This window comes from Dyella humi, from assembly GCF_044904605.1.
GTDB classification, from domain to species: Bacteria; Pseudomonadota; Gammaproteobacteria; order Xanthomonadales; family Rhodanobacteraceae; genus Dyella_B; species Dyella_B humi.
Genome location: NZ_JADIKI010000022.1, coordinates 1,319,452 through 1,377,122 on the forward strand (window position 1 = coordinate 1,319,452; position 57,671 = coordinate 1,377,122).

General features: G+C 60.8%; 51 protein-coding genes and 1 pseudogene (2 of these 52 only partly in view). 32 read left to right on the forward strand and 20 right to left on the reverse strand.

What is annotated here, in order from left to right; all coding sequences use genetic code 11:
• Window positions 1–331, forward strand: partial view of a YDG domain-containing protein gene (locus ISP18_RS10585; protein ID WP_380010605.1) — the final stretch only. It extends 11,246 nt beyond the left edge of the window; 331 of the gene's 11,577 nt are visible here — the last part of the coding sequence; the start codon falls outside the window, past its left edge; its stop codon occupies window positions 329–331.
• On the forward strand, window positions 328–2,079 hold the full coding sequence (locus tag ISP18_RS10590; protein WP_380010608.1) for a ShlB/FhaC/HecB family hemolysin secretion/activation protein: 1,752 nt from the start codon (window positions 328–330) through the stop codon (window positions 2,077–2,079). Before ISP18_RS10585 ends, ISP18_RS10590 begins: the two co-directional genes overlap by 4 nt.
• Before the next feature lie 203 nt (window positions 2,080–2,282).
• Here the strand turns inward: ISP18_RS10590 and ISP18_RS10595 are convergent, their stop codons facing one another.
• On the reverse strand, window positions 2,283–2,927 hold the full coding sequence (locus tag ISP18_RS10595) for a hypothetical protein (protein ID WP_380010611.1): 645 nt from the start codon (window positions 2,925–2,927) through the stop codon (window positions 2,283–2,285).
• 299 nt (window positions 2,928–3,226) lie between these two features.
• Between ISP18_RS10595 and ISP18_RS10600 the strand changes: the two genes are divergently transcribed.
• Together ISP18_RS10600 and ISP18_RS10605 are read left to right on the forward strand one after the other, a co-directional pair.
• Window positions 3,227–3,766, forward strand: coding sequence for a DUF3011 domain-containing protein (locus tag ISP18_RS10600; RefSeq protein ID WP_380010613.1), 540 nt, complete (start codon window positions 3,227–3,229; stop codon window positions 3,764–3,766).
• 37 nt (window positions 3,767–3,803) lie between these two features.
• Complete coding sequence (locus ISP18_RS10605; RefSeq protein ID WP_380010616.1) at window positions 3,804–4,091, forward strand: DUF2845 domain-containing protein; 288 nt, start codon at window positions 3,804–3,806, stop codon at window positions 4,089–4,091.
• A gap of 249 nt (window positions 4,092–4,340) precedes the next feature.
• On the opposite strand, the gene ISP18_RS10610 is transcribed toward ISP18_RS10605, so the two are convergent.
• The 10 genes from ISP18_RS10610 to ISP18_RS10655 form a co-directional block, all read right to left on the reverse strand.
• Window positions 4,341–6,662, reverse strand: coding sequence for a xanthine dehydrogenase family protein molybdopterin-binding subunit (locus tag ISP18_RS10610; RefSeq protein ID WP_380010619.1), 2,322 nt, complete (start codon window positions 6,660–6,662; stop codon window positions 4,341–4,343).
• Window positions 6,659–7,120 (reverse strand): (2Fe-2S)-binding protein, encoded by a 462-nt coding sequence (locus ISP18_RS10615; protein ID WP_380010622.1) that lies wholly within the window; start codon window positions 7,118–7,120, stop codon window positions 6,659–6,661. Before ISP18_RS10615 ends, ISP18_RS10610 begins: the two co-directional genes overlap by 4 nt.
• A gap of 455 nt (window positions 7,121–7,575) precedes the next feature.
• A complete protein-coding gene (folE2, locus tag ISP18_RS10620) occupies window positions 7,576–8,481 on the reverse strand; it encodes a GTP cyclohydrolase FolE2 (RefSeq protein WP_380011038.1) in 906 nt (301 codons plus the stop codon).
• Between the two features lie 40 nt (window positions 8,482–8,521).
• Entirely contained in the window at window positions 8,522–9,817 is a 1,296-nt protein-coding gene (locus ISP18_RS10625) for a S8 family serine peptidase (protein WP_380011041.1), read from the reverse strand.
• A gap of 8 nt (window positions 9,818–9,825) precedes the next feature.
• Window positions 9,826–10,467, reverse strand: a complete 642-nt coding sequence (locus tag ISP18_RS10630; RefSeq protein ID WP_380010625.1) for a zf-HC2 domain-containing protein — start codon at window positions 10,465–10,467, stop codon at window positions 9,826–9,828.
• Window positions 10,464–11,048 carry an RNA polymerase sigma factor gene (locus tag ISP18_RS10635; RefSeq protein WP_380010628.1) on the reverse strand — a complete coding sequence of 195 codons (585 nt, stop codon included), beginning with the start codon at window positions 11,046–11,048 and terminating at the stop codon, window positions 10,464–10,466. Before ISP18_RS10635 ends, ISP18_RS10630 begins: the two co-directional genes overlap by 4 nt.
• Window positions 11,049–11,112: 64 nt before the next feature.
• Window positions 11,113–11,919, reverse strand: coding sequence for a TorF family putative porin (locus tag ISP18_RS10640; RefSeq protein WP_380010631.1), 807 nt, complete (start codon window positions 11,917–11,919; stop codon window positions 11,113–11,115).
• 10 nt (window positions 11,920–11,929) lie between these two features.
• A complete protein-coding gene (locus tag ISP18_RS10645) occupies window positions 11,930–12,295 on the reverse strand; it encodes a c-type cytochrome (RefSeq protein WP_380011044.1) in 366 nt (121 codons plus the stop codon).
• A 150-nt stretch (window positions 12,296–12,445) separates the two neighbouring features.
• Window positions 12,446–13,792 carry a cytochrome C gene (locus ISP18_RS10650; RefSeq protein ID WP_380010634.1) on the reverse strand — a complete coding sequence of 449 codons (1,347 nt, stop codon included), beginning with the start codon at window positions 13,790–13,792 and terminating at the stop codon, window positions 12,446–12,448.
• Window positions 13,793–13,827: 35 nt separating this feature from the next.
• Window positions 13,828–14,364 (reverse strand): cytochrome b, encoded by a 537-nt coding sequence (locus tag ISP18_RS10655; RefSeq protein ID WP_380011047.1) that lies wholly within the window; start codon window positions 14,362–14,364, stop codon window positions 13,828–13,830.
• A gap of 353 nt (window positions 14,365–14,717) precedes the next feature.
• On the opposite strand from ISP18_RS10655, the gene ISP18_RS10660 reads away from it, so the two are divergent.
• From ISP18_RS10660 to ISP18_RS10720, 13 genes and pseudogenes are all read left to right on the forward strand, one after another.
• A complete protein-coding gene (locus ISP18_RS10660; protein ID WP_380010637.1) occupies window positions 14,718–15,155 on the forward strand; it encodes a sugar 3,4-ketoisomerase in 438 nt (145 codons plus the stop codon).
• A gap of 75 nt (window positions 15,156–15,230) precedes the next feature.
• Window positions 15,231–16,343 (forward strand): DegT/DnrJ/EryC1/StrS family aminotransferase, encoded by a 1,113-nt coding sequence (locus tag ISP18_RS10665; protein WP_380010640.1) that lies wholly within the window; start codon window positions 15,231–15,233, stop codon window positions 16,341–16,343.
• Complete coding sequence (locus ISP18_RS10670) at window positions 16,340–17,590, forward strand: O-antigen translocase (RefSeq protein WP_380010643.1); 1,251 nt, start codon at window positions 16,340–16,342, stop codon at window positions 17,588–17,590. Before ISP18_RS10665 ends, ISP18_RS10670 begins: the two co-directional genes overlap by 4 nt.
• Complete coding sequence (locus ISP18_RS10675; RefSeq protein WP_380010646.1) at window positions 17,587–18,594, forward strand: glycosyltransferase family 2 protein; 1,008 nt, start codon at window positions 17,587–17,589, stop codon at window positions 18,592–18,594. The genes ISP18_RS10670 and ISP18_RS10675 overlap by 4 nt, the downstream gene beginning before the upstream one ends.
• A 213-nt stretch (window positions 18,595–18,807) precedes the next feature.
• The gene (locus ISP18_RS10680) at window positions 18,808–19,965 is read left to right on the forward strand and encodes a hypothetical protein (RefSeq protein ID WP_380010649.1); all 1,158 of its coding nucleotides are present in this window, start codon (window positions 18,808–18,810) and stop codon (window positions 19,963–19,965) included.
• Window positions 19,952–20,800, forward strand: a complete 849-nt coding sequence (locus ISP18_RS10685) for a Wzz/FepE/Etk N-terminal domain-containing protein (protein WP_380010652.1) — start codon at window positions 19,952–19,954, stop codon at window positions 20,798–20,800. Before ISP18_RS10680 ends, ISP18_RS10685 begins: the two co-directional genes overlap by 14 nt.
• 85 nt (window positions 20,801–20,885) lie before the next feature.
• Window positions 20,886–21,335, forward strand: a pseudogene (locus ISP18_RS10690) (acyltransferase); the annotation flags it as partial.
• Window positions 21,336–21,461: 126 nt separating this feature from the next.
• Window positions 21,462–22,271 (forward strand): class I SAM-dependent methyltransferase, encoded by an 810-nt coding sequence (locus ISP18_RS10695; protein WP_380011050.1) that lies wholly within the window; start codon window positions 21,462–21,464, stop codon window positions 22,269–22,271.
• 4 nt (window positions 22,272–22,275) lie between these two features.
• Window positions 22,276–23,508, forward strand: a complete 1,233-nt coding sequence (locus ISP18_RS10700; RefSeq protein WP_380010655.1) for an amidohydrolase family protein — start codon at window positions 22,276–22,278, stop codon at window positions 23,506–23,508.
• Window positions 23,508–24,236 carry a class I SAM-dependent methyltransferase gene (locus tag ISP18_RS10705; RefSeq protein WP_380010658.1) on the forward strand — a complete coding sequence of 243 codons (729 nt, stop codon included), beginning with the start codon at window positions 23,508–23,510 and terminating at the stop codon, window positions 24,234–24,236. The genes ISP18_RS10700 and ISP18_RS10705 overlap by 1 nt, the downstream gene beginning before the upstream one ends.
• Window positions 24,237–24,392: 156 nt before the next feature.
• Window positions 24,393–25,904: a B12-binding domain-containing radical SAM protein gene (locus ISP18_RS10710; RefSeq protein ID WP_380010661.1), complete on the forward strand. Its 1,512-nt coding sequence runs from the start codon at window positions 24,393–24,395 to the stop codon at window positions 25,902–25,904.
• Window positions 25,905–25,915: 11 nt separating this feature from the next.
• Window positions 25,916–27,043: a glycosyltransferase family 4 protein gene (locus tag ISP18_RS10715; RefSeq protein WP_380010664.1), complete on the forward strand. Its 1,128-nt coding sequence runs from the start codon at window positions 25,916–25,918 to the stop codon at window positions 27,041–27,043.
• A complete protein-coding gene (locus ISP18_RS10720; protein ID WP_380010667.1) occupies window positions 27,040–28,140 on the forward strand; it encodes a glycosyltransferase family 4 protein in 1,101 nt (366 codons plus the stop codon). The genes ISP18_RS10715 and ISP18_RS10720 overlap by 4 nt, the downstream gene beginning before the upstream one ends.
• 44 nt (window positions 28,141–28,184) lie before the next feature.
• Here the strand turns inward: ISP18_RS10720 and ISP18_RS10725 are convergent, their stop codons facing one another.
• Complete coding sequence (locus ISP18_RS10725) at window positions 28,185–29,567, reverse strand: HdeD family acid-resistance protein (protein ID WP_380010670.1); 1,383 nt, start codon at window positions 29,565–29,567, stop codon at window positions 28,185–28,187.
• A gap of 38 nt (window positions 29,568–29,605) precedes the next feature.
• Complete coding sequence (locus ISP18_RS10730; RefSeq protein WP_380010673.1) at window positions 29,606–30,829, reverse strand: MFS transporter; 1,224 nt, start codon at window positions 30,827–30,829, stop codon at window positions 29,606–29,608.
• Between the two features lie 587 nt (window positions 30,830–31,416).
• Here ISP18_RS10730 and ISP18_RS10735 point away from each other — a divergent pair.
• Window positions 31,417–34,713 (forward strand): autotransporter outer membrane beta-barrel domain-containing protein, encoded by a 3,297-nt coding sequence (locus ISP18_RS10735; protein ID WP_380010676.1) that lies wholly within the window; start codon window positions 31,417–31,419, stop codon window positions 34,711–34,713.
• An 89-nt stretch (window positions 34,714–34,802) separates the two neighbouring features.
• A complete protein-coding gene (locus ISP18_RS10740) occupies window positions 34,803–35,447 on the forward strand; it encodes an HAD family hydrolase (protein WP_380010679.1) in 645 nt (214 codons plus the stop codon).
• A 25-nt stretch (window positions 35,448–35,472) separates the two neighbouring features.
• On the opposite strand, the gene ISP18_RS10745 is transcribed toward ISP18_RS10740, so the two are convergent.
• Window positions 35,473–36,678: a nucleotidyltransferase family protein gene (locus ISP18_RS10745; RefSeq protein WP_380010682.1), complete on the reverse strand. Its 1,206-nt coding sequence runs from the start codon at window positions 36,676–36,678 to the stop codon at window positions 35,473–35,475.
• Window positions 36,653–38,134 (reverse strand): B12-binding domain-containing radical SAM protein, encoded by a 1,482-nt coding sequence (locus ISP18_RS10750; protein WP_380010685.1) that lies wholly within the window; start codon window positions 38,132–38,134, stop codon window positions 36,653–36,655. Before ISP18_RS10750 ends, ISP18_RS10745 begins: the two co-directional genes overlap by 26 nt.
• Window positions 38,135–38,312: 178 nt before the next feature.
• On the opposite strand from ISP18_RS10750, the gene ISP18_RS10755 reads away from it, so the two are divergent.
• From ISP18_RS10755 to ISP18_RS10785, 6 genes are all read left to right on the forward strand, one after another.
• Window positions 38,313–39,350, forward strand: a complete 1,038-nt coding sequence (locus ISP18_RS10755; protein WP_380010688.1) for a phosphoenolpyruvate carboxykinase (ATP) — start codon at window positions 38,313–38,315, stop codon at window positions 39,348–39,350.
• A gap of 139 nt (window positions 39,351–39,489) precedes the next feature.
• Window positions 39,490–41,214 carry an ATP-binding cassette domain-containing protein gene (locus tag ISP18_RS10760; RefSeq protein WP_380010691.1) on the forward strand — a complete coding sequence of 575 codons (1,725 nt, stop codon included), beginning with the start codon at window positions 39,490–39,492 and terminating at the stop codon, window positions 41,212–41,214.
• 253 nt (window positions 41,215–41,467) lie between these two features.
• Window positions 41,468–42,037 (forward strand): peroxiredoxin, encoded by a 570-nt coding sequence (locus ISP18_RS10765; protein WP_380011053.1) that lies wholly within the window; start codon window positions 41,468–41,470, stop codon window positions 42,035–42,037.
• Window positions 42,038–42,342: 305 nt separating this feature from the next.
• A complete protein-coding gene (locus ISP18_RS10770; protein WP_380010694.1) occupies window positions 42,343–43,440 on the forward strand; it encodes a right-handed parallel beta-helix repeat-containing protein in 1,098 nt (365 codons plus the stop codon).
• A 207-nt stretch (window positions 43,441–43,647) separates the two neighbouring features.
• On the forward strand, window positions 43,648–45,129 hold the full coding sequence (pdxR, locus tag ISP18_RS10780) for a MocR-like pyridoxine biosynthesis transcription factor PdxR (RefSeq protein WP_449757884.1): 1,482 nt from the start codon (window positions 43,648–43,650) through the stop codon (window positions 45,127–45,129).
• 129 nt (window positions 45,130–45,258) lie between these two features.
• The gene (locus tag ISP18_RS10785; RefSeq protein ID WP_404559513.1) at window positions 45,259–45,813 is read left to right on the forward strand and encodes a hypothetical protein; all 555 of its coding nucleotides are present in this window, start codon (window positions 45,259–45,261) and stop codon (window positions 45,811–45,813) included.
• A gap of 83 nt (window positions 45,814–45,896) precedes the next feature.
• On the opposite strand, the gene ISP18_RS10790 is transcribed toward ISP18_RS10785, so the two are convergent.
• The gene (locus tag ISP18_RS10790; RefSeq protein WP_380010700.1) at window positions 45,897–46,961 is read right to left on the reverse strand and encodes a right-handed parallel beta-helix repeat-containing protein; all 1,065 of its coding nucleotides are present in this window, start codon (window positions 46,959–46,961) and stop codon (window positions 45,897–45,899) included.
• Here ISP18_RS10790 and ISP18_RS10795 point away from each other — a divergent pair.
• Window positions 46,960–47,085 (forward strand): hypothetical protein, encoded by a 126-nt coding sequence (locus ISP18_RS10795; protein ID WP_380010703.1) that lies wholly within the window; start codon window positions 46,960–46,962, stop codon window positions 47,083–47,085. The genes ISP18_RS10790 and ISP18_RS10795 overlap by 2 nt on opposite strands.
• 174 nt (window positions 47,086–47,259) lie before the next feature.
• On the opposite strand, the gene arsH is transcribed toward ISP18_RS10795, so the two are convergent.
• Entirely contained in the window at window positions 47,260–48,072 is an 813-nt protein-coding gene (arsH, locus tag ISP18_RS10800; protein ID WP_380010706.1) for an arsenical resistance protein ArsH, read from the reverse strand.
• Window positions 48,073–48,262: 190 nt separating this feature from the next.
• Between arsH and ISP18_RS10805 the strand changes: the two genes are divergently transcribed.
• The 4 genes from ISP18_RS10805 (at window position 48,263) to ISP18_RS10820 (ending at window position 50,567) form a co-directional block, all read left to right on the forward strand.
• Window positions 48,263–48,775 carry an arsenate reductase ArsC gene (locus ISP18_RS10805; RefSeq protein WP_380010709.1) on the forward strand — a complete coding sequence of 171 codons (513 nt, stop codon included), beginning with the start codon at window positions 48,263–48,265 and terminating at the stop codon, window positions 48,773–48,775.
• A complete protein-coding gene (gene arsB / locus ISP18_RS10810; protein ID WP_380010712.1) occupies window positions 48,772–49,845 on the forward strand; it encodes an ACR3 family arsenite efflux transporter in 1,074 nt (357 codons plus the stop codon). Before ISP18_RS10805 ends, arsB begins: the two co-directional genes overlap by 4 nt.
• Before the next feature lie 71 nt (window positions 49,846–49,916).
• A complete protein-coding gene (locus ISP18_RS10815; protein WP_380010715.1) occupies window positions 49,917–50,276 on the forward strand; it encodes an ArsR/SmtB family transcription factor in 360 nt (119 codons plus the stop codon).
• Window positions 50,277–50,354: 78 nt separating this feature from the next.
• Entirely contained in the window at window positions 50,355–50,567 is a 213-nt protein-coding gene (locus ISP18_RS10820; protein ID WP_380010718.1) for a GDCCVxC domain-containing (seleno)protein, read from the forward strand.
• A 7-nt stretch (window positions 50,568–50,574) separates the two neighbouring features.
• On the opposite strand, the gene ISP18_RS10825 is transcribed toward ISP18_RS10820, so the two are convergent.
• Genes ISP18_RS10825 through ISP18_RS10835 form a run of 3 tightly spaced genes read right to left on the reverse strand, consistent with a single transcriptional unit; the run spans window position 50,575 to window position 56,302 of the window.
• Entirely contained in the window at window positions 50,575–53,751 is a 3,177-nt protein-coding gene (locus tag ISP18_RS10825) for an efflux RND transporter permease subunit (protein WP_380010721.1), read from the reverse strand.
• On the reverse strand, window positions 53,748–55,031 hold the full coding sequence (locus ISP18_RS10830) for an efflux RND transporter periplasmic adaptor subunit (RefSeq protein ID WP_380010724.1): 1,284 nt from the start codon (window positions 55,029–55,031) through the stop codon (window positions 53,748–53,750). Before ISP18_RS10830 ends, ISP18_RS10825 begins: the two co-directional genes overlap by 4 nt.
• Window positions 55,028–56,302, reverse strand: a complete 1,275-nt coding sequence (locus tag ISP18_RS10835) for a TolC family protein (protein WP_380010727.1) — start codon at window positions 56,300–56,302, stop codon at window positions 55,028–55,030. The genes ISP18_RS10830 and ISP18_RS10835 overlap by 4 nt, the downstream gene beginning before the upstream one ends.
• A gap of 274 nt (window positions 56,303–56,576) precedes the next feature.
• On the opposite strand from ISP18_RS10835, the gene ISP18_RS10840 reads away from it, so the two are divergent.
• Together ISP18_RS10840 and ISP18_RS10845 are read left to right on the forward strand one after the other, a co-directional pair.
• Complete coding sequence (locus tag ISP18_RS10840; RefSeq protein WP_380010730.1) at window positions 56,577–56,708, forward strand: hypothetical protein; 132 nt, start codon at window positions 56,577–56,579, stop codon at window positions 56,706–56,708.
• A gap of 295 nt (window positions 56,709–57,003) precedes the next feature.
• Window positions 57,004–57,671, forward strand: partial view of an FAD-containing oxidoreductase gene (locus ISP18_RS10845; RefSeq protein WP_380010733.1) — the 5' portion only. Its footprint extends 721 nt past the window's final position; only the first 668 of its 1,389 coding nucleotides appear in the window; the start codon lies at window positions 57,004–57,006; its stop codon lies off the right edge, out of view.

The window sequence follows — 57,671 nt, forward strand, 5'->3', positions numbered from 1 at the left end:
GAGCGGTATTGCGGCGCTGGGCGCGGATGCGGCGAACTACCTGATCGTGGATCCGGTGACCACCACCACCGCCAACATCACCAGTGCCGGCTTCGACGGCAGCGGCGTGCAGGGCAGCTGGATCGCGCAGTTGCAAGGTGGGCTGGAGCCAGCGGCGATCGCTACGCCGTATGGCTCGACCGATTCGGATACGGTCGGCGTCTACACCGGCAATCACCAGCTCAAGCATCGCCCGATCGAACGCAACCGTGCACGTTCGGACTTCCGTACCGGCCTGTCTCTGCAATTCCAAAACGGTGGCGTGCGTCTGCCCTCGGACGCCTCGCCATGACAAATCATTACAAGCTGACCTACCGCCCCGGTGAACCCATGAAGATTGCGCCGCATCCGGCGACACCACGCCTTACCTTGATCTGCCTTGCGCTGGCGGCAGCATTGTGTGCGCCGAACGTGCACGCACAAACGCACGTCACTACGCCGCAGACGAATAGCGGCCAGTTACTGCAGCAGTTGCAACAGCAACCGACGCAGCCGCCTTCGTCCAATCTCGACTTGAACGTGCAGAAGCGGCAGGCAGCGCGTTCGGAGGACAACACCAAGTTTCCCGTGCGCACGATCGAAATTACCGGTAACAGTTTGCTGAAGACCGATGTCTTGCATCAGTTGGTAGCCTCCAGCGAAGGGCACGAGTTGAGTCTCAACGATCTCGATGACCTGGCCGAGAAAATCACCGGCTATTACCACGATCACGGCTATCCGCTGGCGACCGCCTACGTGCCCGCGCAGACGTTGCACGATGGCGTGGTACGCATTGCCGTGGTGGAGGCGCGTTACGGCAAGGTGGTGTTGCAGAACCAGAGTTCAGTGGGCAGCTATCCGCTCGACGCCACCTTGTCGCCGCTGCAATCGGGGCAGCCTGTGCGTGAATACGGACTGGAACGCAGTCTGCTGCTGCTTTCGGATATTCCCGGCGCCAGTGTGAGTTCCGTGATGCGTCCGGGTGAGCAGGAAGGTACCTCCGACCTGCTCGTCGACGTGACGCCGGCACCGCGTTATACCGGCACGGTGGGCTTGGACAACTATGGCAATGCCTACACCGATCGCGTGCGCCTTTCCGGCACGTTTGACGTGAATGGCCTGTTCCATCAGGGCGACGTGCTGGATTTCAGCGGCGTGAGTTCGGGCTCGGGCATGAGCTACGGACACGTCGGCTATCGCTACCTGTTGACGGGGCAGGGCACTACCCTTGGTCTTGCTGCATCGGGACTCGAGTACAAGCTGGGCAACGGCCTTGCCGATCTGCATGCGCACGGTACGGCCACCACGCAGAGCGTGAACCTGTCGCAACCATTCATCCGCAACACTGCTGGCAACCTTTACGCGCAGATCGAGTTTGATCACAAGCGTCTGTACGACAACATCGATCTGGCCGCCCTGGAAACGCATCGCCATTCCAACAGCTGGGTGCTGACGGTGGCGGGCGACCAGCGTGACAGCACGGGCATCACCAACTTCAACATCAGCGGCACTTACGGTCATCTGTACCTGGACAACTTCCAGACGCTGTTCGCCGATTACTTCGGTGCACGCACCGCGGGCAGCTACGTGAAGATCGATTATTCCGTATCGCGCCTGCAGCAGTTGAATCCCACCAATGCCATCTATGTCGGTTTCTCGGGGCAGCACGCCAACAGGAACCTGGATACGTCCGAGCAGTTCTACCTCGGCGGCCCGAGCACCGTGCGTGGCTACGATGTGGGCCTGGTCTCCGGTGCGCAGGGCAATCTGGCGACGATCGAATATCGCCACGATTTCACCATCGCAGTCCTGCCGGGCCCGTGGCAGGCTTCCGCCTTCGTCGATAGCGGACGCGTGCTGGCGTACAAGGATCCGTTCCTGCTGGGCCCGAATAGCGCGCGCCTGAGCAGTGTGGGCGTGGGCCTGCATTGGACGGCACCGCACGACTGGGTAATCGGCACCACTGTGGCCTCGCCGATCGGCAACAAGCCGGCGCTGGCTGGGCCGCATGCCAGTACGGCGACGCGGTTCTGGTTCCAGGTGCAGAAGGGATTTTATTGAGGGCGGCCAATACCCCTCTATCTGCACATCACCTTGCTAGCCTGATATGGCTTCAGCGTCATTCCGGCCTTCGCCGGAATGACGCTAGGTGATTTTGACCTGAAATCGGCACGTTGGAGTTCGGCTGTATCTCACTCCAACCTACGTGGCTTGCGGGTGAAGATGTTGGCGAGCGTGGCGCGTCACGTATGACGAAACACGCATCATAAAGGTGGCGCAGGAGACGGATTCCCTGCGAGCATTCGCATCGCCACAATGCTCCCGCCGGGTTTTCCTTCCAACGCCGCCTTGGCAATCTCCACCTCACTCTGCGTCGCTGTTGCCAGCACGATCACGGTGCTCGACACGCCTTGGTCACGCACGACAAAACTCAACGTGCGCGCCGCGGCTTTCGGTTGTTTAACCAGCGCATTCACATAACGCGACAGGCAGCGCGACAGGCCGAGGTCTTCCACATCGCAGAACGCGACATGCGACGACTGCGCAAATACCGGTTCATACCTTCCGTGGCAGTACATGGAAGGCTCATTCATCGCTGACTGCCCAGCATCGTAAGCAGCGTTGTCGTTGCATCCGGCATGCTGCGAAAAGGCTGCATCCATGCTCGCTTGGCATTGAGCGGCGTTGTCCTGCGAAGTAAGACACACGGCGGTGATACCTTGTGCGCCCGGTGCGATAGCAAATGGATGCACAGCTGTCTGCGGCTTCGGCGTCATCAGCGGCGCGGGCCGGATCACAGTGGGATAGATGGAGCCGGAAACGCGCGAGACATCCTGTGCCGTCTGGGCGATTGCCCAGATGGGTAGGACGAGAAGAATCAAAGCGATTCCACGCACGAAGGTATTCATGGATTTCCTTTGATCGCCAGGATTGCGATCGAACCCACCTATCCCCGCGAGCGGAACCCTAATCCATGCTTTTCTGAGCTTACGTAGCGGCCATCACAAAATGGGATGCGCCGGCGGACGGACTCGACTGACCTGCGCGCAAACGTCAAAGAAGCGTGACGATCCGTATCTACGCTTCTCACCAAAGCACAACATGAACTGCCGCTTTCGAGGCATAGCGGCAGGGCCATGACTTGCGACGGTGTTGCGGCTATCGTCCGCTCACGCAATATCTTGCGCAGCCTGGAGACGGAGTACCAATGAGCGTGATCGGCAGGGTTTTACTGAGTGGGGCGGCCACGGTGGCCATCGGTTTCTCTTTATTGGCAGTCACCGCGCCATTGCGCGCGCAGCAATATGGGCCGGGGCCGGGTGGCGTGTATTGCGCAAGCAATGACAACCGCTTCGCTCGCTGCCAAGTGCCCTGGCGCGATGCGGAACTGGTGCAGCAGTCGTCCAAGACGCGCTGCATTCGCGACCAGACGTGGGGCTTCGATCGTCAAGGCATCTGGGTGGATCGCGGTTGCCGCGGACAGTTCGCGCCGGCGCGCGGCGGCTGGCCACCGTATGGCGGCCCAGGTCCGCAACGCCCGCCTCAACAGGTGCGAGTGCGCTGCGAAAGCCATGGCAGCAATTATCAGCGCTGCCCTGTGGAACTGCGTCGCGATGATTCGGTACGCCTCGTCAACCGGCTTTCCAGCGCGGACTGCCGCGAAGGGCGCAGCTGGGGCTGGACACGCGACGGCATCTGGGTAGATCGCGGCTGCCGTGCGGATTTCGTGGTGGAACGTCGTTACTGATCGCAATTGCAACGTCTACGATTGAAAGGAGTTCATCATGCGTCGTTATGTTTTTTTCGCTTTGTTGCTGGTGAGTGTTACTGCCCACGCCATGGCTTCGCTGCGCGTGGGCGACAAGGTGCTGTCGATCGGCGACAGCGCGGCACGGGTGCAGGAATTGCTAGGTCCGCCGGCAGTGCGCAACTATCTGCATAAGCAGGACGGCAGCCTGGCGAACGATCAGGTTTCGCGCGCGGAGCAGTGGCAGTACGTGCAGGACGGGAAAACCGTGATCATCACCATCGTCGATGGCAAGGCCACCGACTTCGAAACGCAGCCTAATTGATCGATCTATCCCGCTCCTCGGCGGCATAGGTATCTACACATTTCTTGTCAGGCTCAAACTGCCCCGTCGTCATTCCGGCGAAGGCCAGAATCCAGTTTCAACAAGCCGTGCGAAGCACTCAAAAGCAGCTTTTGTGTCCTTCGGACGCATATTTGAACTGGATTCCGGCCTTCGCCGGAATGACGACGGGGCAAGATGAGGTTTTACTCCAGGATGTGTACATACCCCAGCTAGAGAGGGTGTCCATCTTCAAGCCACGTTCTTTGCCTTCGCCAACTGCTGCCGAATCGGCAAGCTCCGAATGCGCTGTCCGGTTGCCGCGAAAATCGCATTGGTCAACGCCGGCGCAATCGGCGGCAGGCCCGGTTCGCCGACGCCGCCGAGCGGTAGCGAATGATCATCGGCTGCAACCATGTGCACGTGGATTTCGCGCGGCGCTTCATTCAAGCGCAGCACCAAAAAATCGTTGAAGTTGGATTGCTGCGCGCGGCCGTTCTTGAAGCTGATTTCGCCGTGCAGTGCCAAGCCGACGCCCATGATCACCGCACCTTCCAACTGCGAGCGCACGCGTTCCGGATTCACCTGCGGGCCGCAATCGATGGCGATGTCCACGCGTGGAATGCTCAGCTTGCCATCGGAGCCAACTTCTACCTGGCACACTGCGGCGGTGTAAGTGACGAAACTGCGATGCGCTGCCAGTCCCAGTCCGCTGCCCTTCGGCAGTTGACGGCCCCAGCCAGCGGCGGTGGTGACGGTTTCGATCACACGCTTGAGCCGCCGGGTATCGATCGGATAAAGCGCCGGGTCTTCCCCGTAGTTGGTGAAGCCCACCTTTGCCGTCGGCTGGAATTGGCGGTCCGGACCGATCAGTTCGAGCAGGTAATCGCGGTGATCGCGTCCGGACGCGTGCGCCAGTTCAGCGACAAAGCTTTGCACACCAAAGGTATGCGGGATGTTGTACACGGAGCGGAACCAGCCGATGCGTGTATGCGCTTCCACCGCCGGGTTTTCGATGCGCACGTTGGCGATGGCGAACGGCAGATCGATCACGCCCTGGTTCAATTCGCCGGGCTGCTCGTGCTCGATGCCGGGCTTGAAGGTCGATTGGATGGACGGCGCGGCGGTGCGATGCAGCCAGCCGGCAACCTTGCCGGAACCATCCAGCGCCGCTTCGAAATGTTCGGCCGACACGGCGTGGAAGTAGTCGTTGACGATGTCGTCCTCGCGCGTCCATAGCACCTTGACCGGCTTACCGACGGCTTTGGAAAGCAGTGCTGCTTCCACCACGTAATCCGGCTTGGATTTGCGCCCGAAACCGCCGCCGAGCAAAGTGACATTCACCGTGATGTTGGCATCCGGGATACCCAGCACCTTGACCAGTTCGTTGCGGATTTCCTGCGGCGCCTGCGTGCACGCCCACACTTCGCACTTGTTGTCCGCGAAGTTCGCGACCGCGCAAGGTGGCTCCATGGTGGCGTGGGCGAGGTGCGGAATGTAGTAATCCGCGGTGACGCGCCTGGCCGCACTGCTCAAGGCCTGATCGATATTGCCGTCGTTGCGGGCCACTTGGCCTGGCTTGCGATTGGCCGCTTCCAGTTGCGCGCGATAGGCGACCGAGTCGTAGTTTGCATTCGGTCCGCTGGCCCACTTGATGTTCAATTGCTCGCGCGCTTTCATCGCGATCCAGCTGTTTTCGGCGATCACCGCTACGCCTCCTAAAGGCTGGAAACCGGAAGGCGGTGGCGTAGAGTCGAGTGCAAGCACTTTCACTACGCCGGGCATTTTCTGCGCGGCGCTGCCGTCGAACGAAGCAACCTTGTCGCCATACACCGGCGGACGCGCGATCACCGCATAGAGCATGCCGTCCAGACGCGTGTCGATGCCGTAGTGCGCGCGGCCGGTGACGATATCGAGACCATCGATCAGCCCGGTCTTGCCTTTACCGATGTAGCGAAATTCTTCCGGCGATTTCAGCGCCAGCGTGTTCGGATCGGGTGCGGGCAGGGCGGCGGCTTTGGTGGCGAGTTCGCCGAAGCCGAGCTTGCGCCCGCTCTTGGTGTCGACCACTTCATGGATGCCCGCCTTGACCTGGCGCACGTCCACGCCCCAGTGCGCGGCGGCGGCTTGTTCCAGCATCACGCGCGCGGCCGCACCGGCACGGCGCAATGCGGCGAAACTCTGACGTAGGCTGCGCGAGCCGTCGGTGTCCTGGTTGCCGTAGCGCAGCTCATCGCCCGGCGCCTGTCGCACCTTTACGCGCGACCAGTCGGCGCCGAGTTCGTCCGCCACCACCAGGGCCACGCTAGTGCGCACGCCCTGGCCCATTTCCGAACGAATGCATACCACGGTCACGGTGCCGTCCGGCGCAATCTCCACGAACAAGTGCGGATCGTCGCGCAAGCCATGCTCCGTGCCTTCGCCGCCGTATTTCTTCTTCGGCGGTGCAACGGGCTTGTCCGCGGCAAGCGCCAGCGAGGGCAGGCCGAAAGCCAATAGCAGACTGCCGGCGCCGAAGCCGAGCACAAAGGCGCGGCGGCTTTCGTTGCAGATGTGCAGGCTGTCATTTTTCATGCCGCACCGCCTTCGCCCGCCGCGAGCTTGATCGCCGCGCGAATGCGCGTGTACGTGCCGCAACGGCAAAGATTGCCAGACATGGCCGCTTCAATGTCCGCATCGCTAGGCTGCGGCTTGCTCTTCAACAACGACGCAGCCTGCATGATCTGGCCCGCCTGGCAGTAGCCGCATTGCGCCACGTTCAGCTCCATCCACGCGCGCTGCACCGGATGGCTGCCATCCGGCGATAACCCTTCGATGGTAGTGACCTGCTTGCCTGCCGCCGCCATCACCGGCGTGACGCAAGAACGCACCGCCGTGCCATCCAGATGCACCGTGCACGCACCACACAACGCCATGCCGCAGCCGAACTTGGTGCCGGTGTAGCCGAGCGTGTCGCGCAGATACCAGAGCAGGGGCATGTCGGGCGGACCGTCGAAGGGGTGTTCGCGTCCGTTGATGGTCAACGTGAGCATGGCGAACCTCGTGAGGTTTTGGGGCGGGGAGGCGTTCAATGTACCGCGAAGCGTGAAGCTGAGGGCACGATACTGCGCGTGCATGCGGGTGCGGAATGCCGGGCTGCGGCAAATTTTTGCCTGATCCTGCGAGTATGGCGATGAAGCTTATTGAGGATTACGCAATCCAGGCATTCTATGACTTGCCGAAATCTTGCCCGCCGTCGCGGCTTTCGCTCATTAGCTGTCTGGGAGAAATGCGTGCAACCGAAATAATACGCGGCAGCTTGATCGCGAAGTTTAAATTTCCCTGGAAACCTAACATCACCGAATACGTCGTCCCGGCGAAAGTCGGGGCGACGAGCATTTGGGCATTTCGGCAAGTCGAGCAGAATTGTCCCGGACAGTCGGAGAACTTTCGCCGAGGCGCTCTACAAAAGCGAAGCTGGTCAATGAAGGTGAGGGAGATAGATGGATCAGCGAAAGCGTGAAGCGCCCTTGCTCGCGAACGCCACCGCATCATGCGGATGCAAGCTTTCCTGATGCTCAACCCGCACGTGAAAGTCTGCAATGCTGTCGTCAGCATCCAACGCGTGATAGATACGCCGCGCTGCATCCTCGCAAAACATTAGGTTCTCGCCGTTTGCCAGCGCGAACGCTTGTTCGTCTTCGCGTTTGACTGCTGTTTGCACCGGTGTGCCGAGCGCAGCTTCCGCGCGATCGAGCAAGTCGATGAGGTTCAGCGGAGCGCCTTCGATAAAACGAACGCACAGCTGTGCCACGCTGCGCTGCGCATGCGGCGTGGCGACGATGCCGGCTTCGCTGCCTAGCCACGCCAGAACGGAAGCGTGTTCCAGTGGCTTGTCGGTTGAGAAGTCCTTGGCGAACTGCTGCTGGATCAATTGACGCGACAGCGCGGCCGAAGCAGGGCAGGTGGAGGAGTAGACGACTTCCGTACCGAGCTCCAATTGGAAACCTGCGGAATCCAGGCTGGCTTCGATCGTCACCGGATAGCTGCGCCAGCCGCTGTTGCCGCTACGCAGGGCATTTCGACGCACGAGGTGGTCGAAGCGGATGCGGATGCGTGCGCGGTCGGCCAGGTCGTGGTGTGAATCGAGGAAGGCGCGTAGCAGCGATGCGAGCATGGGCGCATCGATCGCGCGGCTGCCGAGGTATTTGTCGACCAGCAGATACAGGCGCGACATATGGATGCCGCGCTGATCCTGTCGTGTGAGATTGACGAAGGCGCCGACCTTGGCGCTGGCACGCCGCAAGGTACCGTCGCCTGCGTCGAACAGGATCGGTATGTCGATGTGTTCCATGCCCACCCAGTCCAGCGTGGTGTCCAGGTGCGGCTGCGGATGTTTCGCGACGTCGGGCATCAGGCCCACGGCGGTGTTGATGTTTTTCACAAAGGCATCATCAAGGCGTGGTGTGGTTCGCGTTGCGCAAGGCGGATACAGCAGCTGCGGCATTCACTTGCAGCATGCCGTTGGACATCTTGCTGTTTTGTAGCAGCAGATCGTGCGCCGCATGCGCGTCTAACTTCGGTGTAACGGACAGCAATAAAGCGAGGATGCCGCTTACATGTGCGGCCGCCATGGACGATCCGGAGGTAAAGTCGTAGCCGCCGCCTGGCTGTGTAGTGAGGATGTCGGTGCCTGGTGCGCTCAATACACCGACTGGTGCGGGCGAACGGCCGCTCACGCGAACGACGATGACACCGGGCGCGTTGTCGGGAAAGCCATCGAGATTTCCGCTGGGCGGCAAGGCTGCCACCACGATGCGGCCCTGGCTGAGCAATTGCGCGAGCAGCTTATCGAGCAGGGGATCGGCTGGCCCGCCCAGGCTCAGGTTCACGATGCGCGCATCCGTGTCGATGATGGCAGCCAGCGCCTTGGCCAGCGTGAACGAATTGCAGTGCGCGCCGGCATTTTTCTCTGGCGTGTACCAGCAAGCTTTGTAGACGCTGAGTATGGACTTGGGTGCGATACCGACGATCCCTTGATGATTGTCGGCGTCCGCGGCAATCACGCCGGCCACTTCGGTGCCGTGGTGATCGTGATCGAAGGCCTTGGCATCGCCATCGACCATGTCGTGCGTGTCGTGGATGCGCCCTTGCAGATCGGGGTGTGTCAGGTCGGCGCCGGTATCGACCACCGCCACGTGCACGCCTTCGCCCTGGCTGAGCTTTTGCGCAAGCGCGGCATCGGTTTCCACGAAGCCACGTTGCAGGTCGACATAAGGGTCGTTGTAATGATGCGTATCCGCGGAAACGTTCGCGTACACCGCGTAATCCTGCAGCGGCTGCACAAGCTGCACGCGCTCGTCCTTGGCGAGCGTCTTGAGCAAGGCATCGCGATCCGCGCCCGGCGGCGCTTCCACCACCACGCAATACACGCCCAGCGCCTTGATCGGCCAGCCGGCGAGTTCGTGCAGGCCGTAATGCTGTTTGAGTTCGTTCAACGCGGAAGCGGCGCGCTGGCCGGCGCCGTAATAGCCCGACGGTGCGTAGCCCAGCAAACTGGAACCGGCGTGCATCGCAGGCGGTTCGATCGGATTGGTCACCGCCAGCACGATGTCACGCCGCGCGTCCATGGAGGAGGCGAGTGCATGGCTGGCATCGGCTTGAGCCTTCACGGAATCTGCAGTGGACGCATGCGCGGCTACGCACAAACATGCCAGGACGGCGGCGAGCATCCTGGCGCCATAGCCCATCGTGTATCTCATGGCGTGTCGGTCACCGGCTCCGCCAGGCGAACGCCTCGTGCGGCACGCAGTTGCTGCAAGGTGTTTGGCGCTTTCGATGCGGAAGCAGCAGGCGCGACGGTGTAGGCGCCGACGTCATTGGGGCCGCCCACTACTTGCAGTTGCAGCGAGTGCAGCAACGCGTTCCAGTCGGCCAGCGTCATGCTTGCATCGGGCACCACGCGGATGGCGCCTTGCGCCATGGGTGCAACCGTTTCCTGGCTCAGCGTGCGATAAGCGGGATGCTCGTTTGCAGACCATATTTTCAGCCCCAGCGAGCCGATGCCGATGGCCTGAATCAGCACCGCCGCGGCGAGGGCGCGCGTGAGCCAGACGCTCGAGCGCGCGCGCACGGTTTCTTCCTGCGGTACGGGTGCATCGAGACGACCGAGCAGGCGCTGCAAGCCGGCTTCGGCATCCAGCTTCACTTCCGTCGGCAGCGACATCGCCCGCTTCAGGCGGTTCTGCTGAGCGAATTCCGTGCGGCATGCCGCGCAATGCGCCAGGTGATGCGTCAGCCATTCGCTTTGCTCCGGCGTGGCGCTTTGTTGCAGTACCCACGGCATCATTTCCCACGCGCGCGGGCAATCCTGGCTGGAGTAGGTAGGTAGTGTTGTCATGGGGCTTGCTCTTTCGCAGTAGGCGAGCGTTCGGCCAAACCGGGCAGTACATTGCGCAGCTTCACGCGCGCATGGAACAACCGTGCTTTTACCGTACCCACCGGGCATTGCATGATGGTGGCGACATCGTCCAACGTGTGGCCCTCGCCGTAGACCAGTTCGATCACTACGCGCTGGTCCGCCGACAGCCGTTGCAGACCCTTGCCGAGCCAGTCGCGCAATTCGCGGTCTTCCTCCGGATCGGTGGCGGGTATACGGTCTTCCGGAATGTTGCTGTCTTCGACCGGTTCTTCGCCATGCTGGCGCAGCGCTTTGAGCCCGCAGCGGTAGGCGATGCCCATGATCCAGGTGGACACGCGCGAGTCGCCGCGGAAGTCGCCGGCTTTCTGCCAGGCGATCCAGAAGCAATCGTTGATCACTTCCTCGATGACGTCGGCGCGTCGGGTCAGTCGCGACAGGAAGCGACACAGGCGGCCATGGTAGCTGCGATACAGCGTAGCTAGCGCGGCGCGGTCGCCGGTCGCCATACGCTGCAGCAGCAGGCGGTCGGTAGCATCGGTTTGGGATTCGGCGTCGGTCATGGGTTTCGATGGCGTCAGTTGACGACATAAGTGCTGTTTCAGCGCCGAAAGGTTGTCCTGAGTCTCAGAAGGCCCAGGCGATGGTGGCCACCCAGGGTGCGGCAGCGCCGCCTAGCCGCCGGATGCCCGGGTCGGTGAAAACCCGGTCCAGTTCCACCCGCCACGAGCCATAGGCCCAGCTTACGCCCAAGTGGCCATAGCCGTAGTACGAGGGTGCGCGTAGGTGGACATAGCCATAGCCCTGGACATAGCTGCTGTAGCCGTACGTCCAGGCGCCGCCCTCCATCCGGGCGTTCAACGGCTGGGTCACGCCCAGGCCGGCGGAAAAAGCGAAGTTTTGCGGTAGCGGCCAGTGGAAATCCACGTCTGCTGCACCGCGTGGCTGATGGTCATTGCCGTGGGTGAGGGTGATGGCCGACAGCCCGAAGCTCAGCACGTCCCGGTACATCCAGTTCACGCCGGTCTCGACCCGGTCGAAGGCGCGCGCACCGCCATTGCCGGGGTAGGTGTAGTAGACGACGCCGGCCTGCATGCGCCAGTCATTGGAAAGCGACCAGTAGTGAGCGAGCTGGGCCATGGCTTCGGAGCCATGGCCCGGCGAGCGCGTTTGGGTCGCTGCGGACATGCCCAGCGACCAGCCGGAGGCGGTGGTCCAGGCGACATTGCCCTGCAGGATCGGCGTAACCGGAGAAAGTGCCAGACCACGGTCGACCAATTGCGAACTCAGTGCCACCGCACCGCTGAAGCTGTTCGATTGAGCATGCACAGGCACAACAAAGATCGCCGTCGACAAGACAGCGAGGGTGATGCGACGCAGTCTGGACGGGAAGGCGTGCTGCATCACCGGCTTATAGTCGATCCCTCTGGACAAGGGAATGTCTTCAGTGAAGAGTCCCTAGGTAAGTAAGGAGATCATCCAGTTGTTTTGCGTCGTCCAGGCCGTCGTATTTCATCTTGGTGCCGGGGTTCGCTTTCTTAGCCGGTTGGGACAAGTAGTCGTGCAGTTTGTCTGGGCTCCAGGTCCAATGCGCCTGCTTGAGCGCATCCGAATAGTTGTAGTCCGGCGCGGTGCCGGCCGGGCGCCCCACGATGCCGAACAAGCTGGGGCCTTTTTTGTTTTTTCCTTGCTTGGGGCTGTGGCACTCGGAGCATTCCGACTTGAACACATCCGCACCCGCCGAAGCATCGCCTGCCCGCGCGAACGGCGAGGCCAGCATCCAGCCGAAGAACAGTCCCGCAATCACCATGACGCGCAAGCAACGGCGCAAAGCTGAATCGATCACTCTTGACTCCTGTTCGGTTTTTTTGAAACGTCACGTCTACCCGTGGCCGTCATTACCGCTTTCGCGGGAATGACGGCGCGGTGAAAGAGAGTTCACGGGGACGCATCAGTATTTCTAGAACGCCACGCTCGCAAAAAGCAGGAACGCGTTGAGATCCTTTGCATTGGTTACCGGACCGCCCTCTGGCACGCCAAACACGTTGGTACTGCTGCCGTTGAACTTGTTGAAGCGGAACCATTCGGCAGCCAGGCGTAAGTTTGCGATGGACGTGAAGGAGTCGTCCTTGCCGAACGGCGTCCAGAACACGGTGAAGGAATTGCTGCTGGTATCGGGCTGGCCATACGGCACAAAGCGCACAATGTCATGCGTGCCGGTGCTGACCATGTGCGAGATGATCACGCCATAGCTCTGCTTGAACGTATAGGTAAGCGTCAGTGTCTGGTCGTGCACTACGCCGTTTGACAGGGCGAAAAGACCTGGCACGGAACCCGCCGGCGTGGTGGCATAGCGGCGGCGTTCCATGATGTTCACGTAAGCAAGCTGCACGATGTTTTCGCGATTGCCCAGGTACTGATACGTCACGTCGTAGCCGAGATCGGTGAGATGCTCGTTCGGACCACTACGCGGCAACTGGCGATTGGTGGTCAGCGCGACCACGCCCACAGAGAAAAACTGACGCTTCATATCCTTCATGTAAGCGAAGCGTGCATAGCCCGTATCGCTGAGCTTGCCCGGATCGCCGGAGATGGAATAACCCAGGTCGTACTGCATGGAGGTCGGCAGCGAGTTATAGGTGCCAAGCTCGCCATACCAATTGTTGTCGTACAGCGCATACACGCTGGCGCCGATCACGCGACGCGACAGCGTGTTAGAGCTGGAGGGATTGAGCAAGGTGCCGGAGACCGTCGGCGGGCCGTTGTCCATGGAAGCAGGCAGCGCGTTGACCGGATCGTCGAAACCCGGATCGTTGTTGACGCTGACGCCAACCAGCGCGTCCTTGCCGCCGAGCTTGAGATCCTTGGCAACATAGCGCAGATCTACATGGCTCAGCTGCGTATTGAACTTGTTCTGGCCGTTGTTGTTGACCTGCACCTTGACGAAGCCGCCCACGTTATCCGACACGCGTCCGGCCAAGTAGATATCGGCTTCACTTAGCAGGTTGCTGCTTTGGCCTTTCGCAGGCACGGTGCGCACGCCGTTGAGCTGTATGGCCGCCGGTATTTTGGTGCCCCGGCCATCGGTATCAGTGTAGCCATTCATCTTGAAGCGCATGCCGTAAGGCGTGAGTCCCGGTCCGTAGGCGCCGGCATGGCAGTCCGCACAGGCATTGCCGGTCTGTCGGGCATACGCCGGAACCGCCTGCGCCGTGGTGCTGGCAAGCAGTGGAAGCGCAGCCAGGCCGTACCACAAATGCAGCTTCCTGGGCCGGCACGGCGTGCGTCGGTGCAGAGAAGTTGACATGAAATCTCCTTGTTTCGATCGGATACGGTGGTGATTCATCGGCGTTTACGGCTTGGCCACATTGCGCGCATCACGTCGTCGCGTACGACGAAGTGGTGCCAGAGCGCCGCCCCGGTGTGCAGCAGAACCAGCGCAAGCAGCAACCACGCCGCATTCACGTGCCACGTCTGCAGCCTGTCGGCGAGATCTTCGTCAGCGTTCACCAGTGCGGGCAGCGTCAGGCCGAACAGATGCACCGGTCTGTCTTGCGCGTTGCTCAGCGCCCAACCGAGCAAGGGCAGGGCGAGCAGCAAGGCGTACAACGCGATATGTGTGAGTGTGGCGACGGCGCGTATGGCTTTTGACATGTTGCCGACGGCAGGAAGCTTGCCCGTACGGAAACGAACCACGACGCGGATGAAGAACAGCATCAGCACGAACAGGCCGAAGTGACGGTGTCCTTCCAGCAGCCATTGCTTCAAGGCGCGACCGCTCACCACCTCATCCCTGAGCAGGATGAGTCCCGCTGCGAAGCAAAGGCACAGCACGGTGAGCCAATGCAATACAACGATCTTTCGCGGGCGTGCTAGCACCGTCTCTTTGGCAGTCGTGCCCAAGTCAGTTGCGGTGCCTGGCGTGAATGCCACGTTATGTAACGTGGACACAGTCTTGCTCTTCGAGACACCTTTGCCAGTCACTGTCATCCTGTCCATCCCCGAAATTTGACCCCGGCCTGCCTCCTGCTGCGCCGTGAGCGAAGAAGACCTTTCGCGGGTGAGTGCGGGGGAATGGGGCAAAAGGTTGCGTGCGGTTTGCAACGGCCTCTCTATACATCTTGAAGCCAAGCCTGGTCTTGCCTCACACAAGAAGCACACACAACCTTTTCCCGACAACCCGGCACTCAATTTCCGTAAGTCATCCTCGGAACCCGGCGGTCGGCCAGAACATGCACATCCAACGAGTCCAGTTGCAGCAGCACGGCGACGATCGCGGCATGCTCATTGCCTTGGAGAAGGATCGCAACGTGTCCTTCGACATCCGGCGCGTGTATTACCTGTTCGCCACCAAGAACGAAGTGCATCGCGGCCAGCATGCGCATCGTCACTTGAACCAGTTGGCGGTGGCGGTGCGCGGTTCGGTCACGTTCTTGCTGGACGACGGCACCGGGCCGGTGGAGGTTGTGCTCGATGACCCATCGCAGGGTTTGCTGTTGGGGGAGATGGTGTGGCGCGAGATGTACGACTTCAGCGAGGACTGCGTGCTGATGGTGCTGGCCGACCAGTTATATGACCCCACTGACTACATCACCAGCTACGACGAATTCCTGCGTGAAGTGCAAAGCCCCCTGTACGGCAGAGAGCTGGCTGCATGCCAAAACGGCTAGTCGTTATCGGCGCGAGAACATTTGCGCAGTTTGTTTGCGACCATCTTCAGTGGCATAGCGATTGTAGCGCCTGATATGGACATCCCCTTTCTCAATCTGAAAGACATCAACGCCCGCCATGCCGACGAGCTGAAGGCTGCCGCTGCGCGCGTGATCGACTCTGGCTGGTACATCCTCGGCCGGGAAGTTGCGGCGTTCGAGCATGAGTTTGCCGACTACTGTGGCGTGCGTCATGCGATCGGCGTGGGCAATGGATTGGATGCGCTGTCGCTGATCCTGCGCGGCTACAAGGCATTGGGCGCGCTGCACGATGGCGATGAAGTGATCGTGCCTGCCAATACCTTCATCGCCAGCTTTCTCGCCATCACCGAAAGCGGGCTGGTGCCGGTACCCGTGGAGCCCGATCCGGCAAGTTTCAATATCGATCCGACGCGCGTGGCAGCGGCGATCGGTCCCCGCACACGCGCGATCATGGCTGTGCATCTGTACGGCCAACTTGCGGACATGGCCGCCTTGGCCGAGCTGGCCGAGCGTCATCAATTGCTGTTGATCGAGGATGCCGCGCAGGCGCATGGCGCGACCAGCGATGGACGCAAGGCTGGCGCATTCGGGCATGCCGCAGGCTTCAGTTTTTTCCCCGCAAAGAACCTGGGCGCGCTTGGCGACGGCGGCGCGGTCGTCACGAACGATACGTTGTTGGCTGCGCGCGTGACAGCACTGCGTAATTACGGCTCGGAAGTGAAGTACCAACATCTTTACCAGGGCATCAATTCACGTCTGGACGAACTGCAAGCTGCATTGTTGCGGGTGAAGCTGAAATACCTCGACGAGGACACCGCAAAGCGTCGCTACGTGGCGCGACGCTATCGCGATGGCATCAGTCATCCACTGATCCGCTTGCCTGCGGTGACAGACGAGGCGCGCCATGTTTGGCATCTGTTCGTCGTGCGTTGCGCGCAACGCGAAGCCTTGCAGCGACATCTGCAGACCCATGGTGTGCATAGTCAGGTGCATTACCCAAAGCCGCCGCATCGCCAGGGCGCATATCCCGCATTGCGTGGGCTGTCCTTGCCGTTGACCGAGCAATTGCATGGCGAAGTGCTGAGTTTGCCGATCGGGCCGACCTTGCGCGATGAAGACGTGCAGCGGGTGATTGCCGCCTGCCAGACGTTCGAGGGCACGGCATGAGCATTGTGCGCGCCGGCTTCTATTCGAGCATCGCCACCGCGGCGCGCCTGCTCGCGGGGCTGGTGATCGTGAAGCTGGTAGCGTGGCTGGCCGGGCCGGAAGGGGTGGGAAAGCTCGGCCAGTTCATGAGCCTGATGTCGTTGCTGGCTGTACTTGCCGGTGGCGGCATCAGCGCGGGCATCGTGAAATACGTGGCGGAATATCGCCACGATGCACAACGGCTTTCGCGCCTGCTGGCGGCGGCGCTGTGGTACGCATGCTGCGCTTCCGTATTGATGGGGTGCGCGGCATTGCTGATGAGCCACCAGCTCTCACTGTGGCTGTTGGGCGATACGCGTTACGAAAATTTGATCCGCATTCTCGCCGTCGCGCAGCTCGGTATTGCGTTGGCCAATTACATATTGGCAGTGATCAACGGCTTCATGGACGTGCGCCGGCTGGCCTTTATCCAGGTGCTTGGTTCGGTGCTGAGTGTGGTGCTAGCGCTGGGCTTGTCGCACTGGCTGCATCTGTATGGCGCACTGCTGGCGCTTGTAGCCGGGCAATTGTTGTTGCTGGTAGTAGGGCTGCCGGTCTGGCAGCGCAGTCCTTATTTCCAGCGTGGCATGTTGCGCATGCATTTCGACCGCGAGATGAGCCTGAAGCTGGCCGCTTTCTCGGTGATGACCCTTACCTCGGCGCTACTGCTGCCGCTGATCAACATTGCCGTGCGCAACCATTTGGCGTTGCAGTTCGGCTGGGAGCGAGTGGGTTACTGGCAGGCGGTGAGCAAGGTGTCGGATGCCTACCTGCTGTTCCTTACCACGGCGATCAACATTTATTACCTGCCCAAGCTCGCCGCCACGCACGATCGCCCATCCTTGGTGAGCGAGCTGCGAAACGCTTATCGGTACCTGCTGCCGGCCGTTGTCGTGCTGGCGTTGCTTGTCTACGCCATGCGCGGCTGGGTGACGAGTTTGCTGTTCAGTGCAGACTTTGCATCCGCCAATGCCTTGTACGCCCCACAGCTGCTGGGCGATGTGCTCAAGATCGCGTCCTTCATGCTCTCGTATCTGATGCTGGCCAAGGCGATGACGCGGCTATTCGTGATTTCCGAATGCGTGTTCGCGCTGAGCTACCTGGCTCTGGTCTACGTGTTTACCGCCTCGTTCGGCTTGATCGGCGCGATGTACGCCTTCGCCTTGAATTACTCGTTCTATCTCGCGTTCAACGTAGTCGTTGCGCGACGCTATTTGGGGGCGCTATGACGACAGCAGCCAAAGTGATGCCCACGCATGCGGCGGCCAGGCCGCTGGTTTCCGTGTTAATTCCGGCCTATAACCACGAGCGCTTCGTGCAGCACTGCCTGGACAGCGTGCTGGAAGATCCGTATCCGGCCAAAGAGATCGTGATCATCGACGACGGCTCCACCGATCGCACCGGGGAAAAGATCGCCGAATGGATCAAGGCGCAGGGTCACCTGCTGCGTGTGGAGTACGTGCAGCGCGAAAACCGAGGTATCAGCGCTGCCTGGAACGAATTGGCCGCACGTGCGCGGGGCGAGTTCCTGCGCCTGTGCGCCAGCGATGACTACCTTTTGCCAGGCGGTCTGGAGGCGCAGGTTCGCTACCTGCAAACGCATCCGACCAAGCGGGTAGTGGTCGGCGATTCCATCGTGGTGGACCAGTACGCCAACAAGTTGCATGACAGCGGCATGCGCGATTTGCATCATGCCGACAAGCGTTTGTACAGCAGCGACGAAGGGATTCGTCAAGCGGTGATCAGTCAGTGGGCGATCGGCGGTCCCGTCGCGTTGTTGCATAAGAGCGCGCTCGAGACTATCGGTCGCTGGACAGAAGGGTTGCGCATCGACGACTGGGATTTCTTCCTGCGCGTGGCCGCGCGCGACGCGCTTGGCTTTATTGACGTGCACGTGGGCGCGTATCGCTTGCACGGCAATAACGTGAGCAAGACGCGGCATACGGCCACGCGTATCGTCAATCTCACTGAAGCCTGCCAGGTGGCGCGGCGGCGGGCGGATCTGTTCGACGAGCCGCATCGGACTTTGCTCAAGGCGCAAGCGCATTACATTTGCGCGAAGATCGCGTTCTTGCAGAAGCGCCTGTTCGTGCTGACCTTCCACATGCTGGTGTATCTCGCGTTGCTGGCCGTGTCCAAGCTCAGAGCCTGTCCAATGTCTACGCATGGCCCGCGCCGGAATCTGTTTGCGCGCAAGACCAGGAGGAGCGAGGGCGCGTATGTCGATACGTAACCGAGCGAGGACACAGGATTGCGGGCAAACAGACCCGGCCCTCCGGGTTGCGTCTGAGCGGCCGCCATGCGGCAGCGCGCGGCTTGACCAGACGGCCAGTCTGGCGCTGTGCCACGCATTGCCACCTGACGACCGCTCAGACGCAACGCGGGCCATGCGTAGACATTGGACAGGCTCTTGGCTTCCGCCAGTCGGTACGCTGCTGGAGAAGACATGAGCCAGCTGCTGCGCCTGCCGTCCACCTATCTGGTGCTGCCGGTGCTGCTGGCGTGCGGGTTGACGCTGTTTAGTTTCGACATGCCTGAGGCTTATCTGCAAGGCGTGTTGTTGTTGGCGACTGCGTCGATGGGAGTGCTGCTGATCGACCTGCTGTTCGGTCCGCGGCTGCCGCCGATTGCATGGTTTCGTCATCGCCACTATGCCGGTACACGCGAAGCATTTGTCGCGCTGGCTTTCGCGGTGGCAGTCGGGCTTTTTTGTTTGCTCGATCTTGCGCTGTTTCCGATTCCGCTGATCACCAATCCGTCGTCTTACGCCACGATGGAGGGCGGCCACGAGCATATTCGGCACATTTCCGATATGTGCTGGACCTTGCCGCCGATCGGCTTGCTATGCGCGCGCAACCGCTGGTTGCGTTGGGTGCTGATCGTGGTGGGCGTGGCGTTTCCGGTGCTGGTGATCGATCGCAATCGTATCTTTGCGTCACTGTTTGCGCTCGCTATGGTGCTGTTGCTGCGCCGTGGCGAGCACAAGCGTGTGCCAGGGCTGCGTGTGATTTTTTTGGTGGTGCTGGGCGGCAGCGTGTTTTCCGTGCTGGGCATGTTGCGCTCAGGTTCGCTGGATACGGTCACCTTGCCTTTCAGCGACGCTTACCGTGACGCACCTCAGGGTGTGAAGTGGCTGCTGCTTTATATCAGCGCAGGCCCGTACAACTTCGGCGCGATTTTCGCCAAGCACTACGTGAACTCCGCATTCCTGATCAGTCAACTGGTGCCGATGGCCGGTTCCATCGCTACGGCCGACACGGATATCCCGCTGGACGCGCCGAATATCAACGTGGGTACGGAGTTCTTTCCGTTCCTGATGGCCTTCGGCCCCGCTGGGGCAGTGCTTTCGATCATTGGGCTGTATGCGCTGTTGGCGTGGAGTGTGCGGCGGCTGCTGGCGTCGGTCGCGTTGTTTCCCTTGCTGATTTTCCTTCGCGTTGCGTACGTGTGTGTGATGTCGCCGTTTGCTCCGCAAGCCTATACCTGGACCAACGCCGGCTTTATAGCCATTTGCCTGGTGCTGCAGATGCTGACCGTATGGCTGCCGAATCGTAACGCGCTACACAACCTTTCCGACGAGCATGCCAACTATGCAACGAGATGAAATTTACTTGATCGATATGTGGCGCATCCTGCTGCGCGAATGGCGCTGGTTCGTGGCGGTGCTGATCGTGGTGCTCGCTGCAACCTTCGTCTTCCTGCGCGTGACCAAGCCGCAGTGGCAAGCCGATGCCTGGATCCAGATCGGGCAGGTCGGCGCGGCGCCGGCAGGGCAAGATCCCAAGGCCGAACCGCTGCAACGCGTTCTGGAGCGCATGAAGCTGATCCCGTTCCAGAACGAAACGCTTGAAAGCATCGGCATTGGGCCGCGTACTCCCGAAGCCGGGCTCTATCGCCATAGTCTCAAGCTGGAGCCGTTGCCTTACGCGGGTCCGCTGATCAAGCTAAGTGTGCGTGCGCACTCACCGGAGATGGCCCGCAAGCTGGCCGAGACGACCGTCGAGCGGTTGAAGGCCATCCACCGCGGCGCCGAAGCCACGGAGCTGAATTTTGCCAAGGCGCGTCTTGCCGAAGTACAGGCGGACTTGCAGCAAGTCACCGCAGAAAGGGATCACTTGCAACAAGTCGCGACGCAGAACAAGGATGACTTCGCAGGCCTCTTGCTGACCAGCAAGAACGACGAGATGCGCTCCCTGCAACTGGCGCGCAGTGATCTGCAGGCGCGGTTAAGCAGCACCTACACGTACGACACTTCGCTGATGTGGCCGGTCTACGTACCGGAGAATCCGGTGTTTCCCAATCCCGCACTGACGTGGGGAATGGGGGGCGTATTGGGGTTGTTCCTGGGAACATTGACTGCGGTGCGCCGGAATGCGTTGAGGCGACGCGCTGCGGTTTCCGCCACGATGTCCCGGCTTGGGGCGACGGAGCTTTCGTAGGTTGGGATTGTCATCCGAGCTTACGCATGGTGATCGCGAAGCGCCTGAATCAACCGACAGAGCACGTTCAATGAGTGAGCAGGCCATGATCCACCCGTCCGCAGACGTGCAGAGCTCCCATATCGGTGCCCGCACACGGGTGTGGCAATACGTCGTTATCCTCGAAGGTGCCCGTATAGGCGAAGACGTGAACATTTGTTCCCACTGCTTCATTGAGAACGATGTGGAGATCGGCGACCGCTCGACCATCAAGTGCGGTGTGCAGTTGTGGGACGGCGTTCGTATCGAGGACGACGTCTTCATCGGACCAAACGCCACATTCACCAACGACCCGTTCCCACGCTCGCGAGTCCGGCCGGACGCCTTCCTCCAGACCCGTGTATGCAAGGGTGCCTCAATCGGAGCAAACGCCACGATCCTCCCAGGGATCACGATCGGGGAGGGCGCGATGGTAGGCGCTGGTGCGGTGGTGACCAAATCGGTGCCGCCGCTTGCGATCGTCGTTGGCTCGCCTGCGCGCATTGTCGGCTACGTCGATTCGTAGGTTGGGATACCCATTCAACCAAAACCGCCCACCCGAGCACTCACGAACGTGCCATACCCCGGCAGTACGGAGATCGAAGTGAGCGGGTCCTATCAGCTTGAAACAGGAAGCGACGCGATGACGATGGACGAGTCGCAACTGCTCGACACGCAACGCGCATTCGACAGCGTCGCGGCGGATTACGACGGCCCGCGCGGCAACAACGAACTGATCCAGCGCATGCGGCTCACTTTGTGGAGCACCGTGCGCAACGAATTGCCGGCTGGCTCGCGGCTGCTCGACCTGGGTTGCGGTACTGGCATCGACGCGGTGGAATTCGCACAGCGCGGTTACCAAGTGACGGCCAGCGACTGGTCGCCGCGCATGGTGGAACGCACGCACGCACGTGCTGCCGCGGCAGGCGTTGAGACGCAGGTCAAAGCCGTGCACGTAGGCGTGCATCAGCTCGACCAACTGGAAGGCGGGTTCGACGGGATCTATTCCAACTTCGGTCCTTTGAACTGTGCACCCGACATGGGTGCGGTCGCCACTCAATGCGCGCGCCTGCTGCGGCCCGGCGGCAAGCTGGTGTTTTCGGTGATCGGGCGTATCTGCCCGTGGGAATTTGGCTACTACTTGTTCAAAGGACGTATTAAGCGCGCATATGTGCGCGCCGCGCGTGGCGTCACGCCGGTGGGCATGAACCGCCACACCATCTGGACGCAGTACTACCTACCGCGTGAGTTCTATCGCACCTTCGCGCCGCACTTTGCGTTGGATAACTACCGTGCGCTGAGCCTGTTCATGCCGCCGCCGTACCTGGTGGATTTTTATCGCCGCCATCGCAATGGCTGCGAACGGCTCGGCCGGCTCGACGATCGCCTGGGCGCGCTGCCGCTGCTACGCGACATGGGCGATCACTTCCTGATCGTGATGCATCGGCGCTGATTACGTGGACGCGACGCACGCCAAAACCCACGCCAGCTTGTGCCACGCGGCGACGGTGTTGCCGGAAGGTGTTTCGCGTGGGCCGCTGTCGATCAGGGCAGGTCGCGTGGACGCCTCGACGGCGTCATGGGCGTATCGGGTCGATCTGCGTGATCACCTGATTTTTCCGGGCCTGATCAACGCGCACGATCACCTGCATGTCAACGCCATTCCGCCGTTACGTGCACACACGCCGTTCCCGAACAGCTATGTCTGGATCGCCGCATTCCAGCAACATTTTGAGCATCCCGACGTGGTCGCCGCACTGCAAGTGCCCAAGGCTTTGCGGCTGCGGCACGGCGCGTTGAAGAACCTGCTGGCCGGCACCACCTGCGTAGCGCATCACGATCCCTGGCATCCGGCACTGGATGCGCAGGATTTTCCTGTTGCGCTGCTGCGTGATTATGGCTGGAGCTACGCGCCCGGCTGGCCGGGTTACGGTCCGCCGATGCAAGAAAGCTTTGCCGCCACACCGTCCGATCGCCCTTGGCTGATCCATCTTGCCGAAGGCACGGATGCGGTGGCGCGCGCCGAACTTGCCCAGCTCGATCAATTCGGCTGTCTCGCGAGCAACAGCGTATTGATTCACGGCGTTGGCTTAAGCAGCGGCGACATCGAGCGGGTGATTGCCCAGGGCGCTGCGGTGGTGTGGTGTCCGAGCAGCAATCTTGCCTTGCTCGGGCACACGCTCGATCCACGGCGCTTGTGCGAAGCAGGTCGTCTGACGTTGGGCAGCGATTCGCGCCTCAGCGGTGCGCGCGACCTGCTCGATGAACTGGCTAATGTGGTGGACGGCTATGGGCTCAGCTCGAAGCAGTTGCTTGCGCTAGTGACTACGCAGGCTGCAGGCATCTTACGCATGCCTGCACGCGGTCATCTGTTGCCCGGGGCGTCCGCCGACATGGTGATCGTCGAAGATCGTGGCGGCGATGTCATGCGCAGCCTGGTCGGCATCGATCGCAGTCGTATTCGTGCGGTGGTGCGTGATGGCATGCCGTGCATCGCCGATCCTGATTTCGCCGAATGGTTTGCGGCGGCCGGCGTGGAAACGGTGCAGGTGATGCTGGACGGCAAAGCCAAGTTGCTGGCCAAGTCGCTGGCGGATGAGGCATTGATCGCGCTCGAACCAGGGCTTGAATGGACGGCTGGCGAAGGCCGGCAGGAACACAAGTTGGCTGTGGCCGGCGGGAGTTGCTGATGTCACGCCTGCCGGTTCTTTCACCTTCCGAAGCGTATGCATTGTGGGCGCCTACGTATCCGGCGCACGCACACAACCCAGTGATGCAGGCCGAAGAGCGCGCAATGCTCACCTTGATGCCCGCCGATCTGCACGGAAAGAACGTGCTCGACGCCGGTTGCGGCAGCGGTCGCTACATGCTGCGCGCGCTGCGACGTGGCGCGGCACGCGCGGTCGGTGTCGATCTCTCTTCGGACATGCTGCGGCACGCGTATGCTGAGCTGAAGGCAGGCCGATTCGATGCAGGCTTCGGGCTGGCACAGGGCAGCGTGTCGGCATTGCCGATGCCGGATATGTGGTCCGATCTCACGATCTGCGGCCTGGTGGTTGGTCACCTGGAACACCTGCATAGTGCTTTGCACGAACTGCATCGCGTGACCAAGCCGGGCGGCGTCGTGCTGTGCAGCGATGTGCATCCGATCGGCCCGGCGCTCGGCTGGCTGCGCGATTTCAAGGCCGGCGGCCAACGCTATGCCGTGCAGCATACGCAGCATCTCTACAGCCATTGGCACAAGGCCTGCGCCGCGCTCGGGCTGGTAATCGAGGATGTGTTGGAGCCGATGCTTGATATGCGTGACATTCCTTCGGGAGCGAATTTCGATCGCATCGCGTTGGAAGTGCCGGTGGCGTTGGTGTTTCGGTTGCGGCGTGCGCTTGCTGTTCCCTCTCCTTTCGGGGGAGAGGGTTAGGGTGAGGGGTCAAGGCTTGCCGGGAACGATGAAAGTGCGCTGGTTGATGTGCTTTTGGGTTGTCGCGCGCGGACAGGTCCCGGAGAGGTTGGCCCCTCACCCCAGCCCTCTCCCCGAAGGGGAGAGGGAGTCAACCCTTTTGATCGCATCGAGATCATGACCCATTCCCCACGCACCCTCCTGATCAACCCCACCATCACCTCGCGCTCCAGCGCGCGCTTTCCGCTATCCCTGCTGCACTTGTCCGCCGCATTGGATAAGCACGGCAGCAGCGAGATCATCGACGGCAACGTCGATCGCGACCTGATTGGCGAAACACTGCGCACGATGGAGCAGGGCGGTTTCGATGCAGTAGGCGTAAGCGTAATGGGCGGGCCGCAGATGGCTCCGGCTATCGACGTGTCGAAAGCGATCCGCGAACGTTTTCCATCCACGCCCATCATCTGGGGCGGTTATTTTCCCACGCTCTACACCGATACCGCATTGGCCGCGCCCTATGTGGATTACGCGATCCGCGGGCAGGGTGAGGAAAGCCTGCCGGAGCTGGTGGCTGCGTTGGGCAAGTCAGACCCGGCGCTGGCCAATATCGGCGGGTTGTCGTGGAAGGATGGTGATTCGGTCGTACACAACCCGAATCGCCGCTTTTCGCTTGGTGACAACGGCCTGGTGCTGCCGTACGACAAGCTGGGCGATCCGCGCCGTTATCTGGCACGCACGTTTCTAGGCCGACGCACGGCAGCGCACCAGGCGGCGATCGGTTGCCGCTTCCGTTGTACGTTCTGCGGTGTGGCGGCGATGTTCGGCGGCACCACTATGCTGCCGGCCGCCGCACGGCTCGAACGCGATCTGAGTTATCTCAAGTACGAGCTCGGCGCTGATTCGATCCAGTTCTTCGACCACAACTTCTTCGATCGCGAAGAAGACATGATTCCCCTGCTTGAAGTGATGGCGAAGCTGGAGCTGCCCTGGTGGTGCTATGCGCGTGCCGACGCGTTACTGAACCTGTCGGAGAGCACGTGGAAGCTGGTGCGCAAGAGTCGACTCAAGATGGCCTACATCGGTGCGGAATCTCCCAGTGGCCAAATGCTGAAAGAAATCCGCAAAGGCACGCGCCCAGACCAGACCCTGCAGGTGGCCGAACTATGCCGGCGCAACGGCGTGATTCCCGAGCTGTCCTTCATGGTCGCGCCGCCGGAGAACACCGAGGAAGAAACCGAACACACTTTCGAGTTCATCCGTGAACTGAAGCAGATCAATCCGGAAGCCGAGATCATCGTCTATATCTACACGCCGCTGCCCGAGAGCAGCCGGCATGAGAAGGACCGTGGCAAGCGTCCTGGCATGGCATTGCGCGATCTCAACGGCGAGCCGGTGATTTTCCCGAAAACGCCGGAAGAATGGACGCAGCCGCAATGGATCAACTACGCCTGCCATGCCGACGCGCCCTGGCTCACCGACAAACTGCGCCAGCGCATCCACGATTTCGTGACCGTTCTGCGCTGCCGTTTTCCGACGGTACAGGACATGCGCTCGCCGCCATGGGCCAAGCGCAGCCTGAGTGCGATGGCCACGTGGCGCTATCGCTATCGCCGATATGACCGGCCGTGGGAGTTGAATCTGGCCAACCGGCTGGTGCGCTTGCGCATGCCGCAGGTTTCGGGTCTTTGAAGGGCAGGCGCTTGCACGTCGCACAGATCAATTTTCTACCGGCGCCGAAAGGCGTTGCTGCCGCGGAAGTGTTCGAACAATGGCCTTCATTGCTGGATATACCGGAAGCGGCCGCGAGTGCAGGCGTCCGGGTTTCGGTGATCCAGGCCGCTATGCAGCGGGAGCAGGTGACGCGCAACGATGTCGACTATCACTTCGTCGATGTCAGCGAGACGAGCACGGTCATGCATCGCAGCCGCGATTTCGCGGCCTTGCTCGATGATTTCAAGGCAGACGTGCTGCACGTGCATGGTCTTGGCTTCGCCGAAGATGCCTTTGCCATCGCGCGTCATCTTCCGCGCTTGCCGATCCTGTTTCAGGATCACGCCGACCGGCCGCCGCGCTGGTGGCGACGTCCGCGCTGGCGATACTGGTATGCCTCCGCTGCGGGCGTTGCGTTCACCTCCACCGAACTGGCGCGGCCCTTCATCAAGGCCGGCCTGTTCGCACCGCGCATGCAGGTGTTTGCGATACCTGAATCCAGCTGCCGTTTCACGCTTAGCGATCGTGCAAAGGCGCGCGCTGAAACCGGATTGTATGGCGACCCTTGCGTGCTATGGGTGGGGCATTTGAACACAGGCAAGGATCCGCTGACCGTGCTCGATGGCATCGCGCAGGCTGCCGTAGAGCTTCCCGACCTGCAGCTGTGGTGCGCCTTCGGCAATGCACCGCTGCTTGCTGACGTCCAACAGCGTGTGGCGAACGATCCGCGGCTCGCCGGGCGCGTGCATCTGTTGGGCAAGGTTCCGCATGCGCGCATCGAGCGCTTGATGCAGTCTGCGGATCTGTTTGTTTCCGGCAGCCATGCCGAAAGCTGCGGCTATGCCTTGCTGGAAGCGATGGCGTGCGGTGCGGTGCCGATCGTTACGGATATTCCGTCGTTCCGGATGCTCACTGGTAACGGTCGCATCGGTGAACTGTGGCCATGCGGCGATGCTTCGCGACTTGCCGACGCTTTGCTGCGTACCGCATTCAACAGGTCATCGCAGGCAGAGGTGCGCGCGTACTTCGATGAAACACTTTCGTTCGCCGCAGTAGGTCGGCAATGGGCAAGCGCCTATGCGCAAGTGCACGAAAGCCGGCAAGGTGGCGCACGATGAAGCTTGCCTTGGTGCTGCCCGGCGGCGTGGATCGCAGCGGCGAATTTCGCGTGATTCCTGCCTTCTTAGCCTTGATCGAGCGATTGGCGCGCAAGCACGACGTGCATGTTTTCGTGCTGCACCAGGAGCCGGCACCGAACCGCTGGGAACTGGTCGGCGCGCAGATTCATAACATTGGCGACGGGTGGACGCGCTTGCGCGCCATTGCGGCGATCCGTGCCGAACATCGCCGTTCGCCGTTCGATCTCGTCCACGCCATCTTCTCCGGTTCCTGCAGCTTCATTGCGGTCACGGCCGCCAAGTTGCTCGGGCTACCAAGCGTGGTACACATCGCCGGCGGCGAACTGGTCGCACTGCATGAGATTGGCTACGGCGGTCGACGCAAGTGGAAGGGGCGATTGCGTGAAGCGCTGATATTGCGAGGCGCAGATGTGGTGACGGCGGCAAGCGCGCCGATTATCGATTCGCTGAACACACTTGGACTCGAGGCTACACGCGTGCCGTTGGGTGTCGACCTGCACACGTGGCCGCCACTGGCACCGCGCAGGCGATTGGCAAAACAGGCGCAACTGATCCACGTCGCGAGTATCAATCGCGTCAAGGACCAGCCGACCTTGTTGCGCGCGCTGGCGGTACTGGCGAGAGAGGGCTTGGAGTTTCAATTGGACATCGTTGGTGTCGACACTCTTCAAGGCGAGATGCAAGCCCTGGCCGATCAACTTGGCTTGCAGGAGCACATCCGCTTCCTCGGCTTCAAGACGCAACGCGAACTGCGCCCGCTCATGGAAGCGGCCGACCTGCTGGTGATGTCGTCGATGCATGAAGCTGGCCCGCTGGTGCTGCTTGAGGCGGCAGTGACGGGTGTGCCAGCCGTCGGTACTGCGGTGGGCCATCTGGCGGAATGGCAGCCATCCGCGGCGCTGGCCGTGCCAGCGGGAGATTCGGCTGCCATGGCCAAAGCGATTCGCTGCGTACTCGAAGATGAAGCACTGCGTCTTCGACTCGCTGGTGAAGCGCAGTGTCGTGCAGTGCAGGAAGATGCCGATTGCACGGCGCGGCTGTTCGAGGCGTTGTATCAGCAGCTGCGCAAGGCTTGAAGCCTGGTTATGCCTTCCGTGGCCGTGTCGTAAAGCCTCATGCATCAAGGCCCGGTCGTTTTGGTGTGCCGCTTCGCTTCCACTTCCCGCTGGATCGGGCCCATGCTCCGGATCGGCTGGCCCTTGATCACCATCGAGGCGTAGCGCCACGCGTGCCGGCAAGAGACGATCAAGCTGTACCAACCCAAGGGAGCGGGCTGGATCGCCGCATTCATGGCGCGCGCATAGTCGAGCACCAGACCTGGTGTCCACGCCATCGCTTCGGCGCGTTTGCGCAGCTGGGCGGCCACCCATAGTTCCGAATTCAGCATGGCGCGTAGGAAAACCATCAGCCCCACGCCATCGCGAGCCAGGCTGCCTTCCAGTGCGGCTTCCAGGCAATGCGCGACGGTGCTGGAGCAGTTGCGGCTGGTGAGGTTATAGGTGGTGTCCTGACGATAGCGTTGCCAGAACGCTAGCAGCCGACCGCGATCGTAATCAGTGAAACGCACTTGCGCGGTGGAATTGCACCAGCCGGCCGCTTCGATGGCATACGAAGGCAGGAACCTGCCATCCACATTGTTCTCGGCCGTTGCACGGAGCATCTGCGCGAAGTCGCCGCCGGTGCGGTCGATCTCCACGGCCGGGTAGTGGCTCACATAGATATCCGGCGTGCATTCCAGCGCCGCGTGACCGGTGGACACGACACCCTTGCCGTCGACGGCGGCGATGTAGCGATCTACCAGTGGATGCGGTACCACGTCTTCGGCGGAACCGGCCGGCGTCCACACATGCACCACTAGCTCGCCGGCATCGCCCGCCGCCGCTTCGGGCTTCAACTCGCGCTCCGTCGGTGGCAGGCCATGTGCCAGCAGCAGCGAAAGCGCGGCGTTATCCGGCAGGCGCTTCAGGCGCACGGCGTGACGCAGCAGTCCGATGCCGGAAAGGAACAGACCCATGCCGATGCAGTAAGGCACCGTGCCTGCATAGAAGGTGGGATACGGCTCGAACATAAAGGCCGCGAAAAGCACTTCCAGCACGCCAGTCACCAGCGACAAACGCCAGCCTCTGAAGCGCACCACGGCCGCCGCGGCGATGCGGAAGCCGCCGTCGATCAGAAAGCACAGCCCGAACAGCATCGCCAGAATCACGCTGGCCGTATGGTGCGCGTCGATGATCAATAGACCCAGCACCAGGAACGCCGTGCCGCGCGCCTTGCGCAGCACCGCCGTGGTGCCCGGTCGCGGTGACGACACCACCAAGGTCACGACGGCCTCGATCAGCATCAGATAACCGAACACATGGATGGGGAAGTACATCACGCCATCCAGCGCATCGACAAAGATCGCCGCGCCCAGCACCGCCCACAGTGCGCCTATCGCAGCCAGCAACGGCCAGCGCCGCTTAATGAAATCCGTGCCCAACAGAAGCAGACCGAGTCGAACCATGCATCGTTCTCCGTCGATAAGCGTCCTTGACAACCCGCTCAGGCTGCGCTGCGCGAGCGCGCCAGAAACACCGCGAACACCGCGCAACCCAGTGCGATCATCCCCGGTAAGCCGAACAGCGCATTCACGCCCATCGCCACACCTGCCAGTGTCGGGCCGGCCAGCGCGCCCAGACCCCAGGCCATGCCCATCACCGCGTACACACCTACCAGATCGCTACCCTCGAAGCGGCTACCCACCATCGCCAGCATCACCGTATAGATGCCCACGAACAGGCCGCCCCACACAAACACTACACTGAAAGCGAGCCATGCATGGCTCAGCGCGAACGGCCACACCAGCGCGCCGAACGCGGAGATCAGCGCCAGCACCATCACTAGTCGCCGCTTGTCCATGCGGTCCGCCAGCCAGCCTATCGGCAACTGCAACAGGATCGCGCCCAGCATCAGCGTGGAGATCAATTGCATCGCCTGGCTCTCGGTCCAGCCTTGCCCAGTCGCATACAACGCGATGAACGACAACCCCGCCGTTTCCACGCCGGCATTGAGTACGGTAGTAGCCATCGCCACCGGTGCCAGCCGCAGATACTTCATAGGCTGGGCGGACTCCGGTCGGCTGCGTAGGGGCGCGGTGACCCATGGCAGCGCGAGAAACACCGCTGCGCCCAGCGCGATGGCGGCGCCGACCAGATACGCCTGCGTGCGCACCCCCAGCACCGACAGCAGCGCCGGTCCCAGCACCATGCCCAGCGACAGCGACGCGGTATAGATCGCCATGGTGCGTCCGCGCGCCTGTTCCGTGCTGAGCACATTGGTCCAGGTCTCCGACATCACAAACAGGGCCTCGGCCGCCGCGCCGAGCACTATGCGCAGCGGAAACCACCACAGCACATTGCCAATGCTGGTGAACAGGGCGAGCGTGATGGCCGTGACCAATAACGCGAGCATCGCCAGGCTCCGCGCGCCCAGTCGCGCCGCCAGCATCGGCATCATCGGTGCGATCAGCAGCACGCCTAGCGCATGCATCGCCGCGTTGATGCCAATGAACGTGCTGGAGTGGCCACGCTGTTCGAGGCTCATCGCGATCAGTGGCGCGGAGAGGCTATAGCTCAGGCCGAAGATGGTGGCTGCGGCGATCACCGCTCCCGTGGAAAAGTGGCGCCGCCACAGCGCCGCGCTGCCGGCACTCGCTGCTGCTGCCGCAACGCGCCCGTCGGGCGGCGGCGCCAACTGCTGTCTTTCCTGATCGGCCCGATCGCGCATGCCATGCCCTCGCTGGCGTCGCTACGCAATGGCCCGAGCTTAGCCGATAACGGCCACTGACTTCGTGGCTAACACGATGGCGCGAGCAATCGGTCTAGCGTATCTGCGCGCGCACGCTCGATCTACCGGCCGCGTCAGGTGGAATAGAAGGTTTCGGCCGGCTTCAGTTCTTCCATTTTCTTCACGATCAATTCACCACTGCGCATCGCTGTGCGCGCATACGGCTCCAGCAGAAGTCATCATCATCACGAGTGGCAGGAAAACACTTCTGCTGACAAAGCGGAGTTGCATCTTAAATTTACGCATCTCCAAAAACATCGTGATTAGCTTCACACCCACACCATCTCATCCTCAACCTGAAACGCGCCATGTGGTACTTACATCGTATTGACGATGTTCGTTTGCGTTTTACAGGGGCACTCCAGAACACCAGTCATTAACGATCAGGCGCGTCCTGAAATGACATGTGCAAAGTGCTAGTGCCTTGCACATGATTCGTGCGCGCTCGTCGTTTTGTCGAATTGATTCAATGCGGCCTTTTCAGCCAGCAAAGGCTAAATGGTCGCGCTTTAACAGGGGAAGGGGTGGTGAACAAAAAAATCGACGCGTCGAGCATCGAGCTGTGGCGGTATTACCGAAGGCAGCCGTATCTGTTCGCGCAGCTTCCAGAAACCTGGCAGCTTTCCATCGAGCAGAATTACGCCGAGGCAATGAAGCGTTTGAGACAGCGGCAGCGTCGCAAGGCGATACCCATTTCGATCATGGCGACCTTGGCAGCGCTGAGCGTGTCGAAGGCGAAATCCGCGACGACCTACACTGCCACACTGACAGGAACTTCGTCTGACACGTCATACCACACGTCCACGGATGCTAGCGGCAACCTGGTCTACGGCTTCAACAGCGGTGACAGCATCAATACCACGGGCAGCGGCGCCAACGTTTACAGCGTTGATCTTGAGAACAGTAGTCCAAAAGTCATTCTGCAAGCAGGAGCGAATGGAACAGGTCAGCTGAGCTTTTCCACCACGCGGCCGGCGGTCGGATCCTGGGGCGTCGTGGATACGATCAACGTGCAGGGCGGGGCCAATCTCACCGTTAACGGCAACAGCACCATCTACGCCCAGGCTGACGATACGTTGAACAGCGCTGCGACCGGTGTGCGCGTTTATCAAGGCACAGCCACGTTCAACGGCACCACGTCTATCACTACGTATACGCCCGGTTATTCGCAGGGACTGTGGGTCTATCAGGGACATGTCACCTTCAATGGCGATGCTTCCTTCACCGCGCAGGCGCGCGGTTCGTCCACCAGCGCCATCTATAACTCAGGCGGTGGAATCGGCAATGTGGTCATCAACGGCAATGCCACGGTGGTGGGTTACGGCATCTGGCCCAGCGACAACGTGCATGGCATTTACAACGATGGACAGAACACCAAGCTAACCATCAACGGCAATCTAACTTTATCTGCCACATCGAACGGTTCCACCGTGATGGGCATACGTAATCAGGGCAATCTGCGTATTTCGGGCAATGCCACCATCACGGCCAATGGCCCGCGTTCGGCATACGGCATCGACAATACGCATCGCACGGCGCGCACCTATGTTGGCGGTGATCTCGACGTATCGGTGACCAATACCACCGGTTACGTACCCTTCGGCAACCCTACCGGATTGAGCAACCTGTACGGCATGGGCGGCTCCATGACCTTTGGCGGCGCGGCAAGCGTCAAGGTCACGGCAACCACTGAAACCTATGCGATCAATAACAATGGCGTGGTGTCGTTCACCAACACCGACAAGACGGCAGTACTACGTGCAAGCACCAGTTGTTCGACCTGCGATGTCTACGGAATTTTGAACAGCGGCGGAAGCGTTGCGTTGGCGGGTGGTCTCGATGTTTACGAGTCGACGTCCGGAACGGGGCATCGCTATGCCATCTGGAACGTTGCCACCAGCGGGAACAACGCCCAGGTCACCGTCAATCAGGCGGGCAATCAATCCATAAAAGTGGACGGCGACGTGCTGACCGGTAGCGTGACGGACACGTCGACCGGCACGGTCTACAGCGGCACGACGACACTGAACTTCGACGACAGCTCGTCGTATCTGAAGGGGCTTGTGCTTGGCTACACCGCCACTGGCATAGCGAAGTTGTCCTTTACCAACGGCGCAAGCTGGATACCCACCGGCACCGGCACGCTGTCCACGGACTTCGGATCCGGCAGCCTCACCATCGGCTCTGGAAGTGCGATTGACATGGCTGCCAGCTGGGGCACGTTTTCGCCCGGCAGCGTTCCATCACACAGCTTGCGCACCTTGCAGATCGGCAGTAGCGCCAGCAGCGGCGCTTCGGTGAATCTCGCTGACGGCGCCGTGTTCACGCTGCTGAGCGATGTTCGCAACGCGCAGGCGGACAAGGTGGTGTTCGGCAGTGGCATCACTGCGTTTACTGCACAGGGCACGCAGGCCGTGCGCATTGCTTACGATCCCGTGCTCGATGACACCTCATGGGTCAGCGCTTCGGCGATCCAAAGTGGTGTCTCTATCGCAGCTTCCAGTCCCATCGTGATTGTCGATGCCAGTTCTGCGGCGAGTGGCGCGGCGAGCTTCCAGGCTGTGCGCGGCCTGACCAGCCAATGGAGCACGACTTATGAGAACGCGCTGGTGCGCTTCTCTTACGTGCCCGAGGTCAGCCTCAGTTCCAACCGCAAGCAGATACTGCTGGCCGGCATCGATATTCTCGGCAACGGTACGAGCACGAGCGGTAGCACTGGGAACAGTTCGAGTTCCAGCGGCAGTTCCGGTACGACAACGGGTTCAAGTACCGGCACGACCAGCACTTCGAGTACCGGCACCTCCAGTACAGGAAGTGGCACGCCCACGGGTTCCGTAGTGGCTACGACGGGTAGCGGAACCACGACGCAGTCCGTCAATGCGGTCACCATTACACCTTCCACCGGCGTACTGGTGGCGGGCGATGCTGCGCTCGCGCTTTCCAACATCTGGCAGATCGAGGAGCAGGCGGTGTCCCGTCGCAGCGAATCGCTGCGTGCGGAAAAAGATTCCGCGGAGTCTGCGCTGTGGGTAGACACGGATGGAGGCGACTTCAACGGCAGCAGCAGTTATGGCCGCACATATCGGCAAACCGTGACGAACGCGTCGATCGGCGCGGAACGACAAGCGGATTTCGATGGCGGGCACAGCGCCACCGGCCTGGTCTATACGCATACGCAATCCCACGCCAGCTTGCAGGATGGTAGGGCCGATCTGCGTGGCGATTCGCTAGGCGCCTACGGCAGCTGGAATGCCAATCAAGGCTTGTTTGCCGACGTGGTGGCGCGCGTCGGACAGTTGCGCAACAGCTATACCTCGGCGGATTCGTTCGGCATCACCGCGGGCCACTACCGTTCGCGCGCAGCCAGCGTTTCCGTTCGCGCGGGCCGGCGCTTTCAAGGTGCGCGGGGTGGATACATCGAACCGCAGGTGCAAGCGGCCTATGGCTCGATTGGCTCCAGCAGCTACACCGCCAGCAACGGCGTGCGCTTCAATGTGAATTCGAATCACACATTCCAGTCACGCGCCGGCGTGCTGTTCGGCAAGGCGTTTTCTCTTTCGACATTGACTACCGGTGACGTGTATACGCGCGTGGCGGTGGTGCATACGATCGGCGATCGGCCGGACATCACCGCATCGCTCGATGGCGGTTCTTTGCCGGTGGTACTGCCGGCGCGGCACGCCACGACCGGTGAAGCTGCGGTGGGAGGACATGTTGCGTTGGCTGGGCGCTGGAGTGTTTTTGCCGAAGCGGGGCGTACATCCAGGAATGACGTGGTAGCCGGTGGATGGCGTGCAAGTGCGGGAGTGAGGTTGAACTTTTAAGATTCACTCTTTCATGAGGCAAGATCGGGCTTGGCTCCAGGGTGTGTAGATCACTATGCTTCCCGAGTCAGTTATCGAAAAAGGCTCGCATGAACAACCGCATTAACACCGTCATCTTCGATCTCGGCAACGTCCTGATCGGCTGGGACCCACGCCGTCTGTACCGGCAGCTGATCGAAGACGAAGAGCGCATGGAATGGTTCCTGCGCGAGGTGTGCAACAGCGAATGGAACGAGCAGCAGGATGCGGGGCGCTCCTGGGCGAAAGGTACCGCCTTGCTGCGCGCCCGTTTTCCCGAGCATGCCGAGCTGATCGATGCGTATCACCTGCGCTGGGAAGAAACGCTGGTCGGCCCCATCGAAGGCAGCGTTGCACTGCTGGCGGAGCTCAAGGCGAGCGGCGTGCGTGTGCTGGCACTCACCAACTGGTCGCAGGAAACCTTTCCGATTGCGCGGCAGCGCTATCCGTTCCTGCAGTGGTTCGAGGGTATCGTGGTATCCGGCGAGGAGCGATTGGTGAAGCCCGATCCGCGTATCTATCAGTGCTTGCTGGAGCGCTACTCGGTGGATCCGGCCAAGGCGCTTTATATCGACGACTCCGCGCGCAATGTTGCGGCAGCTGAAGCGTTAGGCATGCAGGGGTGGTGGTTTCGCGATCCTGCAGGATTGCGGCAACGGTTGGTAGATTTGAGGTTGATCGACGGTGCGAAGTCTCTCTCCGTCCCTTATGTGTAGCGGGGAGAGGGCAGTGTAGGGAACCCTAAAAATGCTCCAACGCTGCCCTAACCACATATAGCGTATCCATCCGCGGCACAGGACCGGTCAACCAGGTGAGGATGCGCCGCCCATGCCTCAGCGTCACCCAGCTTTGCCCCTGCAGCCAAACCTGCGTACGCACCATGTCGGCGCGTTCCTGCTTGGCCTCTTCGGTGGGCCGAATGCGATTCCGGACGCAACGTCCGGCCTCACTCACGGACCGCGACCATTCAATGCCAGGGAGCGCATTCAGCCATAACGCCGAACACGACACCTGCGTGAGCATTTGCCGGCGTGACAGCGCACGCAACAGAACGGGGCAGTTCGGTTCGATACGATCGAGCACCGCGCTCGGCACGGCGTTGTCGTAATAGCGCGCCACCATGCGCAGCGGCGGCAACGCCCACCACGGCGATTCGCCGCTGCGTTCGTTCCACAGTACCTCCCAATCGCTGGCGAGCATGCGCGTGGCGAGCAGGGAAATGTCGTTGAGATGCAGAAGGCGCAGGCTGCGTCCGCAGATATTGCCGGCGGCATGCAGCAGCAGGTGGCTCATCAAGGCGCCGTTCGACGGATAGGGATTCAAGCCGGGCACAGGTTGGCTCGGATAGATTCGTTCGGTGATGTCGACCGTGGAGATGGGCAGCCGCTCCTGGATGCGCGTATGCAGCTCAATATTGATCGGCGTGTCGCGATGCTCGCCCAGGCCCGTCACCGTCTCGCCGGCGGCAGGTTTGAAGGTTCGGTGCTTCCATTGCGTGAACGACTCCACGTAGCCAAGCGCCTGCAGCAGCTTGCCGGTTCGCTCCGCGTCGCTTTCGCGCACCAGCAGATCGATATCGGCCATCGGTCGCTCGCCGGGCGCATAGAGTCCGATCGCATGCAGCGCCGAACCCTTCAGTGCAACGATGGCGACGCCGGCCGATCGCGCTTCGGCATCGATGCGCCTGAGCAGTTCCGCAATCCGCTGGTGACGCTGTTCGACGTGCTCGCGCTGATTGGCCAGGAACCGCCGCCACGCCATGTTCTGCCAGGTCGAATAGCCACATAGCAGCGGCGCGACACCATGCGCGGCTGCCGCGGCCGAGGCGAGGCGCCATTCCAGTTCGTTCCAATCGGGCGCGGTGCTACCCGGACGCGCCAGTTCGCACGCCAGCGTTTCGGTGGTGCGGCGCAGGCCGGCTTTAACAAGTTTGAGCGGTGGCAGCATGGCGTATGGCTATCGTCGTGACCGGCGGTGCGTTGTGTTGATCGGTGCGGTGCGCGTATTCGTTGGCGATCAGCGCTTCCCATTGCGCATCCAGTACTGCGCGCGCTTCGTCGTGATTGGCGTGTTGCTGCAAGGTGACTTGCTCATGCAGTAGATCGCGTACGCGGCGATAGAACTCCGAGTCATACGCGCCGCGGAACATCATGGCGAGATCGTCGCTATCGTCCCAGTGCGTTTTCTTGCCGAGCTGCGCCTTGACCTGTTCGTAGAACTTGGTGCCGGGCAGGGGATAGGAAACGCTCACGCCGATATCGTCCGGCGCGGCCTGCGTAACCAGGTCGCGGGTGGCCAGCAGATCGTCCAATTGCTCACCCAGGTAACCAAGCTGGATGAAGAATCCAACGCGGATGCCGCGGATGCCGAGCCGTTCGCGTGCGGTAATCAGTTCCGGCACCTTGGTGCCCTTATTCATGGCATCGAGCACGCGTTGACTGCCGCTTTCCGCGCCGATCCATGCTTCTGCGCAGCCCGCCTGCTTGAGCGCGTCGGCCATGCGCTCGCTGATCAGGTCGGCGCGAGTCTGGATGATAAATGGTACCGAGCCGTCGGCGGCGCGCAGATGTTCGGCGAATTCGGTAACCCAATCGACGTGGAAACCGAAGATGTCGTCCGCCATCCAGATGTGATCGGGCTGGAAGGTGCGCTTCAGATACGTCATCTCCGCTGCCATGTCCTCGGCGCTGCGCTGCTTGTAGTGATTGCCCCAGATTGGCTTGGCGCACCAGGTGCAGCGGAACGGGCAGCCGCGTGACGCGGCCATGTTGAGGCTGAAATAGCCGTGCCGTTCGTGCCACAGGCGGCGGTAGCGATCGATGTCAACCAAGTCCCACGCCGGACGAAGCGTGAGCCGCGGATCCGGAGGCACCACGCCGATGCGTGTGATGTGCGTCTGTTCGCTGACGAGCGTCGCGACGCCGGTGATGCCGGCGGTCCAGCTCTCATCGTCGATGCTCGGATCACGTTCAAGCCGCTGTATCAGTTCAACCAACGCCGCAATGCCTTCGCCGATCAGTACGGCATGCGCGCCCGCGGAAAGAAAAGCCTCTGGCTGATCGGAAGCATCGGAGCCGGCCACGATTACCCGTGCACCGCGTGCACGCGCTTCGCCGATCATGTGACACGCCGCTTCGCGCATGCGGCTCAGGCACATCTTGGTGAGGTAGTTGAAGTTGTCTTCGTAGAGCACTACCACCTCGGGCGCAGCGGCATGCAGCGACGCCGCATAGTCCTCCACACCTTCGGCCAGCATAGCGTCGAACAGGCTGATCTCGTGCCCCATCTGCCGCAGCAGCGCAGCGATTTGAATCGTCGCGAGCGGGGGATAGGGTTTGCCGCGCTCCCACTGTTTCCGGTCATACCTCAGGAAATAGGAGTGGCCGACCTGAATCCTTAGCATCCGTAGCGCCTCAATCATAGCCGTGGGAAAGCTGCAGCCTGTAACGCTGCATGACCGTGAGTGCTGCACGCCCGGTTTTCGGTTGCGTGCCGTGGGGTAGCTGCTTGCTGACAACCTTTTGCGGGTTCAAACGCACTCACGGCCAACCCCACCGGCTGCATAAGGCCCATTCGAACGCATGGCCGCGACTGCCCATTACGTCACCCATGACGTCAGTGCCGATCCTTTCGGCGAGCGCTCGTCCAGGCACTTGTCCGTGCACAAGCAGCTACTGGGCGGGCGCTTTCGTTTTGAAAGCACCAGCGATGAGCTGCTGGATCTGGTCGAGGCCGCGTATGGCGGCTTGCCGCCGCAGCATCTGCCGATTGCGGCACCGGATTTTCGCATCGAGCTGCGGTTGGTTCCGGGGCGACTCCTGCCGAACGTCATCGAGCCGCCGCCGGTGCAAATGCAATCCGGCGCGGGTCTACTCTGCGGGGTGATGGATGCATCCAACTACGTGGTCGTGATGCCGGCGCAGCAGCGGGCGCTGGTGGTGGCGTCGGAAGACATGCTCGGTTTTCCCTATCACTTGCGCTACGAGCTGATCGAATTCGCCGTCTTCATCCTGGCTACGCGCGGCTTGGGGCTGGTGCCCCTGCATAGCGCCTGCGTGGGCAGGGAAGGGCGCGGCGTGTTGTTGCTAGGTGCCAGCGGTGCGGGCAAATCCACTCTGGGTTTGCATAGTCTTCTGCACGGGCTGGAGTTTCTTTCCGAAGATGCCGTGCTGGTGCATTCGGAAACCTTGCTGGCGACCGGCGTGGCTAACTACGTGCATGTGAAGGCGGATGCGCTGCGTCTTATCGATGACGAAGCGGCGCATAGCTGGATTTGCCAGGCACCGGTAATTTGTCGCCGCAGCGGTGTGCAGAAGTTCGAGGCGGATCTGCGCTTGGGTCATGGTCGGCTTGCTGCAGCGCCATTGAAGCTGGTTGGCGCGGTGTTCGTTTCTGCGGAATCGGCGGAACATTTCGAAGAATTATTGACGCCTGTTCCCAAGGATGAAATCGCCGCGCGCTTGCATGCTGACCAGCCATATGCGGCGGGGCAACCGGGATGGTTGTCGTTTCAGCAGAAGATGGTGCGGATGGGAGCATATGAGTTGCGTCGTGGTGCGCATCCGAAGGCGTCTGTCGATGCATTGCAGCGGCTGCTTGATCGACTGGATAGCCTCTGATGTACGTTCGGCTCGCGGTAATCCATGCCGTCATTCCCGCGAAAGCGGGAATCCATCTTCGCTTTAAGCCTCAGAGCAACATGGATTCCCGCTTTCGCGGGAATGACGGCACGGTAAGGACGGTAAACGGTGCGTGCACATGAGCAACACAGCACAGCAAAGCCGCACACCACTGGTCGCCTACCTGCGCACCCTCAAAGGCGTCAGCCTGACCGAAATGATCGCTTACATCGCTCTGTCGCTCGGCAGCGCATTTGCCGGCAGCGTAGCGGCGGTATGGTTGGTGCCGCTGGTTCAGCCCGGGCACGCGTTGACGCTCGGTGGCACGACATTCGATGTGCGCGGCAGCGTCGAAACCCATGTGGCCTTGTTCGCCGCCATCATGCTGGCGTTCGCTTTGTTGCGCTGGCAGGCGGCGCGACTGGCAGCACGGCTGGCCAGTCGCTACGGCATGGGTCTGCGACGCGCGGTGCATGCGCGCCTGATTGATGCATCACTGGCTTCGCTGTCTGATTCCAGTTCCGCTGAAATCGCCAACGTGCTCACCTACAACATCGAGATCATCACGCAGGGCTTCAATGCACTACTGCAATTGCTGGTCGCCGGCATCACCGCGGCCATCAGCCTGGGACTTGCGTTCTGGGTGTCGCCGCCGCTGGCGCTCGCGGCGCCGCTGCTTGCGATCTTCGCCCTGGTGGCTTCGCGCATCAGTAGCCGCGAGCAATCCAGGGTTAGTCGTCAGTACGTGGCGGACCTGACGCGGCTGTTCTGGCTTAGCGAAGATTTTCCCCGGCGCTTGCGTCACGTCCGCTCGTTTGAACGTGAGGATGCAGAGAAGGGAAGTTACGGCGAGATTTCCTCGCGCTTGGGCAAAGGTTATCGCCACCAACTCGAGCTGATTGCGTCGGGAAGATTGGCGCTGGAATTGCTCGCCACGATTGGTATTGCCGCGATTTTCGTGCTTGCCTATCGTCTGCATGGCATCGATCAGGCGTCGTTAGTTGCCGTGTGCCTGTTGTTGGGACGTTTGCTGCCTTATCTGGTCTCGACACGGCAAAGCCTGCAGCAGTTGCATTCGGCGGCGCCGGCCTTCGAACTCTGGCAGCGTTACATGACGCTGCACGTGGCACGTCCCGTTACCACATCATCGCCAGCAGCGCATGCTGCCGGCATGTTGCATATCGAGCGCGTGCAGCTTGCGCCGCCACTGGCTGCGCTCGATGTTCGCGATCTGTTTCTCACGCCCGGTACGTTGACCTTGATTTCCGGCGACTCCGGTATCGGCAAGAGCAGCCTGATCGATGTGCTGGCGGGCATGATGCAGCCGGGCGCGTTCACCGCGAAGCTGGGCAGGCGCATGCTCGATTTCGATGCTTACCGCGAACTGGTGCGCAACGGCGCGTACGTCAGCCAGAGCGTGCGTCCCTGGCAGCATACGGTGCGGGAATGCCTGCTATGGGCCGCACCGGACGCAACAGATGAAATGATGCGCAGTGCACTGGTCGACGTTGGCCTCGACAGGCGCCTCCACGGTACGCGCGATGGTCTGGATACTGCACTGAACAATTCATCCAGTCGGCTTTCAGGCGGTGAATTGCAGCGATTGCTGCTAGCCCAGGTCATGCTTCGGCAACCCTTTCTGGCCTTGCTGGACGAGGCTACCAGCGCGCTCGATGCAACCTCTGAGATGGCAGTGTTGTCGACGCTTAGACGTCGCCTGCCGCGCACGATCCTGATCGTGGTATCGCATCGCAGCAGCGTGGCAAGCATGGCGGACCAGTGTTTGACGATCGGCAATGATTTCGCTGCGACGGTGCGCTTGAATGCGTTGAGCCCGCTCCCCTCCGGGGAGAGGGTTGGGTGAGGGCCAGCCTTGCGGAAAATCATCTAGCCGGCGCAGGTTGGAGTGAGCACATGCGAACGCCAACATCGGGCGACATACTTATGGCGATGTTGGGGTTCACATGCGTTCACCCCCACCCACGCAGCCATCATCATTGCGCGAAATTGTTCCTGGCGTTCTCCCGCAATGGAGTAGCATTCCGTTCGACTTACCCACACTCCACACCCTGTACGTCAAAGAGGAACGCAGCATGAAAATGTATATCGCCGCATCGATGGCACTGCTTTTCGCGACACCGGTTTTCGCCGCGCTTCAGTCGGGCACCGCGGCACCTGACTTCACGGCGCAGGCCAGCCTGGCCGGTAAGTCCTTCACGTTCTCGCTCAAGGACGCACTGAAGAAAGGCCCGGTCGTAGTTTATTTCTACCCTTCCGCCTACACCGGTGGCTGCGATATCGAGGCGCACACGTTCGCTACTGAAAAAGCCAAGTTCGACGCAGCCGGCGCTACTATCATCGGGGTATCTGCCGATAGCCTTCAGCGCCTCAATACGTTTTCATCCGACCCGAAATATTGCGCAGGAAAGTTCCCGGTTGCTTCCGATGCCACCGGCAAGATCGCTGCGTCCTATGAACTGAAGACGGAAGCGGCGCAACCCGGTTTGACCGATGTGCGCGGTGCCACTATCGACCACGCCTTTATCGAACGCACCACCTTCGTCATCGGCAGCGACGGCAAGATTATCGCCACGCTTTCCTCGGAGGACGATCATCTTCATCCCGAAGATCACGTAAAGAAGTCGCTGGCTATCGTGCAGCAACTGCAGGCTGGCAAGGCGCCGTAATCCGGATTGCTTTCGGCTGTTGAAGCCCTTTTTTTGCCCCGGCGCAGGCCGGGGCAATTCAGTCGCATAAAATTTCATCTTGACGCGGCCTACACGTGATTTAGCCGCGAATTTCATTTTCTGCCAACAAAAGCGGCATTTCACATTTGCATTTTCACGTGTGAATGATCGATCTTAGCCTCGCCGTTGACAGAAAAGTGGGGCTATTTAAGGTGAAAATTATGCATGCGCTGAAAAGCGCACAGGGGGGCGTTGTCCCGAATTCGGGCAATACACGCGGTTTTAACATTTCATCTCGCCGCAAGATGTTGCTGGCCATTGCCAGTTCGCTGGCGCTATCGGCCGTGGCTTTGCCAGCATTCGCAACCAACTGGTGGAATCCGACGCCGACCGTGACGATCGGCTCCACCTCGCTCAACGTTAAAAACTTCGGCGCCATGGGCAATGGTGTGGCGGACGATACCGCCGCGTTCCAGGCGGCCATCACTGCTTTGCCGTCCACCGGCGGTACGATCGTAGTGCCGGCCGGCACGTACATGATTAACGCGCTCAAGGGCATCAACCTGCGTTCACACACACGCCTGTCGTTGGATGCTGCCGCGTACCTCGATGCCATTCCGAACAGCTCCGATCGCTACTGGGTGGTGAAGGCGTGGAACGTGAACAACGTCGAGATCGCCGGTGGCAACGTCGTCGGTGAGCGCACGCAGCATCAAGGTACCGTCGGTCAGTGGGGCTATGGCATCAATATCTCGGGGGCGACCACCGTCTACGTCCACGACATTTCGATCTCCAACTCCTGGGGCGACGGCATATTGGTCGGCGCGACGGGCTCCGGCGCTACCGCGGTGCTTTCCACTGGCGTGACGCTGAACAACGTCAAGTCCAGCAACAACCGCCGCCAGGGCCTGACGATTGCGCCAGTCACGCAGGTGTATGTGGTGAACAGCAGCTTCACCGGTTCCAAAGGTATCTCGCCGCAGGCCGGCATCGACATCGAACCGCAGACGCAGGGCACCGTGCAGCAGGTACGTTTGGAAGCGACCACGATATCGAACAACGTCGGCAATGGTCTGGAAGTTCACAACAATGTATCGGACCTGACGTTGAACAACGTCACTGCCGAAAACAATCAGGGCTATGGCGTATATACCGGTGGCCCGGTCAACGTAACGATCACCAATAGCAACCTGAGCCAGAACTATCTATTCGGCGTGGACATTGCAAGCACGACCAACACGGTGCAGCTCGTGGGCAACACCATCGAGTGGAATGGCGATGCCTGGTTTTACGCGCATAACGAGTCGATTTTCACGGAGGGCTGGGTGCCGCGCGATATCACGATCGCCAGCACGACGGCGAACGTGACGCAGTCCAACAACACGATCTCTCCGATGAAATAATAAACAGACTGGAATACCTCTCTCAGAGGAACCCTCGAGGACGCGGGTAGTCAAGGCTTCGGTGCTTGGCTGCCTGTGTCTTTTTTTTGCGCAGGACGCGGGCCGTTCAGCGTTGTAAGTTCCCGTTCGTGAGCTTCTGCACAACCTTTGCAATGGCTTGAAACTGCAGGTAGCTTCTTCACGTCCTCGCGCGATTGAGCCTAGGCTATGAGTAGCCTGTTCGAAATTGCTTTTGACCCTCCGCCTAGAGGAGACCGCCGATCTGCGGAATCTATCTACGCGCAGTTGCGCGCCGCAATCCTTGATGGTCGGTTGGTTCCCGGGGCCCAACTTCCGGTGGAACGTCAGTCGGCTGTTTTTTTTGGTGTCTCAAGAAACACGATTGCTCGGGCTTATGCGAGGCTGGCGCTCGAGGGGTTGGTACAGTCCCGACGAGGATCGGGAACGTACGTGTCGCCGAAGCAAAAACGTCCACCGCGCGAACGCTCTCCAACACTGCGAACATCCGATCCACGCCTGAATGCGCTGTGGTCGCAGCCGAAACTTGCCCAGGCACTTAACTTCTGGAACGACAGTCAGCGTACAACGGCGCCAAGGACGACCACGTTCCTAGATTTTCGGCCTGCGTTGGTCGATCCGCGTTTATTTCCGTTCGACATATTTCGTCGGGTCAGTGCCAAGCAGCTCCGGCGGATGGAATTAAAACCTCCCGCTTTCAAGAGCCCACAGGGCAATCAGGGGCATTTCCCTTTGAGGACGGCCATTGCGACGCACATCGGTGTCTCGCGCGCGGTCGTGTGCGAGCCCGACGATGTGTTGGTTACCGCCGGCGCACAGCAGGCTTTCGATATTCTCGCCCGTGTACTGGTAACCCCCGGGGTTACGACGGTCGCCATTGAAGATCCAGGCTACCCGCCGATGCGCGCTGCATTTCTCGCTGCCGGCGCGAAAGTTGTACCGGCACCAGTGGACGCGCAAGGGTTGGTGGTCGACGCGTTGCCGGACTCCGTGCGGATCGTATGCGTATGTCCTTCACACCAATTTCCGTTCGGCGTATCCATGTCAGCGCAGCGGCGAGCGGCACTGCTCAACTTTGCTCGTAAGCATGGGGCGGTCATCGTTGAAGACGATTACGACGGAGAGTTCCGATACGACGGTACTCCGCTGCAGGCGCTGCGTTCCACGGCGACTGCGGATGACGTGTTTTATGTGGGCACCTTCTCCAAGTGCATGTTCCCCGCACTGCGATTGGGATTCGTCGTGGCACCCCAGTGGGCCATGTCGGCGTTGACTACGGCCAAGAACTGTCTCGATTGGCATTGCCCGACGTTGACGCAAATGGCGGTTGCCCGTTACATCGCAGAGGGACATCTGGCGCAGCATGTGCGAAAGCTCCGTGATGTGTATCGGAAGCGGCGAGACCTACTACAGGAGATACTCCAGTCGGACTTCTCGAAGGAACTGTCGCCGATGCAGTCGCATTACGGGATGCATGTGGCGGCGTTCTCGACGTTACCCCAACGCCTGGAGCGCGTCACTGCACGATTGTTGGAGTTAAACGTGCATGTGCATTCGTTCGAGCGCTATTTTTTCGGTGCCCCAACGTCCGAGGGTCTGGTTTTCGGCTACGGGGCCGTTGACCTCAAGGATATCGAGCAGGGTCTAAAGGCGCTACGGCGCGTTCTCTAGTCGCGCCAACTCTAGGGATGCTCTGATTAATTCAGCGAAGTGGACCACCCTAAATTTCTCCAATTGGCCCCTCTAGGGCGACGGGTTTTCCCTAAAGTCTCGTCCAGGTTTGGTTATTCGGAGAGCGTGATGATGTGGCGATTACTGTTGCGTGGAGTCATGATTACCGGTGTTCTTGCATGTTTTTCCTTGAGTGCAATGGCCGCGCCACCTCGAGACGGCTCTCATGACTTCGACTTTGCTCGCGGTGTTTGGCATACGCATGCGACGCAAGTGCTCGACCCGTTCGATGGCGGAACCCACACGGTGACCATGGACGGAACGAAGACGGCGCGGCCGGTTTGGAATGGCCGCGCATGGCTTGAGGAAATCGAGGCCGACGGTCCAAATGGACATTGGGAAGGCGCGACGCTCTTCGTCTACAACGCCAAGGCCGAGCAATGGAGCCAAACCTACATCGACAGTGACTCGGGAGAGGCTGAGGCGCCGACCATTGGCAGCTTCAAGGACGGTCGCGGCGAATTGTTCGGCACGTCAGTTTATAAGGGGCGGTTGGTTCTGGTGCGCGGAGTTTGGTCTGACATCACGGCCAACTCTCATCGCTATGAGATTTCCTACTCTCAGGACGGCGGACGAACATGGGCAACCGCGTTCAAAGCTTACTTGACGCGGCTTAAGCAATAGCGCTCGGTCTCTCGCACGACCGCTTGAGAAAAGACCCTCTCCCGACGGGAGAGGGTTCGGTCGCTCACTATCAAGCTGTCGGGTCACTTCGTCCTGAGCGGCGAGACCACATTGTTGGACTGCGTCACGTTCACCGCCGTGCTGGCGATGGTGATGTCGCGGAGCGCCCAGCCCGGGGTAAAGATCGACTGGCTGTGTGCGTAGAACCAGGTATCGCCATTCCAGTTGATGGTGTTGCCCACGAGCTGCACCGTGTTGGTTGTGCCGGCAATATCCACGCCGAACAGGTAATTCTGGCTCAACGTGCTGTTCGTGATCGTCACGTTGGTCGGGCCGCTCGTGAACACGCCGTAGCCCTGGTTGTTTTCAGCCGTGACCTTGTTCAAGGTGAGGCCGGACACGTAGTCGTGCACCTCCAGGCCATTGCCGACGTTGTTCGACAGCGTAGTGTTCTCCAAGCGAACCTGCTGAGTCGTGCCCTGCGTCTGCGGCTCGATGTCGATGCCTGCCTGCGGCGCGGTACCGTTGGAACCGGTGAAGCTGCTGTTCACCACGTACACCTGCGTCGCCGGCGTGATCGACAAGCCCTGGCGGCGGTTGTTGTTGGAAGTCACGCGATTGAGCGTCACACCGTTCGACAGCACGGCGGTCTTGCCCCAGCCGGTCGCGCCGACCAGTAAGCCGTCGCCCCAGCTGTTGCCGACGACGATGTCGTGCACGTAGACGTTGCTGGATCCGGAGATATTGATGCAATAGCCCCATTCACCGACGGTGCCCTGGTGCTGGCTACGCTCGCCGTAGACGTGGCCACCGACGATCTCGACGTTGTTCACGTTCCAGGCCCTCACCACCCAGTAGCGATCGGCGCTGTTCGGAATAGCCTGAAGATTCGCCGAGCCCCACATCGACAAGCGCGTGTGTGAACGCAGATTGATGCTCTTGAGCGCGTTGATCATGTAGGTGCCATCCGGCACCACGATCGTGCCGCCGCTGGTGGGCAGCGCATTGATAGCAGCCTGGAAGGCGGCGGTGTCATCCGTCGTGCCGTTACCCATGGCGCCAAAGTTTTTAACGTTGAGTACGGTGGAACCGATCGAAACGGTCGGCGTGGTCGTCCACCAATTGGTTGCGTAGGCCGGCAATGCCATGGCAGAAAGCGTCAAAGAAGTGACGATGGCCGCCAAAATTTTGTTGCGCGATGTGAAACGATTGCCGGAATTTGGGACGAATCCCCCCTGTGCGCCTTTCGGCGCTGATGCGTTTTTCATCTGAATAACCCCTGTTTTGTTGATCTACAACGAGTTGTTGTTTACAGCGGGGCTAAGATTCGTCGCGCGCGCGTGAAACTGCAAATGTGAAATGATGTTTTTGTTCGCAATACGCGAATTAGACAGTAATGGCCTCATCAAAATTTGAGCTTGGTCGCTATCCATGGGTTGTACGCCGTCATGAACACGCCCTCGTGCTTGTCCCGCAGCAGGCAGCTTTCGGCTGGGGGATACTTGGCGTGGTCGATGAGGTGTCTATCGATGTTTTGGGTTGTTCGACCACGCCCGCCGCCAATGACAGGGCAAGCGCTTCGGCCGCGCCTTTGCGCTCGCTGTAGCGGCTGACGAGGTAATCGGAGCGATCGCGCACCATCAGGGTGAATTTGATCAGCTCTTCCATAACGTCCACGACACGGTCGTAATACGCCGAAGGTTTCATGCGCCCGCCCTCGTCAAATTCCTGCCATGCCTTGGGTACCGAGGACTGGTTCGGAATGGTCACCATGCGCATCCAGCGGCCCAATAGACGTAGCGTGTTGACCACGTTGAAGGATTGCGATCCGCCGCAGACCTGCATCACGGCCAGGGTCCGGCCCTGCGTCGGACGCACACTGCCGTCTTCCAATGGCAGCCAGTCGATCTGGTTCTTGAAAACGCCCGTCACCGCACCATGGCGTTCAGGACTCACCCATACCTGACCTTCAGACCACACCGAGAGGGCGCGCAATTCCTGCACCTTCGGATGCGTGGCCGGCACGCTGTCGAGCATCGGCAGCTCGTGCGGGTCGAACACACGGGTGTCGGCGCCGAACTGGCGCAGGATGCGTTCGGCCTCCAGCGCGAGCTTGCGGCTGAACGATTGAGGGCGCAGCGAGCCGTAAAGGATCAGTATCCGCGGTGGATGGGCGGACCCCGCTGGCAAGACCAATCTTTCGTGATCGGGAGCATCCAACACGTCGCTGACGATATTGGGGAGGTCTTCAATGGCCATGGTGGGGTCCTATTGCTTGTGTTCTATAATTCTATCAATATGGAAATATGGAAACCAAGGCCGCCGTTCGATCGCTTGCCGGCTTGGCCCAGGACAGTCGGCTCAGTATTTTTCGTTACCTCGTAACCCGTGGCCTGAGCGGTGTATGCCTCTAGCGTCTTGACCGATGAACCCCAACCGAGAGACCACCATGCATCCTTGCCGCGTTTTATTTATTTGCACCGGTAATTCCGCCCGCAGCATCCTGTCCGAAGCCACTCTCAACCGCCTTGGCAAAGGCCGCTTCGAGGCGTACAGCGCGGGCAGTCATCCCACCGGCAGGGTCAATCCTCATGCATTGAACCAGTTGGTCTCGACCGGCATTTCCACCGACAACCTGTCCAGCAAATCCTGGGATCGCTTCGTCGGTGACGATACCCCCCCACTCGATATCGTGATCACGGTGTGCGACAGCGCGGCGAGTGAACCGTGTCCGGTGCTTTTTGGCGACTTCGTGCGTTCGCATTGGGGTTTGCCTGATCCTGCCGGCGTCACGGGCGATTCGGCAGCGATCGCGGCTGCGTTCGAGCACGCCCATGCCTTGATTACCTATCGGATCCTGGCTCTGTTAAAGCTGCCTGTGGAGGCCATGAGCAAGGTCGAACTTCAGCAGGCGCTCGATCACATCGGCACCATCACGGACGATGATGCGGAGCACGTATGACGCATGCCGAAGCATTGACGGTGGCACCGCAGGCTCCCGCACGCATTGGTTTTTTCGAGCGCTACCTGACCGTATGGGTGCTTTTATGCATCGTGGCCGGCACGCTGCTAGGCCATTTGTTACCAACGACCTTTGAGACCATCGGCCACATGCAGGCAGCGGAAGTAAATTTGCCGGTGGCCATCCTGATCTGGCTCATGATCATCCCCATGTTGTTGAAGATCGACTTCGGCGCTTTGGCTGACGTTCGCCGGCAATGGAAGGGCATCGGCGTCACGCTTTTTATCAATTGGGTGGTGAAGCCGTTCTCGATGGCGCTACTCGGCTGGTTTTTCATCCGTCATGTGTTTGCAGCGTACCTGCCGGCCGATCAGTTGGATTCGTACGTGGCGGGATTGATTCTTCTTGCGGCGGCGCCGTGCACGGCGATGGTGTTCGTCTGGAGCAACCTCTGCCATGGCGAGCCGCATTTTACGCTGAGCCAGGTCGCTCTGAATGACGCGATCATGGTGGTGGCGTTCACTCCGATCGTTGCATTGCTGTTGGGCATATCCTCCATCACGGTGCCTTGGAGCACGCTGATCCTTTCGGTGGTGCTGTACATCGTCGTGCCGGTCATCATCAGCGTTGTTTGGCGTCATATGCTCCTGGCGCGAGGAGGGCAGGCCATGCTGCAGCGGCTGCTGCATCGCCTGGCACCAATTTCCTTGGTGGCTCTGCTTGCGACGCTCGTGGTGTTGTTTGGATTTCAGGGCCAGCAGATTCTTGAGCAGCCGATGGTAATCGCGATGTTGGCGGTGCCGATCCTGATCCAGGTGTATTTCAATTCCAGTCTGGCATATTTGCTCAATCGACAGTTTCGGGTACCGCATTGTGTGGCAGGCCCTTCGTCTCTGATTGGCGCGAGCAACTTCTTCGAACTCGCGGTGGCGACTGCCGTCGGTCTTTTCGGGGTGCATTCCGGTGCTGCATTGGCCACCGTGGTCGGTGTCCTGATCGAAGTGCCTGTCATGCTGTCCGTGGTGAGTGTCGTCAATCGCACGCGGCACTGGTACGAGGCGCGCATTTAATGCTTGACCGGCTCGCCACCTGCTGCCGGTCAGTTACACTAAAGCCTTGAGGCTTCGTCTCCATTTTCGTCATGCAGACCGCACAGACCGTCAAAATGCTTTCAGCACTCGCGCAGGAGTCGCGCCTGGCGATTTTTCGCCTGTTGGTCGAGCAAGGTCCCGAGGGACTGCCTGTGGGTGCGATCGCGGAAGAGCTCGGCATCCCGAACGCTACCTTGTCGTTTCATCTGAAAGAGCTGTTGTACGCCGGCCTGGTGACCAGCCGCCAAAGCGGGCGTTTCATCTATTACGCGCCCGTGATCGAGGCGATCAACGGCCTGGTCGGTTACCTGACCGAAAATTGCTGTCAGGGCAGGGGCTGCGGCCCGGCGACGCGTGCGTCCAAGCCGCGCGCTGCCGCGACGCCTCGTACTCGCCGTCGGGCGTCCTGATACCACCGAAAAAGTAATCACGCGGAAGCGGCGATCGCGACTCCGGGCGTTCGTGCTCCAACGATAAGGGATTCACTGATGTCCGAACTCATTTTGCAAAGCACCGTGACATGTCCACTATGTGGGCAACGTTCCACCGAAACGATGCCCACTGACGCATGCTGGTTTCTATACGAATGCCCAGGATGCAGCGAGTTGATACGGCCAAAACCTGGCGATTGCTGCGTGTTCTGCTCCTACGGCACGGTGCCGTGTCCACCGAAGCAGCAGGAGCGGTCGTGCTGTGGTTGAACGTGCGTCATCCGTTGTCTCTCTCGGGGTGTAGCAGGGCATCCGCACGTATTACCTTTCTCATCCGATGCTGAGCAAGCAAGCGAAACATTGCCGGTAACACCACCATGGAAAGAAGCGGCGCCGTTAGCATGCCGCCGATCATCGGTGCGGCAATGCGCTGCATCACTTCCGAGCCGGCGCCATGGCCAAGCAGAATCGGGAACAGACCGGCGAGGATCACGGCTACCGTCATCGCCTTCGGCCGCACACGCTGCGCGGCGCCTTCGCGGATTGCATCATCCAGTGCGGCGGAATCCGCCAGTGGGTCGCGTTGAAGTCGCCGATCCCAGGCTTGCCGCAGATACAACAGCATCACCACGCCGAACTCGGCGGCAACGCCACCCAATGCGATGAAGCCGATCATCGTCGCCACCGAAACGGCGTGACCAAGCAGCCAGATCAACCACAGGCCGCCCACTAGCGCCAGCGGCACGCTCGCCATAATCAGAGCCGCTTCGCTCGCACGGCGGAACACCATGTAGATCAGCGCGAAAATGATGATCAAGGCGGCAGGCACCACGAGCTTCAGGCGTTCCATCGCGCTGGCCAGATATTCGAATTGGCCTGACCAGGTTACGGTAACGCCGGGCGGCAACGATACTTGTTGCGCCACGGCCTGCTGCAGCCGTGTCACGATCGTGCCCAGATCGCTGCCGTGTGTATCGACGTAGACATAGGTCGCCAATTGGCTGTTTTCGCTCTTAAGCATGGATGGCCCCGCGATCACGTTGATATCGGCGATCTGGCTGAGCGTGAGTTGTGCGCCATTGGCGGCCACGATCGGCAATTGACGGATGGCCTCCACCGAATCGCGTTCAAGTCGTGGATAGCGCACCACGACCGGATAGCGTTCGCGTCCTTCCACGGTCTGATCGATCGGATCGCCACCCACCACCGCGGCAATCAGTTGTTGCACGCGCTCCTGGGTGAGCCCGTAGCGCGCCGCGGCATCGCGACGGATATGCACGTCGACGTAGCGGCCGCTCACCGGACGTTCCGCGATCGCCGAACTCACGCCAGGCACGGTTTTCGCCACACTTTCGATACGATCGGCAACGGTTTGCAGTGTGGCCAGATCAGTGCCAAGGACCTTGATGCCGATGGGACTCTTGATGCCGGTCGACAGCATGTCGATGCGATTGCGGATCGGCGGCACGAACAGATTGGTCAAGCCCGGCACGTGCACCGCCTTGTCCAGTTCCGCCTCGATCCTGGCCATGGTCATGCCGGGGCGCCATTGATCCTTGGGCTTGAAAGTGATCGTGGTTTCAAACATTTCCAGCGGCGCAGGATCGGTGGCCGTTTCGGCACGTCCCGCCTTGCCGAAGACATGATCGACCTCCGGCACCGTCTTGATCATGCGGTCGGTGAGCTGTAGCAACTGCGAGGCCTTGTCGGCCGATAGCCCCGGAAGCGCGGTGGGCATGTACAGCAACGTACCTTCGTCCATCGGCGGCATGAACTCGCTGCCCAATTGACGCAACGGAATGAGTGCGCTAAGCAACAACACGCCGGCCAGCACCAATGTCACCTTGGGGTAGCGCAACACGGCTTCGAGGATAGGCCGATACGCCATCATCAGCCCGCGATTGAGCGGATTGTCGTGCTCGGGCCGGATACGGCCACGCACGAGATAACCCATCAGGACCGGTACCAGCGTGACAGCCAGTGCGGCCGCTGCAGCCATTGCATACGTCTTGGTGAACGCGAGCGGTTTGAACAGCTTGCCTTCCTGTCCCTGCAAGGCAAACACGGGCACGAACGACAGCGCGATGATGAGCAGGCTGATGAAGAGTGCCGGCCCGACCTCGGCGGCCGACTCTGCTACCAAAGTCCAGCGTGTCGCGCCCTGCGGCTCCTGTCCTTGGTGTGCGTCGCGCCAATGTTCCAGATGCTTGTGGGTGTTCTCGATCATTACGATCGCGGCATCGACCATCGCACCAATGGCAATCGCAATGCCGCCAAGGGACATCAAGTTCGCCGAAACGCCTTGCACGTTCATCACGATGAAGGCGGCCAGCACGCCGAGTGGCAAGGTGATCACCGCGACCAGTGAGGAACGCAAATGGCCTAAGAACAGCACGCAAACCAACGCAACCACGAGGAACTCTTCAAGCAGTTTGCCCCACACGTTCTCGACGGCCGCGTCAATCAGCTGCGAGCGATCATAGGTCGGTACGATCTCGACGCCGGGCGGCAGGCTGCGCTTGAGTTCGGTCAGCTTGGCCTTCACCGCAGCAATGGCCGCCCTAGCGTTCTTGCCCGAGCGCAACACGATCACGCCGCCGGCGACTTCACCTTGGCCATCGAGTTCGGCGATGCCGCGTCGAAAGGTCGGACCGCGTCGCACGGTTGCGACGTCGCGCAGCAGCACCGGCACGCCGGAAGCATTCGCGGTAAGGGGTACGTTCTCGAAGTCCGCGCGGCTCTTCAGATAGCCTTCGCTGCGTACCATCACTTCAGCTTCGCCTTGTTCGATGACCGAACCGCCATTGGCGCCGTTCGCGGCACGTACCGCATCGATCAGTTGAGCGACGGTGATGCCGCGCGCAGCCAGCGCTTGGGGATCGGGCACGATCTGCCAGGCACGCTCCATCCCGCCCACGCTGGCGACTTCGGCCACGTCCGGCACGGTTTTGAGTTGATAGCGCAGAAACCAATCCTGGATCGCTCGCAATTGCCCAAGATCGTGCCGCCCGGTGCGGTCAACTAATGCGTACTCGTAGATCCAACCGAGTCCTGTTGCGTCAGGCCCCAGTGCTGGATTCACACCGGCAGGAAGGCTGTTACGCACCTGGCTGAGGTATTCCAGCACGCGTGAGCGCGCCCAGTACAAATCCGTGTTGTCATCGAATAGCACGTAGACGTAAGAATCGCCGAAGAACGAATAGCCGCGCACGACCTTGGCACCCGGTACCGAAAGCATGGTGGTCGCCAACGGATACGTGACTTGATCCTCCACGACCTGAGGCGACTGGCCAGGCCAGTTGCTGCGGATAATCACCTGGGTGTCGGAGAGATCGGGCAGGGCATCGATGGGCGTGTGCGTCGTGGCATACACACCGATCGCCGTCAGGATCATGGCGGCCAGCAAGACAAAGATACGATGCGCGATCGCGGCGCGGATCAGTGCAGCGATCATGGCTGGTCTCCCATGTGCATGTCGGACATGGATGCGCTGGCCGCAGGCGCCGGTTCGGTGGCCTTGCTGTTCAAGCGTTCCAGGGCACCGGAAAGGCTGGCTTCCGAATCGATCAGGAATTGACCCGAGGTCACTACTTTCTCGTTGCCTTCGAGGCCAGCGAGAATTTCCGTGTAGTCGCCGGAAGCCCGTCCGGTACGCACCGCCACGGCACGAAAATGGCCACTTCCTTCGGCAACGATGACCCGTGCTTGCGGCCCGGTCGTGATAAGGGCGTCATTCGGTATCACCGGCACCGCTTCACCACTTGTCGGGGCGAGTTGTACCGTCGCGAACATACCTGGGCTTAACGCTCTATCGGGATTGTTGAGCACGATGCGCGCATGTTGCGTGCGCGTCATCGCATCGATATCCGGTAGCAATGTTTCCACCGAGCCTCGAAATACGCGACCTGGCAACGCATCGACGCTCACGCTCACGGGTGTGCCACGTCGCACGGTGCCGGCTGCCGCCTGCGGAAGTGCTGCGTCGATCCACACCGTGGAGAGTCCGTTGATAGTCATCAGCGTCTGACCCGCGCTGACTCGCTGTCCTTCCCGTACCTCCAGCGACGTCACTACGCCTGCATTGGATGCATGCAACGTGATTGCACCGGCAGGGCTGCGATGTGCCGACCGGATGTCAGCATCGGTCATACCCAATACTTCCAGTCGTTGCTGCGCGGCGGAGCGAAGCGCTTGTGCATCGGGCGATTGCGCGTGTTGAAGGGCTTCGTACTCGGCCAGTGCGCTATTCCATTGCGGAGCCAGCAGCGTAGCCAAGGGTTCTCCGGCGCTGATCGTCGTATAGGGTGCGCGGACATACAGCGTGCTCACCACACCATCGACGCGTGCGCTGACGGTCGTTGCCTGGCGCAAATCCCACGTGATCGTGCCAGGTACCTGGATCGCCGATGCCAAGACACGCCGCTCGACGGTAGCGGTACGAATGCCAAGGTTCTGCATCGTTGCCGAATCGATGCGGACGATATTCGGGTCCGCACCCTCGTCGATGTATTTGGGCACCATCTGCATGCCCATGGGTGAAAGGCCGGGATGATCGAAGTGCTGCTGGGGCACCATCGTGTCGTACCAGTAAAGGATCTTTTTGCCACGCTGATCAGCAGCGGCGGTCACCGGCGAACTGAAAGATGACGATGCATGACGACCGCCGAAATAACCGATGGCCAGCAACAGCGCCGCAAACGCGATGGCTGCGGGAACGACTAGCAAACGCTTCATGGCATAGCCTCCGAAGTGGGCAGCAGATAAGCCAGCGAGGCCCATAGCCGCGCACGGGCAGCAAGTGCGTCGGCATAGTTCAGACGTTGTTGAATTTCGTCACGGCGCGCGTCCAGCCAAGGCTGCAACGCGCCACCGCCGCGGTAGGCGGCCAGTGCGGTTTTCGTGCGATCGCGATCCAACGGCAGCAGCGCGTCTTGATAGCGTTGGATCTGCCGTCCCCAGCCTTGCCAACCCGTCACCGCACGCGCGACCATTTCACGCTGTGCGCGACGTGCATCTTCATGCGCTTCCTGCGCGGCATCCCATTGCTCTTCTTTCGCGCTGATGCTCCGGTCCTGTCGGTTGCGCGTGAAGAGCGGCAAGGTCACGCCCACCTGGATCATCACCATGTCCGACAGGTACGGCGCGCGTTTGCCGTACTGAAAGCTCACGTTCCAGTCGGGATGTTTGCTGGCTAGAGCCTGATCCAATTCAGCCTGGGCGACCTGTTCGCGGGCTTGCCACATCTGCATGGGCGCCTGTTGGTCGATCGTCTGTGCAAGGCGCTCCGGAGCCACCGGCAATTGCCCGAAATCGGGGGCGTCGCCGAGATTGGCGACGGCTTGCCCAAGCCAACGCTGCAAAGCGGCTTGGGCCGCTGCGATATCGGCACTGACCGCGTCGAGTTGGTTATCCAGCGTTGCGGTCTCGGCACGCGCAGCCAATGCATCGGACGCGTTGCCATCGCCACCGCGTAGCTGTGCCTGAGCGATTTTGACGGCCAATTCGCTCTCGTTGCGCAGCTCGAGCAGCAACGCGCGCTTTTGTTGCGTCGCCCACAGCTCGATCCAGGCGTCGGCTACCTGTTCCTGGATCGACCGCGTTGTGTCGAGTCCTTCAGCATCGGCGGCCTGGATCTCAGCACCGGCCCGTTGACGATCGGCGTCGCGCGCCGCGCGCGAGGGAATGGTTTGCGTCACGCCGACAGTGCGCATGGTCATCGTGTCCGAACGAAGGCTGAAAGCCCCCGGCGCGGTGACTGGAAAATTGTTTACGCCAAAGTCCAGCGTGGGATCGGGCAGACGGCCGGCGCGTGCCGCCTCTTCGTGCATGGACGCGACGTGCGCATGATGAGCCATGAGCGCAGGTGCTTGTGCCACGCCTTGTTGAACGGCGGCTTGGAGCGTTAGCGGTAAATCAGCGGCGTAGGCCGCCGCGGTCGTTATCCCTGTCAGGACAACAGCTTGACCCAACGCGATCACGCGCCGGGTGACATGATGAAACCACATGGTAGAGCACTCCCATGATCGAACGGGATCGCACCCACGCAGGTGCGACGACGCTTGCGTGAAAAGCGTCTTGCGCTAAATCAGGAGAGAGCAGAACAGAAGGCTGGCCGGCGGCGGCTGGGCCCGGAGACGGTCACGTTGCCGTTGTCGAACCGTCGTCGGTGACGACAGCGCCACGGCAGTTGGCAACACGGGAGGTGGCGCGATCAACCCGCTAGGCGGCACGGACAGTGGATGGACTGCGGTTGGCGCAGGGTCGTCCGAAGCGCAATGCTTGTCACAAACCATCCGGCCGGCCGCCGTATGTTTCATTTGCGGACAGGTGACGGCCATCGACGCATCGGCGGCCGATGTGCCCATAGTCGCCGTCAGCCCCATCGTTCCGGATGGCATCGTGCAGACATAAGCCGCCAGCGCCGACTGCATACCGAGCATGAACAACATTCCCGCGACCAATAGCCACCGCGTCAGGCGTGCACGACGGATATCGCGCAAGCGCCAATGGTAGGGGGTCAATCTGGGAAGCCGGAAACGTGTCATGGCGTCTCGCATGGTACTACGGCTTATTCGATGAATTCAGGCCCAGGGTTACAGCTGGATGAGATGGGGCGGGGTGAAGCTGCCACGTTGGGCGCATTAACAATTTCTTCGTCGCCGCTGCTACACACTCGAGACTTCACAGACTTTGGCCAGAGGACGTCATGAACCAGCGATTCGATGCGATCGTCGTTGGAGCAGGGCAGGCGGGGCCGCCTTTGGCAGAACGCCTGGGCAAATCTGGCCGCACGGTTGCGGTGATCGAACGCAAACTGGTGGGCGGTACGTGCGTCAACACGGGATGTATTCCCACCAAGGCGATGGTGGCAAGTGCCTATGTCGCGCAGACCGGGCGACGCGCGGCCAGCTATGGCGTGCTCACCGGCAGCGATGTGCGGGTCGACATGGAGCAGGTCTGGACGCGCACGCAAGGTATATCCGGGCGATCCCGCAGCGGCGTCGAGAAGTGGCTGGCCGGCATGCCGAACGTCACCTTGCTGCGCGGGCACGCCGTGTTCGAATCGCCCCATGCGCTGCGTGTCGACGACACGCTGATCGAAGCCGACGAGATATTTCTCAACGTCGGCGGCCGCGCCGTCATACCTGATTTTCCCGGCATCGACACGGTGCCTTATCTCACCAACACGGGCATCCTGGATTTGCGCGAGCTTCCAAAACATCTCGTGATCGTCGGTGGCAGCTATATCGGCCTTGAGTTCGGGCAGATGTTTCGGCGTTTCGGTTCGGAAGTGAGCATTGTCGAGCGCAGCACTCGCCTGTTGCCGCGTGAAGATCCCGAAGTGTCAGCTGCAGTAGTCGACATCCTGCAAGA

Excerpts from the sequence above, each read along its gene's own strand:
- ISP18_RS10590 (WP_380010608.1), top strand. The coding sequence starts at position 328 with ATGACAAATCATTACAAGCTGACCTACCGCCCCGGTGAACCCATGAAG.
- ISP18_RS10595 (WP_380010611.1), bottom strand. The coding sequence starts at position 2,927 with ATGAATACCTTCGTGCGTGGAATCGCTTTGATTCTTCTCGTCCTACCC.
- ISP18_RS10600 (WP_380010613.1), top strand. The coding sequence starts at position 3,227 with ATGAGCGTGATCGGCAGGGTTTTACTGAGTGGGGCGGCCACGGTGGCC.
- ISP18_RS10605 (WP_380010616.1), top strand. The coding sequence starts at position 3,804 with ATGCGTCGTTATGTTTTTTTCGCTTTGTTGCTGGTGAGTGTTACTGCC.
- ISP18_RS10610 (WP_380010619.1), bottom strand. The coding sequence starts at position 6,662 with ATGAAAAATGACAGCCTGCACATCTGCAACGAAAGCCGCCGCGCCTTT.
- ISP18_RS10615 (WP_380010622.1), bottom strand. The coding sequence starts at position 7,120 with ATGCTCACGTTGACCATCAACGGACGCGAACACCCCTTCGACGGTCCG.
- folE2 (WP_380011038.1), bottom strand. The coding sequence starts at position 8,481 with ATGCCCGACGTCGCGAAACATCCGCAGCCGCACCTGGACACCACGCTG.
- ISP18_RS10625 (WP_380011041.1), bottom strand. The coding sequence starts at position 9,817 with ATGGGCTATGGCGCCAGGATGCTCGCCGCCGTCCTGGCATGTTTGTGC.
- ISP18_RS10630 (WP_380010625.1), bottom strand. The coding sequence starts at position 10,467 with ATGACAACACTACCTACCTACTCCAGCCAGGATTGCCCGCGCGCGTGG.
- ISP18_RS10635 (WP_380010628.1), bottom strand. The coding sequence starts at position 11,048 with ATGACCGACGCCGAATCCCAAACCGATGCTACCGACCGCCTGCTGCTG.
- ISP18_RS10645 (WP_380011044.1), bottom strand. The coding sequence starts at position 12,295 with ATGGTGATTGCGGGACTGTTCTTCGGCTGGATGCTGGCCTCGCCGTTC.
- ISP18_RS10650 (WP_380010634.1), bottom strand. The coding sequence starts at position 13,792 with ATGTCAACTTCTCTGCACCGACGCACGCCGTGCCGGCCCAGGAAGCTG.
- ISP18_RS10660 (WP_380010637.1), top strand. The coding sequence starts at position 14,718 with ATGCACATCCAACGAGTCCAGTTGCAGCAGCACGGCGACGATCGCGGC.
- ISP18_RS10665 (WP_380010640.1), top strand. The coding sequence starts at position 15,231 with ATGGACATCCCCTTTCTCAATCTGAAAGACATCAACGCCCGCCATGCC.
- ISP18_RS10670 (WP_380010643.1), top strand. The coding sequence starts at position 16,340 with ATGAGCATTGTGCGCGCCGGCTTCTATTCGAGCATCGCCACCGCGGCG.
- ISP18_RS10675 (WP_380010646.1), top strand. The coding sequence starts at position 17,587 with ATGACGACAGCAGCCAAAGTGATGCCCACGCATGCGGCGGCCAGGCCG.
- ISP18_RS10680 (WP_380010649.1), top strand. The coding sequence starts at position 18,808 with ATGAGCCAGCTGCTGCGCCTGCCGTCCACCTATCTGGTGCTGCCGGTG.
- ISP18_RS10685 (WP_380010652.1), top strand. The coding sequence starts at position 19,952 with ATGCAACGAGATGAAATTTACTTGATCGATATGTGGCGCATCCTGCTG.
- ISP18_RS10695 (WP_380011050.1), top strand. The coding sequence starts at position 21,462 with ATGACGATGGACGAGTCGCAACTGCTCGACACGCAACGCGCATTCGAC.
- ISP18_RS10705 (WP_380010658.1), top strand. The coding sequence starts at position 23,508 with ATGTCACGCCTGCCGGTTCTTTCACCTTCCGAAGCGTATGCATTGTGG.
- ISP18_RS10710 (WP_380010661.1), top strand. The coding sequence starts at position 24,393 with ATGACCCATTCCCCACGCACCCTCCTGATCAACCCCACCATCACCTCG.
- ISP18_RS10720 (WP_380010667.1), top strand. The coding sequence starts at position 27,040 with ATGAAGCTTGCCTTGGTGCTGCCCGGCGGCGTGGATCGCAGCGGCGAA.
- ISP18_RS10725 (WP_380010670.1), bottom strand. The coding sequence starts at position 29,567 with ATGGTTCGACTCGGTCTGCTTCTGTTGGGCACGGATTTCATTAAGCGG.
- ISP18_RS10730 (WP_380010673.1), bottom strand. The coding sequence starts at position 30,829 with ATGCGCGATCGGGCCGATCAGGAAAGACAGCAGTTGGCGCCGCCGCCC.
- ISP18_RS10740 (WP_380010679.1), top strand. The coding sequence starts at position 34,803 with ATGAACAACCGCATTAACACCGTCATCTTCGATCTCGGCAACGTCCTG.
- ISP18_RS10745 (WP_380010682.1), bottom strand. The coding sequence starts at position 36,678 with ATGCTGCCACCGCTCAAACTTGTTAAAGCCGGCCTGCGCCGCACCACC.
- ISP18_RS10750 (WP_380010685.1), bottom strand. The coding sequence starts at position 38,134 with ATGCTAAGGATTCAGGTCGGCCACTCCTATTTCCTGAGGTATGACCGG.
- ISP18_RS10755 (WP_380010688.1), top strand. The coding sequence starts at position 38,313 with ATGGCCGCGACTGCCCATTACGTCACCCATGACGTCAGTGCCGATCCT.
- ISP18_RS10760 (WP_380010691.1), top strand. The coding sequence starts at position 39,490 with ATGAGCAACACAGCACAGCAAAGCCGCACACCACTGGTCGCCTACCTG.
- ISP18_RS10765 (WP_380011053.1), top strand. The coding sequence starts at position 41,468 with ATGGCACTGCTTTTCGCGACACCGGTTTTCGCCGCGCTTCAGTCGGGC.
- ISP18_RS10770 (WP_380010694.1), top strand. The coding sequence starts at position 42,343 with ATGTTGCTGGCCATTGCCAGTTCGCTGGCGCTATCGGCCGTGGCTTTG.
- pdxR (WP_449757884.1), top strand. The coding sequence starts at position 43,648 with ATGAGTAGCCTGTTCGAAATTGCTTTTGACCCTCCGCCTAGAGGAGAC.
- ISP18_RS10785 (WP_404559513.1), top strand. The coding sequence starts at position 45,259 with ATGATGTGGCGATTACTGTTGCGTGGAGTCATGATTACCGGTGTTCTT.
- ISP18_RS10795 (WP_380010703.1), top strand. The coding sequence starts at position 46,960 with ATGGCAGAAAGCGTCAAAGAAGTGACGATGGCCGCCAAAATTTTGTTG.
- ISP18_RS10790 (WP_380010700.1), bottom strand. The coding sequence starts at position 46,961 with ATGGCATTGCCGGCCTACGCAACCAATTGGTGGACGACCACGCCGACC.
- arsH (WP_380010706.1), bottom strand. The coding sequence starts at position 48,072 with ATGGCCATTGAAGACCTCCCCAATATCGTCAGCGACGTGTTGGATGCT.
- ISP18_RS10805 (WP_380010709.1), top strand. The coding sequence starts at position 48,263 with ATGCATCCTTGCCGCGTTTTATTTATTTGCACCGGTAATTCCGCCCGC.
- arsB (WP_380010712.1), top strand. The coding sequence starts at position 48,772 with ATGACGCATGCCGAAGCATTGACGGTGGCACCGCAGGCTCCCGCACGC.
- ISP18_RS10815 (WP_380010715.1), top strand. The coding sequence starts at position 49,917 with ATGCAGACCGCACAGACCGTCAAAATGCTTTCAGCACTCGCGCAGGAG.
- ISP18_RS10820 (WP_380010718.1), top strand. The coding sequence starts at position 50,355 with ATGTCCGAACTCATTTTGCAAAGCACCGTGACATGTCCACTATGTGGG.
- ISP18_RS10825 (WP_380010721.1), bottom strand. The coding sequence starts at position 53,751 with ATGATCGCTGCACTGATCCGCGCCGCGATCGCGCATCGTATCTTTGTC.
- ISP18_RS10830 (WP_380010724.1), bottom strand. The coding sequence starts at position 55,031 with ATGAAGCGTTTGCTAGTCGTTCCCGCAGCCATCGCGTTTGCGGCGCTG.
- ISP18_RS10835 (WP_380010727.1), bottom strand. The coding sequence starts at position 56,302 with ATGTGGTTTCATCATGTCACCCGGCGCGTGATCGCGTTGGGTCAAGCT.